The organism is Wenyingzhuangia marina, from assembly GCF_900130035.1.
In the GTDB taxonomy this organism is placed as follows: domain Bacteria; phylum Bacteroidota; class Bacteroidia; order Flavobacteriales; family Flavobacteriaceae; genus Wenyingzhuangia; species Wenyingzhuangia marina.
Genome location: NZ_FQXQ01000008.1, coordinates 1 through 57,671 on the forward strand (window position 1 = coordinate 1; position 57,671 = coordinate 57,671).

Consider the following 57,671-nt stretch of genomic DNA (forward strand, 5'->3'; position numbering starts at 1 on the left):
GAATACAAAATATGCATGAAATCTGCTCCTCCCATAGGGCCTCCTGGATGTCCAGAATTTGCCTTCTCTACCATAGAAATCGCTAATGCTCTTATGTTATCTGACGATAATTGATCAATCGTTTTACTCATGTTTTTTTAGTTTAGTATTTTACAAGTGTTTTTTACACACTTACAAACATAATGAAATATTTTTATTCATAAACATTAAATATTTACTTTTTATTCAGCTTGTTATATATTTAATATTTAGTTTCCGTAACTAAATATTAAAAACTTTAATATTTCCTAAAAAATAATTATCCTCTTTTTTTTAATTAATTTGCAACTATATTTACATTTCTAAACTTCTCTATATGAAACCTATTTACTCAATAATTATATTTTTATTCATTACCTGTATTTCTTGTGCACAACAAAAAGAATCAAGTGTAGAGGCTCTTACTCCTGAAGATTTAAACTACGTTACAGAATTAGTTGTTGCTGATATTAACATTCCTTGGGGAATGGATTTTTTACCTGATGGTAGTATGTTAATCACCGAAAAAACTGGAAAGTTAATCCATTTTAAAAATGGCATCAAAACAGATATTGTTGGGGTTCCAGAAGTATATGTAAGAGGACAAGGTGGCTTAATGGATATTAAACTACATCCTAATTACACTGAAAATGGATGGATTTATATTTCTTACGCATCTACTGAAGGAGAAGAAACTGGTGGGAATACAGCCATCATGAGAGCTCAATTAAAAGGCAATGCTTTGGTAAATCAGGAAGTCTTGTACAAGGCAAATCCAAACTCTAAAAAAGGACAACATTTTGGTTCTCGTATTGTTTTTGACGATGATAATCATATCTATTTTTCTATTGGAGAACGTGGTGAGAGAGACATCAACCCACAAGACATCACAAGAGATTGTGGAAAAATATATAGATTAAACGATGATGGAAGTATTCCTCAAGATAATCCTTTTGTAAATTCTGAAAATGCAAAAAAAGCAATTTATAGTTACGGACATAGAAACCCACAAGGCTTGATTAAAAATCCTAACACAGGAGCTATTTGGGAACATGAACATGGTCCACGAGGGGGTGATGAAATAAATATCATTCAAAAAGGTAAAAATTACGGTTGGCCAATTATTTCTTATGGAATTAATTATAGTGGTACTTCATTTACAGATATCACTGAAAAAGAAGGAATGGAACAGCCTCTTTTTTATTGGGTACCCTCTATTGCTCCAAGTGGAATGGCATTTGTTAATTCAGATCAATATCCTAATTGGAAAAACAACTTAATGGTTGGATCTTTAAAATTTCAATATCTAGAGCGTTTGGTTTTGGAAAATAATCAAGTAACAAAAAGAGAAAAACTATTTGAAGGAATAGGTCGTGTTAGAAATGTAAAACAAGGCCCTGACGGATTTTTATATCTTGCTGTAGAAGGTATGGGAATTTTAAAAATTATAGCTAAAAAATAAAAACATGAAAAAACTATTATCAACCTTATGTATTACGATTGGTTTTGCTGGTATAGTAAATGCACAGCAAACAGAAGCTTTAAAAGAAAGTATTAAAAGAGGTGCTGAAATATATTCTGACTTTTGTGTAACCTGTCATCAACCAAATGGAGAAGGAGTCCCGAAAGTATACCCTCCATTATCTAAATCTGATTTTTTAAAAAAGAACAGAGAGAAAAGCATCAGGGCTATTAAATATGGATTAAGCGGCTTGATTACTGTTAACGGTATAAAATACAATAGCAACATGAGTCCGATGGGATTGAGTGATGATGAAGTTGCGGATGTAATGAATTATATTACCAATAACTGGGGTAATAAAAATGAAAAAATAGTAACTGAAGCAGAAGTTGCTAAAATTAAAAAAGAAGAATAATTAAATAAAATAATTATGTTATGAAAAAAATTTTACTATTCCTTTTTATTACTGTTTCTTACACAATAAATGCACAAAAAATCGACCTAAAAAAGAACAGTACTATCATTCCTAAAGTAGGATTAAAAAACTATCCGATAGACAAAACCACCTTGCCTGAAATTATTAAGGCTTTTGGAAACGATTATGAGAAATCTGAAGACTTTGTGATAAACGAAAATGAACAATTACCTAAACTATATGAACTAAACTACAAGAAATTTGGGATTTCCTTTTATATTCTTAGCAATGATAACAATCAAACCATTAGAGCAATAAAATTTACAAAACCTTTTAATACCTTAACAGAAAACAAGATAAAACTAGGGATCTCTACTTTAGGAGATGTGCTAAAACACACACAAAACAGTTCTAAAATATCGGTATCAGTTAAAAACAAAAAAGAAGCTAGCGCTCATATCAATAAATTTAAGTTAGCAGAAACAGGTATCTCCTTTAGTGCAAAAATAGCAAACTATGATACCAACAAATACCCTTCTAAAAAACAACTTGAAGCATTAGTAATAGACGAAATTTATATTTCTAATTATCAGCACGTTCTTTTAATTAATTAACCAAACACAAAAAAAAGATACAGCCCAAATAACTAGTTATTTGGGCTGTATCTTTTTTTTAAATATTAGATTAGTTTTTTATCATTTGCTGTGACCATGCTTTTTTATAAACTTTACAACCAACAACTTTCCCTTTAAAGTTTTGAAAAACTAAATCTTTTAAGGTTAAACTATTTACAGTTATTACTTGATCTATGAGACCGTTAATATAAGTGATTAATCGACCTTTGTTATATGTGATGGTTATCTGTACTTTATCAAACTTAGACGGTGTGTACCAATCTCCTGAAGTACTTCTATTTTTCTGTTTCCAAACATCCGAACTTCCAAAAATATTGGTGCTAATGTATTTTTTACCATTTATTTTTAAGTAAGGTTTCATGGATGGATTTTTTGCAATTCCATATGAAAAATATTTAGAGTTTAAAATTTCTCCATCATAATTTTCATCGTCCATTTGAAGTTCCATAGTAATGGTAAAAGCTTTTAAAGTTTTATTTTTCTTAACAAGCTTCTTTTTGGTTTTTGATTGTTTGTATGGAATTTCGATAAAAGTTCTAATTCCCGTAGCATATCCTTCAGGTCTAGTTTTACTCACAATCCAATCGTAATAATCTCCATACATCCATAATAAAGATAATTTACTAGTATTGTTTTTAATCATAAATGGTCTACTATTTCCTTTTTCTGAATCAAAAGTTAATTGTTCTTCAAGCATAACTTCTCCGGTATCAGATACTTGATACTTAACCAACTCATATACTTCTCCATACTTTCCTTTTACTGGCTTAGAAACATACATAATGTTTGAATTTTCTTTATCTATTGCCATTCCACCACTGTAACATTTTTCTATGTTTGGAGATTGATGAAAATGACCTCCTGCATTTGTTAAAAAAACTTGTTGCCATGCCTTTCCATTCCACTTTGTGTGATAGTAGTTATGTGAAGATTTATCTTCGTTAATTCTTACTGTAGCAATTACAGGAAAACCTTTTTGATCTATATCTACTTCCCATAACCAGTTTCTTTTATTACTATCATCTACTATAGTTAATGGGTAATTATTTTTGTATTCTTGAGACATATCAACATCAAAGGTATTATCTGAAACTTTTGATAACATTTTTCCGTTTATGTTTTTTAAACTTTTAGAGTTTACATCAAAATAATTAAAGTAGATATAATTTGTACTATTGTTATCAGGATGCGTAGCGGTATAAGCCATGTAAATTTTATCTTTACCATTACTTACATATTTAGCATAAGGACGCACACCTCCTCTTCCACTTAAAGACTTTACCATTTGATAAGGCCCCCAGTCAAACTTTACATTATCTTTTTCATCAGGAATGGTTAAACGAGCAATGGTAGGGTGCCAATTAATTCCCCTCCAACACAAATAAATATGTTCTGGATCATCAGATAAAATAAATGGAGAGGGATAAGTGGTGTTGTTCTTGGTTTCTAACCTAACTTCTTTACCTAAACTGGTAATATCTCCTGGTTTTTTAGAGACTCGATAATAAAAACAAGCCTCGTCTGTATGACGAGAATAAAAGATCATAACTCGTTCATCGGGTAAGACTAAAAAAGTTGGATTGTTATGATCATCTGGTTGAAAATAAGATCGTACCAGCACTTCATTTGTGGTATTGTTTAAATGATTGATTTGTGTAGCTTTTATATTTCCATGCACATCAATATAACCAATATAAGTGGCATCAATTGTTCCACTATTATTTTTATAAGAAACAGCTCTAGGGTCTGCAAACCAACACCAAGCACCTTCTTCGGTAATTGTATTGGGTTGGGTTTGAGCAAAACTAGTAAAAGTACTTACTAAAGTTAATGCTAAAGATAAAATGCTTTTTAGAATTATTTTTTTTGATTTCATTAAACCTATCATTTATTTTATTTTTTAAAACGTACCATAAATATACATGGTTATCTTAATCATACATTTTAAACAAACCAAAAAAGCCAGAAAAATTAAATTTTTCTGGCTTTTCAATTGAATGAATGTTTTTTTAATCTATTATTTTTCCATTTACTTCTACATTATTAAAAGTAACTCCATTAATAATAGATTTGTCATAATCTCCATTTTCAGCTTTTACTTTAATATTTTCAAAAGTAAAGTCTGATAACTTATCATACTCTGTAATTTTCATGTCATAAAAAATATCACATTCTAAATCGATATTTCTCATGGTAATATGATCCGAATAAGACAACGGAACATCTTTACGTCCTTTTAAATCAAAAAATTGAGTCCAAGGCTTGATGTAAATGAAACTATGTGCTTGCCCTGTAATATTTTCCACAGTAATATATTCGTAATGTTGCGCAGTATCTGGTCTCATTTTTAACCATAACAAACGTTTTGCATCTACTACTTTACAATTACGCATTAAAATGTTTTTATTATGAATGGCTTCGCTTCCATTGGTTAAAGCAGCATGACAAAAACCAAACTCACAATCTTCTATAATAATATTGGTGTTTTCACCATTACTTGCATCTTTATCAGCCCAAGGACCTTTACCTCCCTTTAGCGCAATGGCATCATCATTTACTGCCATGTAACATCCTTTTACCAATACATTGTTACAAACATCAATATCTATAGCATCTGTACTTGGTGCTTTTACTGGTTTGTGTGGTGATGTAATTCTTAAATCTAGAATCTTTACGTTATTACATTGATAATAGTGACTTGACCAAAATCCTGAATTTTGTAAAGTTACGTCTTGCAATTGAATATTGTTAGATTTCCATATAAAAACCAATCTAGGTCTTGATACTTCTAAGTTGGTACATTTAGGATTTTCTTTGCGTCTTTGCCAAAAAGCTTTCCAATATTCTAATCCGTTTCCGTCAATAATTCCATTACCTGTAATGGTAAAACCATCAACCGCTTTTACATTAATTAATGCCGAAAAGTATTCAATACTTTGCCCTTCAATTCTAGAGGGTAAAAAAGGATAATCATCAATATTATTAGATCCTTTTAATTTTCCCCCTTTAGCTACGTGCAAATGTGTATTTGGTTTAAAAAACAGGGCTCCACTTAAATAAGTCCCCTGAGGAATAACAACAACACCACCTCCATTTTTATAAGCTTCATCAATGGTTCTTTGAATAGCTTCTGTTTGTAACAAAGTACTATCATTCTTTACTCCATAATCTGTAATGTCATAAAACTTTCCTAAATCTGATGGATTGATTTTTGAATAATCTAAAAACCATTTTGATATTTCTGTTCCATCAGGAAATAAATCTTTTTGAACAGTTTCTTGTTTTTTTTCAGCACAAGAAATTAATAATACAGTGGTTATTAAAAGGTATAGGTTTTTTATTTTATATAACATATCAATCGTATAAATTAAGTTCATAGCATTATAAGAACTTCAATAATAATTAAATTAGATTGATTAACTATCCTGTACTTACAGTTATAGAATGTTTTAAATTGATTATTTAAATATATTAGATCTTAGCTGTTAATGTAGTCACAAAATTTAAAGCTATTTTATAATAAGACACTTAATATAGTAACAAAAAAGGGTCTTACTTTAAAGTAAGACCCTTTTAATTTTTTTCCTAAAATTATTCCGTAATAATAACTTTTTTTGAGTAACGTAGTCCATCAATTACAATCTCTACAATATAAACCCCACTATTGCTTTGATGAATTGTATAATTACCAGCTTTAATATTTGTTGCTTGATAAACCATAGATCCAACAACATTATACAATTTAACTGATTCTAAAGATTTACTTGAATTATTATCAATAACAACACCACTAGCAGATGTATAAACCTCTAAGAAATCTAACTCAGAGATATTACTCGTTGACAAATTTAATTCTGTATCAAATACTTGGAACTCAATAATTGATGTAGCTGTTGTACTCTTCATGTGAACTCTTATTTTAGATGTAGTTACGTCCATATTTAACCCATTATATGTGTTTAATAAAAAACCTATATCACCAACCTTCACCCATTCTGTACCATCAAAATATTCAATATATGCGTCATCTGGAGGTAATAATCCTCCACCATCATTTCCCCAGTAAACATTAGCACTTTTTATCACTTGATCTGTATTCCATGAATACTCCACCCAGTTGTACACACCGTAATTTTGTTCATAATTCCAATTCCCGTATCTAGGAGTATCATTAGAATCTACAGGTGTGACATCATCTTTAACAGCCTCCAAAGTTTCCCATTCGGAAACAAAAGAAGTAGTAACATTAGCTGTCAGCGCTAAATTAGTTTGCGAAAATGCTAAAAAATTGCTAAAAAACAATGTTAATAAAAGGGTCCATTTTGAAATTGAAAAAGAAAGTAGTAATTTTTTTCTCATAATTTTGTGTTTTAAATTAATTAAATTTTAACCTCAGTTAAGTCTTTACTAAAGTTTTCTATCATAAATATAAACACTTCATAAAATGTTCATTTGCTTTATATTAGCTCATTATATGCAAATATTATCCTGTTTGCAATAAAAAAAATAAGGTGAGTGAAAATGAGATATTAGGCTATTTTTTTGTTTACTAAAAAGAAAATGGGGAGTTTTAAAAACTCCCCATTTGTTAAATTATTTATGCTTAATTATAGTTTATTTATAAACTATAATTTTCATAGTTTCAGCCATCTCTTTATTACTTACTCTAAAAAGATATGTTCCATTATTTAATTTCATTTCTTGTGTGTAAAGTGTTATTTGGTTATTTCCTTTAACATCTCTAGACCAAATCAATTTTCCTGTCATGTCATAAACACTTAAACTTAGTTTCTTAGAACTTGCGAAAGTACCTAAGTCTACAGTAATCTTATCTTTAACAGGATTAGGAAAAATAGTTACTGTTTTTATTGATTTTTTAGAAACACTTAAGGTAGATGGTTTTCCAACAACTTTAAATTCTATTATACCTGTAGATTGATTGGTGTTTTTCATAGCAACTCTAATATTACTGGTATTTACTCCACCAAAAGTTGCTACATTAAATCGATTTGCTCTTAAAGGAACATTGGCTAGTTTTACCCATGTTGTTCCATTGTAATATTCAACGTACGCCTCCGTTGGAATTAATAGACCTCCATTATCTGTAAACCAATATAACTCTACAGATGTAATTTCATAATTTTGAGACCAATCATATGACACCCATTGGATAGTATTAGGAGAATCCCAATTACCATAAATAGGATGACCCCTATCAGTTGAACTAACAGGTATAAATCCATCATTTACTGCTTCTAATGACTCCCAACTAGACACGAAAGAGGTATTCACACTTGAAGCCTTTAAAGCAATATTAGACGAACTAGAATTACTTAAAGCAGTAGATACTGAAACAGAAGTACTTGGACTAGAAGTATTACCATGATTATCTTTTGCTACTACTGATAATGAGTAAACTGTATCTGGTAATAACCCCGTTAACTCTGCTGAGTTTGTGTTTACAGTTGTTATAAGTGTTGTGCCATCATAAATATCATATCCTGTCACCGTATCATCATCAATTGATGCATTCCAAGTCAAAGTAAGTGTTGTACTAGTAGCATTAGTAGCAAACACGGTACCAGGAGTAGATGGAGGTATATCTGATTTTAAAAAATAATTAGTGGTAAATAATCCTCTACCATGTGTTCCAGCAACGACTACACCATCTGACTCTCTTGCTTTTACCATTCTAACGATGACATTCGCCAAACCATCGTTAAATGATTTCCAGCTTGTAAAAGAACCGTTAATATTTTCTGTAATCCATACACCTAAATGTGTTGCAAGAATAAATTTGTTATTATCATTAGGAGCAAAAATACCATTGTAAACAGGCATATCAGGAAAATTATTAGAAATATTGATCCAACTTGCTCCTCCATTTTTTGTTTCAACAATGTGGTTTACGCCAAAGCTACTATAGGTAGCAATTATATGATTTTCATTACCAGGTTCTATAGCTATACTAGACATCCATCCATTAGCTCCATTCATGATTCTTGTTGCTGTAGGGTTGGCTGAACTTGGATTGACAACTTTAACAATCACACCGTTATCACAACCAAAATAAACAATATCTGTGTTATTTTTTGAATTATTAGGAGACACCATAGCACAGGTAGTTCTACCTCCATTCATTTGACTGATTGTTTTTGTAGAAACAGTTACAGGATCTGTAATTCCGATTCCAGTTGTTACAGAATATGAGTTTTGAGTACTCATACAAGAATACAGCCTATTGTTTACATCATCATAGTCTTTAGGAGTAATAAAATAAGTTTTATTTACTGGAGCATAATCTACATACCTTCTAAACGAACTCCAACCATCAGTGGTATATTCTCCTCCTTGACCCTGAAATGAAGCTATTTGAATATTAGGCTGGTCAGTATCAATAAAAGCAAATCCACCATCTCCTCCTAAAACCCCATCAGTTGTTGTGATGCCTTTACCAACAGATCTTTGAGTACCATTATCTTGAGTTCCTCCTAAAAAATAATCTTTAAAAGCTTCAGGGTGAATGTCAATATTATAATATTGAAGTGTATTTAAACCGTTGGCTATAAACTTAAAAGTAGGTTTACTTGAAGAAGCATTATTAGTTCTGTAAAGTCCTCCATCATTACCTATAAAAGCAACATCAGAATTTAAAAATGTAATTGCATGTGCATCAACATGTACTTCATTCCCCGTAATTCTAGACCAACTACTTCCAGAATTATTGGTAGCATTGTAATTAATACCTCCAGCAAAAACCCTACTAGAATTATTTGGATCAACTTCCATAGTAATACAACCATCTTTAGAACCATAAGTATTAACACTCATATCTCCAGTTCTCGTCCAAGTATTCCCTCCATTTGTAGTAAGGAAATTTTTAGTCCATTCCACAAAAGCAAATACTTTTTCAGAATCCGAAGGTGCTACAGCTAATCTTATTAAACCATCACTTGATTCTAATCCAGTAATAGAAATATTTACCCAACTATTACCATTGTTTGTTGATTTATATATTTTTTTGTCTTTACTAGTAGCATATAAAGTTCCGTTTGATGCTAAGTCTAAATCAAGCATTTGATTTGAAGTTCCTCCATTAACACCACTTCCTAGGACCTTAGACCAAGAAACACCTCCATTAAGAGATCTTTGTATTCCACCTTCGTGAGTTGCAACGAAAACAACCCCTGAATCATTTATAACAACGTTTCCAGCATGTCTGAAACTTCCGGTATTAGTAGCCGTTAAGTGATTCCATGTATCACCTCCATCTGTAGATTTATACAAACCAACCCCAGCAGTTTCTCCACTAACCCATGTAATATTACCTGTAGAACAATACATTTCATCTAAATTAGCCGGATTTTGAGCTACACTTTGTGTATGAAGAAAACTCATAAAATCATCTATAACTATCCATGTTGGATTGTCACTCATTGCGTTGGTAGATTTCCATAGTCCACCTGTATCACTTCCAACAATTAATGTGTTTCCCGATGTATCTCGTTTATCTATTAAAATACTTTTTAAACGACCTTGAATATTAGAACCTCCTCTTTCTTGCCAAACAGTATTGTTTGCCTTTTTAAAAGTTCTACTTTTTTTAACCAAACGTGCAGATGCCTGAATTTTATTACTCGTTTCTATTAAACTTTCTAAAGGAACTTTTCCAGTATTAGGATTTTGAATCATTCGCTTAAAAAACTCACGAGCTTCTTTACCTCCTGTTTCTCGATGTTCTTTTTCAATACTAAGTTTACTATTTGGCTCTAACCATAAAACAGCACAAATGCACGATAAAATTAACAGTGCTGATACATATATATATTTAGTTTTAAACATGAGTTGCCTTTTTATTTTATGCTTTTATGATTCCTTTAAGCATAAAATTAACATATACAAGCGTAAAAAGATTAATATTAAATTAACCAATGCAGGTAAAATACTATCCTTTTTTTGGATTCATTTTATATGTAAACATTTAAAATAGTTATATTATAAGGCAATTATTCTGGTAATTTCTTTTTTCGAAAAATCCTAACCTGATAAATACCTGAATATTTTCCAGCTATGTTACATTATAATAATTATTTTTTAAGCATTTACTTTCTTTTTCATCAAATAAATAAACGTATTCAGTATTTGCTTTTCTTTAGAAAATCTATTTTTTCTCCTCTTGATTTTATTTAGTTAATAAAGTTTACTATTTAATTAATAGTTTTTGTGTCAATGTATGTTTATTAAACTTTATAGTTGCAAAATATATCCCTCTAGATAAATTATTTTTAAAATTCATTGGAGCATTAACTTTACAGTTGTTCTTTTTTAAAATAATTCGACCTGATAAATCTGTAATCGTTAAATCAAAATTCTTTATGGTATTATTGTTTTTAACTTTAATTTTTATAAACGATCCATCTGAAGGGTTTGGTGAGATTAAAATTTCTGTAGGAATATTATTGATATTAATAATACTTAATTCACCACATTGATATTGTTTAGAAAACATCATTTCTTCATCTGTATAAGAGGTATAATCATTATTGATATCGGTGTTTAAAATATGATTAGTCTGTCCATCACAAAACGCCCTACCATCTATACCAGAAACTTGTAAATATTTACCCGAGTTACAACTACCTCCTGTTTCAGCATCTCCTCCTATTTCAATAGTACCATAAGCATTATCATTACCTACTGAAAAAGCATTGCCATATATTTTTGCATTTTCATTAACCTTATTATTCATAATAGCTGCATTACCACTAATTTCAGCGTTATCAGTTATGACATTACCTTGTATTAAATAAGCATAATCTTTTACTACAGCATTATTTCTTACTTGTGAATTATTTACTCTAGAAAAATCCTTAATAATTGCACTACCACTAATATCAGAATTTCCTGTAACCATGGCCTTACCTTCTATTCTAGCATTTCCGCTAATTCTTGCATTACCTAACACCACAGCTTTTGGCCCAACATATACCGTTGAAGATACACTTGCAGTATTAGCAACAAAACCACCTCCATTACTATGTGCTGCTCCACTAACATTAGTAGGTATTCTAAACCCATCCTGATATCCCTCTGGAACGGCACCATCAATCTTAATCTCCCATGGATATCTATACAATTTAGGAAACCCTATTTCAAACTTTTCATTATGGACATAATACTTTGCAGGAATTCCAGTTACTACTAAGTATAATTTATCAGAATCAGTAGGAACTTTATAACTTACTTCTTCCTCATCATAAATATCACTGAAAGTTGAATTTCCAGAGGCGTCAACACTTACAAAACTATATTTCCATCTTCCAGTATTTTCATTGACTATGTGACCTTTTAATTTTAAATGAACATAATTATCATCACACCCTAATTGTACTTTTGGATATAACCTAACAGTATTGAAAGCGTATTGTTGTGGAGCTAAATTATCTGGGATAGCATAATGGTTGGTTCCAATGGAATCAAGTATTTGTGTCTGTCTCCAAACCCATAGTTTATCTTTGTTAAGATTTGCCTCAGCTGCTTTAATTGCACTTTTATTTGAAAAGTCAGCGTTAATACGTCTTCTTCCGTAATCAGCCATCAAATCTCCCATTTCATCATCAGACAACTCCAATAAGCGTTGAATAGTTTGAATAGGATGTTCTTGTGCTGCAGGGTTTGATTCTTTCCATATTCTATTAATAAATTCTATACCTCCATAATTATCTTTAAGGTATTGTAACAAATACCAATCTGCATAATGTTTACGAGGAGATCCAAAATAGTAATTTGTAAAATTTAAAGCTCTAGGATAATCGGACCATGAAACTCCTTCTTGAGGGTATTTTTGATTGGCCATGAAATTTGCATGGGTTTCCCAGAAAAAACCTGAAGAAGACACTCCTGTATAACCATGACCTGGATATATAATAGGCACCATACCTTGAAAAGCATGTGTAATTTCATGAGAAGCTACCCACAAATTATCTTTAAACGCTTTCGCATCTACCCAAAAAGCTCCAATAGTATTATCATAAGTACCACCAAATGCCCAACCTGTATAAACACCATCAGCCCAAGTATTATTAATCACAATAATCAATTTATACTTAGCTAAATTTCCTTTCTCTTCCAATACTTTTAAATCGTTAATATAGAAATCATACAAATTTTCCATATTATCAAGAATCGTTTGAGGATTGAACCTATGATCTGGATTACTAGCATTCATAGGATTTGTACCCGCTTTAGGCCCCCAAACTAATAAGAAATTATCAGACTGTGCATATCTATTCTCTAGATCATAATCAATATTAGAATTCGTATCCCATTCATTCGGAATATACACTTCTTTAGAACCTTGTGGTACTTTTTCCCCTGTAGAGGTACCCATTGCTTTCCATTCCAAAATACCCGTTGATTGACTTGAGTTTAGCATAGAAACTCTAAGTTTATTTGTTACAATATCATTCTCAATATTAAGTTGATTCCATGCATCTTTTACCAAAGGGATATCTCCTACATTTATCCATTCATTTGTCTCACGACTCCAATACTCAACATACGCTGTAGTGGGTGTTAAAACACCTCCATTATCATCATACCAATAAACTTCGGTTGAAGAAATATTTTGATATTCAAACCACTCATATGCCACCCACTGTATTGAGTTAGGGTTGTTCCAATTACCATATGCTCCATTACTTGTATCGTCAGAGTTAGCAGGTATAAATCCATCGTTAACAGCAGTCAATGTTTCCCATGATGAAACATAAGAAGTTGTGGCTATCGCCTCTAATGCAATATTGGTTTCCTGAGCTAACATAGAACTTATAGGTAAAAAAGCTATAGTTAGAATTGTCAATAATAATTTTTTATGTTTCATTAGTTTTCAAATTTTATTATTCCTTATTTTTTTATTTATAGCAATGGTTACTTTGTGATTTAATTTTAACTCTATCTCTTCCAAAATGATTAATGGATTTCCATAATCAGCACAATTATCAATTAAAACAGTTCTTAAACGACCTTTAAATTACACACCTTCTTGTTGCTAAATAGTATTACTTGTCTTTATTATTAAGTAATCTATTCTGGAAAAGTAACTGTATTTACCTTTCATCAATAAAACCACATCATATTAACAAATTTGATTTTCTATTTCATCTTCTGAATTAATCGATGAAATTAGTAGACATCATAAGCTCTCTAATAGATACTTCGTCTAAAGCAAAATCATACATACGAATTGATGCCATAAAACCAGAAAAATACTCTCCAATATCTGAGGCACCAATTCTAATTTTCGCCTTATCAATAGCTGATGATAATAACATGTTTTGGGAATTATCTAAAACACCATCAACATATATTTTTTCAACCATACCATCAAAAGTTAAAACAATATGATGCCATTTATTTTGTTGAGGAAGCTTATTGTATTTCATATCAAAATGACCATCCAAATGAGCTACTGCCCCATAGTTCCCACTATTGTAGTGCAAAGCATTATAAGAATTTGCCAAATTAAATTCATGTCTATCACACCAAGAAATTAAACATTCACTATCATTTTTTATTTCAGGATTTTTAACCCAAGTAGCAATTGTAAAAGATCCATTCCATGCCAAACTTTTAGGAACAGGTTGATCTAATACCAAAGCTCCTTTTTTAAAATTAAAAACCTTTACTCCGTCTATTTCATCAAAAACAACATCCCCTTCTTTTATAAAATTACCACCAATACTCCCTTTATTTTTTAAGCTTGAAAAATCACTTTTTTTAGAAATTACACAAGCATCTAAATTGATTAATAACTCATTAGAACTAACAACTCCAGGCTCTTTAATTGAAGCTTTACTTTTTAGATTTAAAGGAACTTCAAATAGCGAACTATATACTTTAAGATTCCAAACGGCAGCAAATAAACCTGTTTTTTCGGTTCCTAAAACAGTTAGTTTTAAGTAACGTGCCGAAATACTTTTGTCATCAATCATCGGGCTTCCAGGAGTCCTATTTTTAGATTTATCAGCATATATTTGCCATTTTTTACCATCTTTTGAATATTCTAAAACATATTGATAATAGTAACTGGCAAACTCAAACTGAGTCATCACCCGTTCTATTTTTTCTACGCTTCCCAAATCAACCACTAAATCTTGAGGAAAATTATTATTACTGGCCTTCCACATAGTTGCATTATTATTATCCGTAGCATATGATGGCTTGTACTCATAATCATGTTGTGTTGATTGTAAGTGATAAAAAGAAGAAGCTGTTGTTTTTGCATTAAATGCAATTTCATCAGGAACCTCTGATTTTATAAAATTTTGGATACCTTTATTGGTTGGTATTACTTTTACTATGGTAGAGTCATTTTCAAAAATCATTTTATCTACACACACTTGTCTCGCTAATCCTCCACGTGTCATTGGGTAATCATGCTTATGGTAAACAATGTAATAATCATTATTTTCTTTTAACACGGAATGATGACCAGGACCATGGGTAGTCTGATCTTCGTTAGTACTTAAAATAGGATTATTTTTACCTGGTGTAAAAGGCCCGTAAGGTGAATTAGCATAAGAATAACGAACATTATAAGTTTCATTATGACAAGAAGCTCCAGAATACATCAGTATATATTTATCTCCCTTTTTCATCATGTAAGGAGCTTCAAAAGGAACTGGAGTTTGAGATAAGGGTATATTCGTAGCATTCATCATACTTTTCATCGTATTTTGATTTAACTCCCCAACAGCATATCCACCATTATAGTGAACCCAAGTTCCCCAGTAGCCATATACTTTACCATCAGTATCTCTAAAAAATTGAGCATCTAATGACGGAAAACCATCTCTTGGATAAGCACTTGGTATTACAGCTTTGTCATCATCATTTAATTTTTTCCATGGTCCAACTGGAGTATCTGATACATATCCGTATATATTACAACCTAACTCACAATTACCAAAATATAGGTAGTATTTACCATTCTCTCCAAGAATAATATCTGGTGCCCAAAAATTAGTAATATCTCTTGAGCTAAAAGATGGAATATCCATAGTATAATTATACCAATTCTGAAAATCTTTACTATACCACACGGTAGGTGCACCTGAGGCCAACATTTCGTTATCAGTTGTGGCATAGATGTAATAAATATCATCAAACTTTTTTATGGTAGGATCTGCAAACCATCCTGGTAAAATGGGGTTATTTACCCTAGATGTATTTGTATCAATATTTTTTTGAGAAAAAGTATTGATTGTAAATAAGATGAATACGACTAGTATAAGTTTGCTTTTCTTTAAAATCATTTTATTGGGTAGGCATTCACCTAAAGTTTAAATTTTTATGATTGTTTCTTTTTTGCTTAAAGGTATTTTAAAAGCACCTCTGATCTTAGTATAAGGCAACTTCACCTCCTTGTTAACTCTTAAATAAGCATCCGGAGTAAATTCATCCTTTTTATTCAAAATAATCTTTACCTCCTGTGTTTTTAAATTGTAAATAATTTTTTTAAAGGTTCCCGAATCTAAAGTCAACCATAAGTTTTTTGGAGCAATATAAACTTTCGATTTTGCTGCTGTTGTCACCTCAACTTCAATAACCTCTTTTTTCACACTTAAGTTTCCTCCAAAGGCCAACCAACCTAAATTCTCATCTTTTGTAATATAAGTAGCTGAATTAACTGCATATCCGTAAAACCCAGAACCATAATCTCCAGACAAATAATCTATTCTTAACTCTGTAGGATAGGAATGAAATGCTGCAGAACCAAAACCATCTTGCGTAATATTAGAAATTCCTCCTAAAAGACCTCCATACCCTACTTTTAGTAAATACAAATCATTGGTCTTTCTGTATTGATGTAAAACGGGAATAGCATTTAAAGAAGATCCATAATGGTGAATTTGTCTTTCAACTCTAGATAATTTTCCTCCATATAAAAAATCCCAATATCTACGAGCATTTCCATTATAAGCCCAATGTGGTATGGTTGGCATGTAGGCTAATATAGCATCAAGAGTAACATTTGCTTTTTTATTATATCCAAAGTAGTCTGACCACATATAGACTTCTTCTTGACCTGTAGAATCCCATGGCATTTCACTTCCAAAAGGATAATCTAATTCTTTCCAATGATTGGCTCTTTTTTTCATTCTAGCTTCTAAATCTAGAGCCATTTCAGTATAATTCTCAGTTTTTAAATCTTTTAAAAGATATAAAAACACAGAACCTTCCATTTGACCAAATTGAGAATAATAAGGTGCTTGCTCTAGCATAGCAACAGAGGTGTGATATGCTTGTTTTAAATACCAATCCCATGTTCTGTTATCTACCAAACCTTTGTGATATCTTGCCAAACGATACATTACCCAATAAGCCGCTGCTACATGAGGATAATTGTATGAACGACCTGGATCGTTTGCATGTTTATGATCCCAAGCAGCCCAAGTTTTATAATTCACATCATCTCTATACGTTCCTTTAGGAAGCGAATCTGGTTCATAATAAAACACACTCTTTTTAACTCCATATTTATGTTTTCCTTCGCTATACTGGATATTACCCCAAAGAGTATGATCTACAAATTGCTCTAATTTTTTAATCTCTTCTTTATCTGGTTGAACAAGTTGTTTCATAATAGCAGCCAGCCAACCTCCTGCTCCACCTTCATCACTCAATCCAGCAACCCAAGCACGACTATCTTGAGTTAATTGCTTTTTGGTTTCATAATCATAACTAATAACTGATGGATTTCTTTTAAATATTGGGTCAGGTTCGTTAAACCATTGTTCTGTTGTTAAAAAATGGCCAAAATCCTTAATCACTTCTGATTCTGATTTTATTATTTTGTAATTAATAGTTTGCTTTACACCATCTTTATAATTAATAGTTAACCTAGCTCTTCCCCATTTATTACCACAAACAGTATACTTTTTTACACCTTTTTCTGTTAATCCATTTTTCTTTATTTTAATGGCTTTTTTAGGTTCTATTTCAAAAGAAGCAACATCACTTTTATAATTTAAAAACAAATGAGAATCAACACCTTTTGGAAGTACATAACCCGGAATACTTATTGCCGAAGGTTGCCCATTTTCTACAATAGTTTCTTGAATATTTTTAACACCTTTGGAAAGCACAAATTTTAGCGAAAATTCTTTGGTCTCATTAGATTTCAGCATTAATGAAGTTGGTTTGTTCCATTGTTCAACTCCTTTCCATTCCTTTTCAGCATAGGCTTTACTGTAAGCCATCCACTCATGAAACCCTTCAAAAACAATACTTCTTCTTGTTGGATCATCTAACAAAGGACGGTAAGCTTCAAAATCCATATTTTCTTTTGGCATCACCAATAAAACAGGTCCTTTACCACTTAATTTTTTAACCTCTAAATAACCTGCTCCTAAACCTATATAAGGATCAAAAAACACATTCTGAGCATGGGTTTCTGTTAATGATTTTCCTTCTAAAATATTATTAAATATCATTGGAATTCCTAAAGCCCCAATTTCAATATTTGATGCTGATTTATTAGAAATCTCAAACCTTAGTACTAACTGATTCTCAATTACTTCATAAAAACGTTTAATGGTAACAGGAATGTCTTTTGGTAAAGTATTGGCTAAATCCGCCCCTGACAATATATTTCCAGAAACTTTTATTGGTGTTACTTTAACTCTTTTTTTAGCAGTTGAATAACTTTTCCAATCTCCATCTACACTTTTTATTCTTAAATTAATATCTCCTAAATGATATAATCCATCTTTATCTCTAATTTTTAATCGATCACTTGGAGTAAAATCAAAATTTAAGTCCTGATTAGGTCTTAGTTCTGCTACTGTTTGAGAAGCTTTCACTAATTTTAATTGAAAATCGGGTGTTTCAAAACTTAAAATAGAATCAGACTCTGTTATTCCTAGAGTAGCTTTTTTTTGCTTGATATTATCCCAATAACCTTGTGCATTGATTGTAAGTGTTGAGCATAAAAACAAAAGAGCACTAACACTATATTTTATATTGATTTTCATTTTCTATTCTTTTTTATTTAAAATCTGTGGAAAACTTCCATTCAGTTTTATAATCCTTATTTAATGGTAAATCTAAAAGCAAAGCCCTTAACAGCTCAATAGGCATCATGTTTTCTTGTAACACACGATCGTGAAATTCTTTTTCAGTCCATCCTTTTGCTAACATTTCATTTTTTAAAGCATAAAACTGTAAACCTCCTGTCATATAAGCCATTTGGTATAATGGTGGGGTGTAGCTTGTAGCAAAAGAACGTCTTACTTCGGCCTCAGCGTTTGCATATTCATGTCCCACTTCATTTACCAACATGTCAATACATTGTTGCGGAGTCATTTCTCCTAAGTGATATTTTAATGAAAATATAATTCTTGCACATCTGTGAATTCTCCAAAAAAGCATTCCTAATTTTTGTTCAGGAGTTTGTGGAAATTCTTTATTCCATAAATTAATTTCCCAATAAAGTGCCCAACCTTCCATCCAAAAAGGAGTATCAAAAGCCTTTCTATATTTTTTATAACGATCATTCATGAAAAACTGAAGATTGTGTCCTGGTAATAATTCATGCTGTACTGTTGCTCTAGAAAAATTAGGATTGTTTCCACGCATACTCATCAATTTATCATCTTCGTCCATTTCTTGAGTAGGATAAGAAATACTAATTTCCCAACCTCCTGTAAAGAATGGATTTACCTTTTGACGTTTTGCAGTCATCATAATCATTCTCCATGTTTCTTTTGCCAAATCTGGAAAAGTAATTAAATCACGCTCTTCAATAAAATCTACAGATTGATTGTAAAGATCTAAAATAGCTTCAGGCTGTTCTCCTGCTGGTACATAAGTGTTTTTTACAAATTCTAAAGCTGCTTTCCAATCATTACCAAAACCTAGTTCTTGTGAAGCTTTTATCATTTCTTTTTTACACCAATCAAACTGCTTTTCGGCTGTTTTAATTAATTCTTCTGGAGCATAAGGAATAAACTCAAAATTTAAACTTTCAACCAATGCTTTTTTCCCAATTGGTTTTCCTACAATACCACTCCCATCGTCTTTAAGAACTGTTTTAGAGTAATTGTCTTTTAACAAATCTGCGTATGCTAATAATTTGTTTGATAAAGCCTCGTAAGGTTTTTCTACCCACCAAGTAAATTCAGGATCATAACCATAATAAAAAGAATATGCTTCTTTTAATTCTTTTTTTAAAGCCAATATAATGTGAGATGCTTTTTCTGCCATTAACCAATCTTTAAATAAATTTTTATCTAAAGATTCCATCTTAGCATCTACACTTTTAGCTACTGTATCTAATATCTTTGATAAAGCCTTAGCATCTGGCTTTTTTCCGCGTTTTCTTTCTTTTAAGAATGGAATTATTTCTTCAGCAAAGTCTGCAACAAAAGCAACCTTTTTAAACGATTTATAATCAATATTTAAGAAATAACTTTCTTTCTCAATAAGATTTTTTAAAAGTAAATAATCTACCTTTTCTTGTTGTGTAAGTTTCTCAAAATCTATGGCAGCAATTCTTTCTCCCCAATTATTATATAACTTAGTAAAACGTTGATAATATTCCTCTGATTCTGAATTATGGTAAAAACTATTTAAGGCTTTTTTATCAGCAGAAAATGAACTTACTACATCAATTAAACTACTTTGTGCTGTGACCATTGTGGTTAAAAAGAAAAGAATTAAAAAATTACATGTTTTGATTGCTTTATATTCCATTTTCATTGTATTTATTTTGCTATTCTAATCCTTTGGATTGATTTAGCTTATAGATTAATTCATCAATTATTTTAAGATAACATTCAAATAAACAGAATAACGACCATAGGTTTCATAAAAGGGTTTAAACTCAACCCCATCAATCGTAAACTTTAATTGACTAGGATCTCCTTTAATGTTTTTACTAATGTCATTAACGTCTAAAGTTACTTTTCTCCAATCTTTTCGTGATTCTGTTTCCTGAGCAGCCAACAAAATTGGACCGTAAAACAAACTCGCTATATTTTGCTGATCCATAACTGACTCTAAATGAAATTGAAAAGGCATATGAACGTCAATAATATCTCCTTTTTTCCATTTACGATTTAATGTTAAATAGCTCCCTGGTTTTGCATCTACTTTTTGTTCTTTTCCGTTTATTGAAACATAAAACCCTTTAGTTGCCCAATGTGGAACACGTAACATGATATTAAACTTTCCTTTGCCTTTAATAATAAGCTGTGTATTGTCTTCTTTTGGGAAAGCCGTTTTTTGTTCAATAATTACATTTTTTTCAGTCCAATTTAGCGTTGAAGGCACATACAGATTTACATAAAGTGATTTCTGATCTCTACTTTTAAAATAAATGGTATTCTGAAGTTTTGTACTGCTTTCTAATGCGGTACCATTACAACAGGTAAACCCTTTCATATCTGGGTTCCCAAAATGTTTTATAGACCCCGCTCTTAATGGAATATGATACGTATTTGCAGGACTGTCTTTTGCTACCGATGCAAGAATATCATTATACAAACCTCGCTCATAATAATCCATTAACTCCCCACGCTGATCATATAAAAACAGGTTTTTAGTTAATTTTAACATATTATAAGTTGCACAAGTTTCATTTTGACCACCTGCTGACAAACCATTTTCATATATAGTTGCAGGTTCTTTAATAAAACATTCTGCATTATTAGGATTTCTAGCACCTGCCACACCACCTATTGTATACATATAATCATTGGTAGTTTTATACCAAAAATTATCAGAGATATAAAAATAATCAGGGATGTTTGAATCACGATACATTTCTAATGCTCCTACAATTTGTGGAATATGTTGATTGGCATGTAATCCTCTAAAAGTATCTACATTTTTAGCCAAACCATGTGAATGATTAGCATCTCCATAAAACATTTTAATATTGTCAAATGATTTAGCTACTTCTAAATAACGAGATTCATTTGTTACTCTATAAAGTCTAGCCATTACCTCATTCATTCCTCCAAATTCTCCCGCAATATACCTGTTCCACATGCTAATTAATGTTTCAGTTGGCAACTGGCTTAATCTTATATGCACCCAGTCTCCCATACCTTTAGCAATTTCTAATGCCTTAGGATTTCTATTTACTTCATAAATATCTAGCAAGCCTGCAAGAATTTTATGCAAAGTGTAGTATGGTGCCCAAATTTTAGTATTCTGAGTTCCATAAATTGCACCTTTTTCTAACATGATAAACTGATCCGGTGGATAAGCACTAATAAACCCTTCACCCCAATTCCAGTAATCAGTACGAATCCCTTCTATACTTAAATCTGAATCGTAATCTAATTTACCAACTCCTGGAGGAACCGCTGTAGGGTCAGACACAAACGGACTTCCTGCTTGTTTTGGTTTCCCTGATAATTGTGACAATTCATATAACACATTTACCATATATTCCATTTTATTTAAAAAATTAGCCTGTAAAGATGTGTCATAACCAGTACTTGCATAAGCCTGGGCAACAGCTGTTAAATAATGCCCCGTTGCATGACCACGTAATTTTGTTTCTTGGCTATCCCACACTCCTAATGGTTCTGCTCCTTCTGGTTGTTTTTGTCCATAAGCATTTCGAAACATATAAAGAAAATTATCAGGATTTGTTTGAGCTAAGGTTGTAATAAACTTATCTCGGTTCTCAATAAACTTTGTATTGTCTCCATTACTATCTGTGTTTAATGATACCTGATCCAAATTAAAAACCTCTAGATTTTTATTTGGAGAAAATACTTTTTTAGCTTCTTTTACAACAACTGTTGCTTTTGATTTTAAATCTGATCCAGGAATGGTTCCTATCACTGTATAAGTTCCGGTCTTAAGTACTTTAACATTGTCTTTAGGTGCTGGCCAAATTACGCGTGTTTTAGATAGTTCAACTCCACTTTTATAAACAGCTTTAACAAAGCGTGGTAATTTTGGCAGAACTCCAACAGTCGTTTCCACCTCAACATCGGAAACATCTACTAAAAATTTAGTATAAAGCTGAGGAGTTGTGTTGGAAAAGACTTCAAGATCATCATCTTTTTTTTCATTTTCATTAACAACTGGATCATCCTTCTTTAAAGCCTTATAATAAATTGTTTTAATTTGAGATTCTTTTAGTGGAATTCTATAGATTCTAAAATCATGCAATTTGGCATTAAGATAAGATTGATTTGATGACAATGATTTTCCTATGTAAAGTTTGTTTTGCTCACTAGAACTACTACTAAATAATTGATCTAACTCTACCTCTATATTTTTAGTTTCACTTACAAGCACCCCATTAAAATAAGTACGAAGAGACTTAGAAGGAACATCAATAACAACAGATAGCATCATCCATTTATTAACTTCTAGAACGGATGCTTCTGTTTTATAATTTCCAGTTTTAGAAACTATTTCTGCAAAATAACCTGCTTCATTTTTAGTACCTGTTGGAAACACTGAAAGATGGGATTTTGTATTTTTTCCAAAATCAAAAAAGCACTGATTACTTTTGGCAGACTGTATATTAATCCAACCTGTAACACTAATGGATTCTTCATTACTAACAGCACTTCCCGGGATAGTTATATACCCCTTATTATCTGATGATAGAGTAATTACTTTTCCAAAAAACTTATCATTTATAAAAGCAACTTTTTCACCTTTAACATTCGCATGCAAATTATTCCTAGACCAGTCTTTTGCATCACCATCAAAAAGATATCTTGCAATTAAACCTGTTTCACCAATACCATCTAATATTTGATCTCCTTGTGCCTTAACTGTACTAATATTTAATACACACACAATCACCATTATATTTTTTAAAAACCTGTATAACTGTATCATTGAAATTTTTCTATTAATATTTAACAACTATTTTTCTGAAAACGCTCTATTTATAAATTTCACTCCAACTTGGTGGTGTTACGTTCATTAAATGTTTTACAAAAAAGTCTTTTCGCTTGCGTTCTCCATATTCTCCTCCAGCAGAATGTCCCATTCCTGGAATGGTTACCAATTCAAAATCTTTATTGGCTTTAATTAATGCATCTACAAATTGCATAGTGGTAGCTGGATCTACATTGTCATCAACCTCTCCTAAAATAAGCATTAAGTTTCCTTCTAATTGAGCAGCATTTTCTATATTAGAACAAGCAGCATAATGTGGCCCTACAGGATATCCCATAAATTGTTCATTCCACCAAATTTTATCCATTCTATTGTCATGACATCCACATGAAGAAACAGCAACATCATAAAAATCTGAATTAAACACCAAGGCAGCTCCTGCGTTTTGTCCTCCTGCAGATGTTCCATGAATTCCAACTTTGTCTATATTCATATATGGATATTTTTTTGCAGCTGCTTTCATCCATAATTTTCTATCAGGAAAACCACCATCTTTTAAGTTTTGCCAACAAACATCATGAAATGCTTTTGATCTATTAGAAGTTCCCATACCATCTATTTGAACCACTATAAAACCAAGTTCTGCTAAAGAAGTCATAGACCAATAATAGGAATGAAAATCTTTTGGCACAAAAGAATCATGTGGCCCTGCATATATATATTCTATAATTGGATAGCTTTTATTTGGATCAAATGAAGTGGGTCTTACAATAATTCCCCAAATATCGGTTTTACCATCTCGTCCTTTTGCTACAAATGGTTCTGGTGCATTCCAACCTTGTTTAACAAGTTCTGATGCATCTCCTTTTTGAAGTTCTATAATTGTTTTAGCTCCCTCTGCCGTTTTTAAAAGAGTTACTGCAGGCATGTTAACTCTAGAATATTGATCTACATAATATTTATAGTCTTTTGAAAAAGTAACCTTATGATTTCCATTTTCTGTAGTAAAACGTTTGAAGTTTTTTCCATTAAATCCTACTTTACAATAGTGAATAAAATATGGATCTTGATCCTTGTCTAACCCACTTGCTGTAAAATATATTTGTTTGTTTTCGTCATCAACATAAATTACTTTTCTAACTACCCAATTCCCTTTGGTTACTTGTTTTTTTAAACTTCCATCTTTGTTAAAAAGATATATATGATTCCATCCATCACGTTCAGAAGTCCAAATAATTTCATCAGTTCCTTTAACGTCATGTCTATATTTTTTACTGCTGTAATCAATAAATGTTTTACTTATTTCATTAATTAAAACATCTACTTTACCTGTTTTGGCATCCACTTCAATAATTTTATAAGCTTGATGTCCTCTTTGATTATATTCAAAAGTAAAAGCAGTACTATCATCTCTCCAATCGATATTATAAAGGTCAAACTGACTGTTAAACTCTGTAGTAGGAATATTGATGTGGGTTTTAGTTTCTACATTAAATAATTGTGGACTTTTAAAAGGAACCTCATCCCCTGGTTTTCTATAATCTCTTGATTGTAATTTAGGCTGCAATTGATCTTTTGGACTAGACTCTACAAAATAAATTTTATGATCTTCGCCAGGCTTTACCTTATAAGCCATAATTTTCTTGCTATCTGGTGACCACTTTATATAAGATGCATAATAGTTTCCTTTGGTTCCATCATAACTTAATTGTGTTTCTTCACTAGTTTTGATGTCTTTGATATAAAGATTGTAGTTTTTAATAAAAGCCATCCATAATGAATCTGGTGATTTTACAGGAGGATTTTTTGAATCATCTGAAAAACTTCCCCAATATTTTTTACCTCTATTATTTTTCTTCTTTGAAGTGTTTAATACAGCTAATTTCTCATCATTAAGATTATAATTGTAATTTGTATTTTCATAACTAAAGCTTAATACTTTCTTCTCAGTATTAAGTTTTAAATTGCTAAGAGATAAATTATTCTCCTCAATTTTTTCATTAGTTTTTTCTGATAAAATCTTTGCTAATTTAGCATGATCAAATAAAGGAGTTTGTTCTTTCTTTTCAGGATTTACCAAAAAATAAGCCTTACCAGTTTTAGAATTATTTACATACCAAAAAGTACTATTTGGTAACCAATTAAATTCTGAAGGAGTATTAAAAACCTTGTCTTTAAATAAAGTTTCTATATTAACTGCTTTTTTATATTCTTCTAAAGTCCCTTGACTATATGTTGCAAAACAGCTAAGAAGTAATATGGTAAAAATAGATTTGTATTTTATTGCTTTCATAATGTTAACTATACTTAAAATATTTTTTCTTTAACAAAGACTACTCAATAACTGCGTTGCCTCTAAAGGATTATTTATTATGTTTTTAATACACGAATTTTAATTTTTACAATCCAAAAGGATTCTCAATAGAATGTGCTGGTTGCGTAAACCATTTTGGTCCTTCTTCAGTCATATAAATATGATCTTCTAAACGGATACCAAAAACGTTAGGCACACAAATCATAGGTTCTACACTAAAACAAATCCCCGCTGCTAAAGAAGTATTGTTTCCTTTTAAAATATATGGATATTCATGAATATCTAGTCCAATACCATGTCCTGTTCTATGCGGCAATCCAGGAAGATTGTAATCTGGTCCTAAACCATGAGATGCTATTTTTCCTCTTGCAGCAACATCAACATCTCCACATGTATTCCCTAATTGAGCGGCATTAAATGCTGCATATTGAGCTTCTTTTTCTATATTCCATATCTCACGTTGATATTCATTTGCCTCACCAAAAACATATGTTCTTGTAATATCTGATATGTAATGGTAATAAGAACATCCAGTATCCACCAAAACAACATCATTCATCTCTAGAGATTTTGGTGTTTTTACTCCATGTGGGAACGAGGTATCTTTACCAAACAATACAATACAAAAATAAGATCCCGAAGGAATTCCATATTTTTTATGTGCTTCATGAATAAAATCAATTACTTCTTTAGCTGTAATTCCTACTCTTAAAATTCTTGCAGTTGCTTTTTGTACCTCAAGAGTAATATCCATTAATGCTTTCATAATGGCAATTTCTCCTTTAGACTTAATCATTCTACATGAGATGATAATCGGTTTTGCATTGCTTATTTTAAAAGAAGTGCAACTGTTAGCAATTCCTTCATAAATAAAATATGCAGTGCTTTCATCAATTAAAATTTCTCCCTCATGAATATTGTTAGAAATAAGAATATTATGAAACAATTCAAACGGACTTTCATGTTCTTCCCAACCATGAATTTCACCTTCAATCATCATAAAATCTCTAATGGTTCCTTCTTCAAAATGAGGAGCTATATAATGAACTTCTCCATTATTTAACAAAATAGCACCAACCATACGTTCACTAGGATGCCATTCGGTACCCGTAAAATAAAACAAATTAGTCCCAGCATTTAAATAAATGGCTTTGACATTCTGAGCTTTCATTAACTCACATGCCTTACTAATTCTATTTTTGTATTCTGATTCTTGTATGGGCTCAATTAAATTCACCACTGGTTTTATGGCTTTTAATTCCGCTTCTATTGTTGAACCTCCTATTCCAATCATATCTTATTTTTATACGTTCATTAAACTTTCAATTTCTTCTATTTCTATAGGCATCGCTTCTGTTAAATTCACAACACCTTTTTCAGTAATTAAATAATCGTTTTCTAAACGACAACCAATACCTTCTTCAGGAATATAAATACCAGGCTCACATGTAACTACCATTCCTGCCTCATATTTTCTTGAATACAAACCAACATCGTGTACATCTAATCCTATATAATGTGATGAACTATGTGGATAATATTTTTTACACAAAGGTTTATCCGGATCTTGATTGTTAACTTCATCAACAGTTAACAAACCTAATTTTATCAACTCCTCTGTAATCAATGCCTCCATTTGTTTTTCATAATCCAAAGGAAGAACTCCTACTTGTAATAATTTACTTCCTTCTTTTAAACAATGTAATACTGATGAATAAACTTCTTTTTGACGTTTAGAAAATTTACCATTTACAGGAATACAGCGAGTAGTATCACTATGATAATTAGCATAACAAACTCCAAAGTCTATTAAAACCATTTCTCCGTCTTTACAGGTAGATTCGTTTTTATTTGAATGTAATGCACATGCATTTTCTCCAGACGCAACAATAGGCATAAAGGCATGACGGGTTGCTCCTTTTTTAAGAAAATGATAGGTCAATTCTGCCTCAATCTCGTATTCTTTAATCTGAGGCTTACACATTGCTAAAACATTTTCAAAGGCATCACAACTTATTTGAGCTGCTTTTTTTATTAAATCAATTTCTTCTACAGATTTAACCTGTCTTAAACCTCTTGTTATTTTTGCTGCTCTATAATAATCATGTAAAGGATACTTTTCTCTACACCATTTTATCATTCTATCCTGTCTTGTTTCTTGATCTTTTGTAACAGTTTTTTTATGTTCATTATGTCCTAAATAGAAACCGTCCGCTTCAAAAGCCATGTATTGCAAAACCGTTTCAAAATCTTCTAACCATTCCACACGTTTTACTCCTGATAATTCTGAAGCTTGTTCTTTATTTAGTTTTTCTCCATCCCAAATTTTTATTTCCTCACTGGTCTTTTTCACAAATAAGATTTCCCTATTCTCTTTTAAATACGCATCAGGATATATCAACAAAATTGTTTCTTCTTGATCGATTCCAGACAAATAAAACAAATCATTATTTTGAGTAAATCCCATCAAATCATCAGCATTGTTGTACTTAAAATCATTTGATGTTAAAATGGCAATAGTATTTGCTTTCATTTCAGCCGAAAAACGACTTCTATTCTTAATAAATAACTTATTTGGAATTTGTTGATATCTCATAATAATTTAAAATTTTCTGTCTGGACTAAATGGTTGTAAATCTATACTTGTATTTTTTCCTAATACCGTTTCCGAAACCAACTTTCCTGTTGCTGGTCCTAAACTCCATCCCATCATTGCATGTCCTGTTGCAATGGTTAAATTCGCACATTTTGATGATTTCCCTATGTAAGGCAATCCATCAGGAGAACAAGGTCTTAAACCACATTTTGCTTGTTCTTTTTCCTGTTCATTAATCTCTAATCCTTTATAATAGTTTTTAGCTGCCTTAGAAATAGCTTCAACTCGCTTAGGATTTATATAATGATTAATTCCTCCTAGTTCCATGGTTCCAGCAAAACGAGTAAATCCATCCATAGGAGTTACTGCTACTTTTGCTTCACACAATATTGCAGGATAAGTAATTCCTGTTTCTCTTTTTACATTAATTCGGTAACCTTTACCTGCTTGAACAGGAATTTTTATTCCTATTTTTTTTGTTACTAAAGGACTCCAACTACCTGCAGCCAAAACAACCTCATCCGAAGATAATATTTGTTTATGAGTAATAACCTTAGTTACAATATTATTGACTACTTCAATATCTTGTACTTCTTCATTTGTTAAAAAGGTAACTCCCGTTGATTTTAAATAAGCAGTCATTTCTTTCATAAAATCACTAGGGGTCATATGCGCATCACAATCATAATACACAGCACCTTTTACATCTAAGTTAGCATTAGGCTCAAGTTCATTTACTTCTTTTGATGTTAAGTTTTTAACACCTAAACCTACTTTAATACCTTGCTGACCAATTTCCCATTCTTCTTCGCCAACTTCATCAGACTTATAACACATCAACAATCCCTTTCTTTCAAAATGAAAATTAAAATCTCCTGATTGTTTTATATCCTCATACAAATCTCTACTAAAAAGATTGATGTCTTTAATAACTGAAATAGACTTTTGAACCTTGGCTTGCGTTGCTGATTTTTTAAAAGACAATGCCCATTTAAAAAACTCTAAATCTAACCTAGGTTTTACATAAAGAGGACTACTTGAATTAAACATCCACTTAATCCCTTTATTGATCATTCCAGGAGCTGCTAAAGAGATAAAATGACTAGGCGTTATATACCCTGCATTTACATAAGAAGCCCCTTCATCCATATTTGTTTTATCTACAACAGTAACTTCACACCCTTCTTTTTGAAGATAGTAAGCTGAACAAAGCCCTATAATTCCTCCTCCTACAACAACTACTTTTTTACTCATTTTAATTTATTTTAAAAATTAAATTACTTGAAAACCATGAGCATAAGGATCATCATCATCTATAATAATATTATTATAACCAGTGACTTGAGCCCAGCCTTGAATACTTGGAATAATTGCTTTTTTACCAGCTAACGTAGTTTCCTTTTCTACTTTACCAATAAACTTACTCCCGATAAAACTTTCATGAATAAAAGACTCACCCATGGTTAATTTTCCTTTAGCATATAATTGTGCCATACGAGCAGAAGTCCCTGTACCACAAGGAGAACGATCTATGGCTTTATCTCCATAAAAAACAGCATTTCTACCTGACGATGTTGGATCTATAGGATTTCCTGTCCACAGCATATGACTTACATCTCTAATAGTATCATTCTCAGGATGAATAAACATATCAGGGTATTTTTCATTGATACGTTTTCTAACCACTTGAGAATATTGTATAATTTTTGTTGCATTAAAATCATGAATTCCACTAAAATTTTTCTGTGGATCAACAATGGCATAATAATTTCCTCCGTAAGAAACATCAAAAGTAATTTCACCTAACTCAGGACAATCTATGGTTAAATTTTCTGCGGCTAAATAAGATTTTACGTTTACCAGTTTTACCCAATCTACTTTTTTCCCTGTTTGTTGATATTCAATTTCTACCAAACCTGCAGGTGCTTCCATTCTTATTTTACCTGGAATTTTGGGGGTAATTAATCCTTCCTCTATGGCAATAGTAATGGTCCCAATGGTTCCATGCCCACACATAGGCAAACATCCCGATGTTTCTATAAAAAGAATCGAGAAATCATTTTGAGGATCGTGAGGTGGAAATAAAATACTTCCACTCATCATATCATGTCCTCTAGGCTCAAACATCAATCCTCTACGAATCCAATCATATTCTTTAAGAAAATGTTGTCGTTTTTCACTCATATTTTCACCCACAAGGTTAGGACCACCACCAGCAACAACACGTACCGGATTTCCGCACGTGTGAGCATCTACACAAAAAAATGTTTTTCTTGCCATGTATTTTATAAATACTTTTTAATTTTTTAATGAATCCGGAAGTAATTCTTCAGGAAATGATTGATAACTTATTGGTCTTACCCATCTGTATATTGCATGTGTACCAACTGATGTAAATTTTGCATCAGAAGAAGCTGGATATGGTCCTCCATGGTGCATAGAAGGACAAACTTCTACACCAGTAGGAACTCCATTAAAAATAATTCTTCCTACACGATTGGCCAACGCATCAACAATATCTGTGAGACTAGAAACCTCTTCATTTTCAGCAATGATAGTTCCTGTTAGCTGTCCTTCTAAAGCTTCAATTACTTCTACTAATTGAGCTTCATTTTTAGTTTTTACCACTATTGAAAAGGGTCCAAAAACCTCTTGTTGAATTTTAGGGTTCGCTAAAAAGTCATCTCCAGAAACACATGCAATTATTGAATTTGCATAATTTTCTTTAAGATCTCCACTAATTTTTGCAACTGTTCGCACTCCTTCTTGAGAGGTAACTGTTTTTTCGTTTTTATCAAAACCAGCTTTAATATTAGGATGCAACATACATTGTGCGTCTATAGCAACCGTTTTTTTAGCTAAATCCTGGATAAAAGCTTCTGTATTTTCATCCTCAACGGTCAATAACAAACCTGGATTGGTACAAAACTGTCCAGTTCCTAAAGTGATAGATCCTGCGTAAGTAGAAGCAATTGCCTCTCCACGATTAGCAATAGCTAAAGGTGAAATCACAACTGGGTTAATACTTCCCATTTCGGCATATACAGGAATTGGTTCAGGTCTGCTAGCTCCCATATTAAAAATAGCTCTACCTGCTCCGATACTTCCTGTAAAACCTACTGCTTTTATTTTTGGATGGTTAACCAACGCTGAACCAACTATAGGTCCACGACCTGAAAGATGTGAAAAAACACCGTTTGGCATTCCTGTTTTTTCAGCTGCTTTAATAATTGCAGATGCTACTAATTCTGAAGTAGCAGCATGCATTTCGTGGGCTTTTACAATTACAGGACATCCCGCTGCTAAAGCACTGGCAGTATCTCCTCCTGCGGTAGAAAATGCAAAAGGAAAATTACTTGCTCCAAAAACCACTACTGGTCCCAAAGGAGTTACCGTTTTTCTTAAATCATCTTTAGGCAAAGGCTCTCTATCTGGAATAGCTGCATCAAACGTATTTCCTTTCCACTCTTCATTTGAAACTAAATCCGCAAATGATTTTAGTTGCATAATTGTTCTACCTCTTTCCCCCATAGCTCTTCCTTCTGGAAGTCCAGATTCTGTAACATAGGCATCAATTAACTCTTGATCTAGAGCTAATATTTCGTCTGCAATAGCATTTAAAAACGCTGCTTTTTGTTTTCCTGATACTTTTCTATAAAGTTTATATGCCTCTGTTGCCAATTGAGCTGCTTCATCAATTTCTTCAGAAGTAGCCTCAATAAACACTGTAGGATTTTCAATATTCAACTTAGGGTTTATTGTTTTATGAGTAACACTTCCTTTTGCACTAAGTTTGTTTCCAATATAATTTTTACCTGTTATCATTGTCTTTTATATGTTTTTGTAATAAGTTATATCAAGTCCAAAACTTCAAGTCTTTCTTTTGCTAAAATATATCTTGCTCGAACATCATCTATTTGCTCTTGAGTTAATTTTTTACCAAGAGTACGAAGCCCACCATCTATATCATTCTGATGAATTCCCATAGCAAACTTAAGGTATTCCATAAGCAGTGGTTGAGCATCAAGGTATGATATTGAATTCATCGCCTGAGAAATTTTGTTTGCCTCAGCCCATTCTCCCTTTAAAACATATTCCTGCATAGTAACACTAGCTTTTGGGAAGATAGTACCTACACCTGTAATTCCACCACATGCTCCAGCAAGTCCTGCATATACGGTAACACTATCAACACCTGCTAAAATTTTTAAGTCTTTATTTTCTAACATCAGCGTTTCAATAATTGAAACATCTATAGTCGAAATTTTAAGAGCAGTTACTTCAGGTAGAGCAGCAAGTCTTATAAGAAGATTCGCTGAGAGTGCATGATATCCGGCTGCATCTGGGTTGTTATAAGGCATAATTGTTACGCCTGCTTCTTTTGCGGTTGCTGCAGCAAGCTCATAGTACGCATACATTTCTTCATCAGAAGGTACCTTCTTAGTTTTTGGTGGCATGACCATGACTGTATCAACTCCAACCGTTGCAAGTCCTTCAATAATTTTAGCGAGCTCTTCCTTAGTTTCTGCTACAGCTCCACTGATTAATGGTACATCATATTGTTTAGCAACTTCAGAAAGGGATTTTAATAAAGATATACGTTGTTCGTTACTCAGGTAGCTATTCTCACCTAGAGTACCCGAAGCAACAAGTCCGCCCATTCTACTTCCGCCCTTACCCTGAGCACTTAAAATAGCTGCGGCTTGTTTTTGTGTTGTATCAAAGTCAATTTCAAGAGTACCAGACTCCGACTCTTTTAGCCATGTAAAAACAGCTGGCATAACAACTTCCCAATTTATCATAATAAACTTTTTTATTTGTTTAATACCAAAATTAAATCTAATCTAAAACAAAAGAAGTGTGATTATTACCATGGTTCAATACTATATTATCAATATTATCAACTATGAATTAAAATATAGGTATATTTAACAATATTTACATAACTATGAAAGTATTACCCTTTAAAATTCCGAAACCAGAAAACGAAGCTTTTGTTTATCAAGAGGATCGAGAAATTGTTTTTTATGATCAACTTCATCAACATGAAGAAATTCAGATTACCTATATTAAAAAGGGGAAGGGAATTGTAATTGTTGGAGATACCATAAATGAATATAAGGAAAATGATCTTTTAGTGATTGGAGGATATATTCCTCATGTTTTTAGAAGTGATCATAATACCAATGAAGAATCTGTTATGTTTACGCTTTTTTTTCATCAAAACTCTTTCGGAAAAGATTTTTTTGAAATTACAGAAATGTCTAGTCTTAAATCCTTTTTTAAAGACGCTAAATACGGGATGAAAGTATTATCAAAAAAGAACAAAATTATTAACCAATTCAAAAAACTAGAACGTCAAAACAAAATTGAACGAATTGCCACTCTTTTAAAAACGATCAATCTTATTAACCTATCTAAAACCTCTCCTTTGTCTTCTTTTGTTTACAAAAAAAAATATACTGACAATGAAGGTAAAAGAATGAATGATGTATTTAAGTTTACTATGGAAAACTATAATGAGCCTATTAGTTTAGAAGATATATCTGAAATTGCAAACATGAGCAAGAATGCATTTTGTCGTTATTTTAAAAAGCGTACTAACAAAACATTTTTTCAGTTCTTAATTGAAATTAGAATTGAAAATGCTTGTAAATTAATTTATAACAATCCCGATATTTCTATTTCTTCCGTTTCAGAACAATGTGGTTTTCAAAACACATCTAATTTTAACAGAAAGTTTAAAGAGATTAAAGGAGTAACACCTTCTTATTACAGAACTCAGAAATTATAAAACTTTATAACAATCCATTTATGCTGTATGCAACATCTCCTCCCCAACATAACTTCCGTAACTTGTAATACAAAACGAGATGATTAAAATAAGTAATCCTATTATTAAAATCACATAGGTACTTTTTGTTACATTTTTCCATTCTTTCATTATTACCCCAACAATATAACTAAAGAAGATTAGCATAGACATGTGTAATACCCAACTAGCAAACTGAAAACTTCCCATTTTTACATGTCCCAGTCCGTAAAAGAAAAATTGAAAACACCACATAGTTCCAGCCAAAGCAGACCACATCCAGTTTTTAAATAAAGTTAATTTTGTCATTTCTTTTTTAGGTAAAAACTCTTGCAACGTTTGTTGCCTAACACCTGCAATAAAATACCATATAAAATTCACCACAAAACATCCAGCTGTTGAAATAATTAATTTAGAATTTCCTTCAAAATGACCAGCTCCATTTTGTGCTGCCATGTCTGCAATAGGTTGACCGTATTCTAAAGAAAGATTAAAAACACCAGAAAGCACTCCTGCCACAATGGTTAATAACAAACCCAACATCATGTTAAAACCTGATTTATTTAAACTCTCTTTACTAATGTCTTTTTCTTTTTTAAAACCTGCCCAGCCACAAATAATCACTCCTAAAACAGAAAAAATCATTCCTAAAAGTACCACATCACCACCTGGTTTTGTAAAAAAATCCCCAAGACCTCCAAAAATGATTAAAGGTAAAATAGTTCCTACCACAGCAGAAATACCAATAGCTAAGGTATAGGTTAAGGAATATCCTATATGAACAATGGCTTTTCCAAAGGAAATTCCTCCAAAACCATAAACTGCCCCCAATAAAAAAGCCATCCAAAAAGGTTTTGAGGGAGCATTTAATAAAATCTTCCAAAAATCGGGAACGGTTAACCAACCAATCATTAATGGAGCAATAATCCACGCAAAAAGTGCTTGTGCTAACCAAAAAGTTCCCCAAGACCATTTTTTTGTTTTGGTGTTTGGCAAATAACAACTTGCTGCAGAAATTCCTCCTATGGCATGCAGTCCTGTTCCTATAATTGGGTTTGGTGATATCATTTTTTATTTTTTTTGATTAAAATTCATCGAAAGCGATTCGTTCTTTTGGAACATTAAAATCTGCCAACATTTTTAAACTAGCCTGAATCATGGCTGGTGGTCCACATAAATAATATTCAATCTCTTTTTGATGATGGATGTTTTTTAAATAATTCTCTAACAATACTTCATGTATAAAACCTATATTTCCTTCCCAAAAATCAGTTTCTTCTGGCTCTGAAAGTGCTATATTAAAATTGAAGTTTTCATTTTTATCTTGTAATTGCTCAAAATATTCTTGGTAAAACAGTTCTGATTTAGAACGAGCACCATACCAAAAACTTATTTTTCTATCTGTTTTTTGAGTTTCTAATAAATATGAAAGATGTGATTTTAGTGGAGCCATTCCTGCTCCACCTCCTATATATATCATTTCTCTCTCTGATGTTTTTATCTGAAAATCTCCAAAAGGCTTTGATATTTTAACCTCATCTCCTGCTTTTAAATTAAAAACATAAGAAGATCCAATTCCTGCAAAAACGGATTCATTTGCTGGTGGTAAAGCAATACGGATGTTAAACTTTAGCGTTTTATCTTTTTTAGGATCGGTAGCCATGGAGTAATTCCTTTTTATATGAAAAGAATTTTCAGCTGAACAATTCATCAAGTTATTAGCTTCCCAAGTTGACTTGAAAGGTTCTTCTATAACAAACTCATTGAATTTAGTTTTATAAGGAAGAATTTCTAATTGTATATATTGACCTGGAACAAACTCAAACAACTCTTTATCAACAGGTTCCAGCTCTAATTCTTTTATAAATGTAGCTACGTTTTTATTACTGACTACTTTAAAAGAAAACATTTCATCATCTTTTGCATTTTTCACATCACTTATGTCTAAATACAACTTCCCATTTTCTACATGAGTTGTATAGGTTTTTAAGCCCACACAAACAGGCAGCCTTTTTGGACTTCCATCTTTTAAATTAAATCGTCCATTATGCTTCGGACATTCAATGGTTTCACCAATAACTACACCATCACCTAAATGTGCATTTCCATGCGTACACATTCCATCTGTTGCATAAAATTGATCATTATTGGTTCTATAAATAGCGTAGGTTTTGTCTTTAAAATCAAAACGAATAGCTTCTCCTTGAATGATATCTTCTACTGAACAAACTTCAATTTTTCCATTGCTGAATTGATCAACATCTCCAACTATTTTTGCTTTCTGGGTATTTTTAGTTTTATGTGCTGTTGCAGGTAATTCCTTTTTTATAAAATAAGTAGGATCTTTTTGCTGTTTTAAAATAGCCGGTAAAATTTCCTTAAATGCATCGTAAATACTTGTATTAGGTTTAGGGCAGTCATATTTCATCAACTCATGTAGTTTTGGCAAAGCATGGTAAGGTACCAATGGAAACATATGATGTTCTACATGATAATTCATATTCCAATACAAAAATCGATGAACCCTATTCATAAGTACCGTTCTAGAATTTAATCTATGATCTAGTACATTTTCGTCCAAACCTGCATGCTGCGTAAATCCATAAAAAGGCATCAACCAAGTTCCAAATAATGTTGGCAAACCTATAAACATTAAAGGTAAAATAGTATTGTATACAATTGATAACACGATGACTGATAGAAAAATCAACACATAGATTCGTGCTTTATAAATTACTTTTTTATATTCTGATTTTGGAATATAAGTCGCTACCTCAACATCAATTTTACCCGATGCATGTTTTAATAACTTTTTCATTTCTGGAACTGCTGCGCTAATCCCAAAAAAAGTAAGAATCAACGTTTTTATTTGTGTAGGTCTAGGAATAGAAATCTCAGGGTCACGACCTCTAATAATGGTATCACTATGATGACGTGCATGACTCCATTTCCAAACCGTAGATTGTCTGAACACCATAAAAGATGATATTTCATACAATACATTGTTCATCCAGTCTGTTTTAAAGGCTGTACCATGACTGGACTCATGCCATCTAGAATCTGATGAAGATGCATACAAAACACTATAAACAATATAAGGAATAATAGCATACCAAGTTCCCCACCATAAATAAACCAAGTAACCCGAACCAAGCAACAACCCAAACCAAATAATACTATCTCTAATAGCAGGTCCATTTTTTCTAACCAAAAGTGCTCTCATTTGATCTTTTGGAATAGGAGTTTGATACCAGTCAGCATCTGCCAAACCTAATTCAACAGCACGCTTTGCTTCAACGCCTACCAAACTATAATCTCTTAGTATCTGTTTTTCTTTAGCATTCATCCTTTCTAGAAAAATTATTTTAAGGTCTTTTTTAAATGTTCCATCATAAACACATTTACCGTCCATTGATCGGTAATGGGTTCGTTTTTAAAAGGCAACTGAGTCATATACGGATAGGGTCCAAACTCTGGAGCAATCGTAAATTCTGTTCTCCCTTCTGCTCTTCTTTTATCAATTACTTTTTGCCACCAATTCGTATGAGTTTCTAGAACTTCTTTCCATTCTGGAGCTCTTGGATCTGGAATTTGAGGCCCTTCAGAAAAACCTACACGAGAGTGTATATGTTCTGTTCTTTCAATGGCTAAATCCACCGCTTCGGTTTGATCTTCTAATAATGTTTCTGCAACATTACACCAGTGAGAAATGTCTAGCGTTAATTTTAAATCTGGAATTTTAGATAAAAACTGAGATACAATATGAGCTGCAAAGCTGAACTTTCCTCTGTGTGTTTCGTGAATTATTTTCACTCCATATTCTTGAGAAACTTCTTTTGCAATGTTAATTAACTCAGCATTTTGTTCAAACGTAAAAAAGTCCTTTCCTGTTTGAGTATTGACTAACAAAGGTTTTGCAGATGCCAAATTGATCATTCTTGCTTTGTACTCTTTTTTATGCAATTCAAAATCCGCCGTTAAGGTTTCCCAATGCTGGGCTATCAATTCTAAATCATACTCTTTTAACAGCACTAAAATTTCTTTTTTTTCAGCATCGTCCATAGGTAGACTCATTTCTACTCCATCATATCCTGCGTTTTTAGCTTTCTCAAAAAAAGCAGCATACTCCATATCTGTAGAACCCCATATTGGGCAAAAATATTTGATTTTCATAATTAATTTATAACTTTAATTTCTATGCTATTTGATGCAATAGCATCTTGAGATGTTGCTTTTAAGACAATATTCTCTTTTTTTCCATTAGACTGAACAATCACGATACATTTTCCATTATAAGCTTTTATTTCTGATGCTTTAAACGAGGATAAATTGGCTTGATAACCATTATCAACCCCAACAATTTCTCCACCTCCTGAAATTTCAAATTCTATAAGATGATTTGCATTTGGAACTAAAACTCCTTTTTCATCAACAACATCAACAGTGATATACGTTAAATCATATTGATTGTTACGAATCTCTTTTTTGTCTGCTGTTAAGTTTATTTGAGCCGCTTTTCCTGCAGTGTGAATTTCTTTTTCTAACACTACTTTTCCTTCTTTTTTAGACACTGCTTTTAGTGTTCCTGGCTCGTACTTTACCTCCCAAGAAACATGCAAATCATCATCTTTTTTAGATTTTTTACCAAGTGATTTTCCATTTAAAAACAACTCAACTTCATCAGCATTGTTGTAATAAGCCCAAACATCAATTTCTTGATTTTTTGTCCAATTCCAATGTGGCAAAATGTGCAACACATCTTGATCACTCCACTCACTTTGATACATGTAGTATACATCTTTAGGCAAACCAGCCAAATCTAGAATTCCAAAATAAGAACTACGTGCAGGATATGGATAAGGAATTGGCTCTCCTAAATAATCAAAACCTGTCCAAATAAATGTTCCCGCAATATAATCTAAAGCTTTTACAGCTTTCCAGCTTTCTTCGTGCGTAGCTCCCCAGTAAGCAGAAACTTGATCGTATGCAGAAACCGTAAAATCGTCATTCCCATCAAAAGGTTCATTATGTGCTGGTGGCCACCTTTTTATCTCATCAGCATCGAAATGATCATAATGACCTCTTGTTTCCAGCGCTGATACACTTTCTGAGGCAATAATTTTTTGACCTTTAAATTTTTCTGGAAACCCAGTATAATCTTTATGTTTATAGTTAAACCCTAATAAATCTAAAGCTCCAGATTGATAGATGTAGTTTTTCTCAGGAACATTTTCTGTCAACGCAGAGGTTACTGGTCTTGTTTTATCTAACTTTTTTACAATGCTTACCAATTCTTTAGTAATGGCAACTCCTGTACTATCAAATTGTTCTCGGATTTCATTTCCAATACTCCACATCATTACAGATGGATGATTTCTATCTCTTAACACAAAATCTTCTAAATCTTTTTGATGCCATTCATCCCAATCTAAATGATAATCTTGTTTTGCTTTTTTCTTTTTCCATGTATCAAAAGCTTCTACCTGAACTATGAATCCCATTTCATCACATAAATCTAACAACTCTACAGAAGACGGATTGTGAGAAACTCTAATGGCATTAGCTCCCATTTCTTTCATTAAAGTCAGCTTTCTTTTAATAGCATCATTATTAGCTACTGCTCCTAAAGCACCATTATCATGATGCAAACAAACTCCATGAATTTTGGTAGGAACTCCGTTTAAAGAGAATCCTTTTTCAGCATCAAAATTAAAATATCTAAACCCTAAGGGTGTTTCATAATTATCAATCAACCTCCCATCTTCATATACTTTTGTTTGAATGGTATATAAGTACGGATTTTCTATATCCCATAAAACAGGGATTTTTACTTCTAAATCCTGATTTAGAACAAAAAAATCATTTGCTTTTATGTTTTCATTAGAAATTACTTTGGCAACTTCTTCATTTTGTTCACTTTTAATACTTGTGACCAATTTAACAGACTTGTCTTGATTATGGTCATTTTGCAAAGTCAACTCATAATTTACAGTTCCTAGACCTTTAGATATTTCTGGAGTAGTAGCATACGTTCCCCAATGAGCAACATGTAACTTGTCTGTTACCACTAGCCTTACATTTCTATAAATTCCAGAACCTGTGTACCAACGAGAATTTGGTTGAAGAGAATTATCCACCTTAACAGTGATGGTATTTTTCTGAGTTCCATAATGTAAATAAGGCGTTAAATCATACATAAACGAAATATACCCATAAGGACGTTTTCCTAAAAAATGTCCATTAATCCAAACTTCACTATTTCTGTAAACCCCATCAAACTCAATAGCAATACTTTTTCCTTTTATTCCCTCGGGTAATTCAAAGCTTTTTCTATACCAACCTTCTCCAGCAGGTAAAGCACCACCTTCTGGTTTGGTAGGGTGGTCTTTGCTAAACGTTCCTTCAATACTCCAATCGTGAGGTAAGTTTAACGCTCTCCAATCAGAACTATCAAAGTCTTCTTTTACAGCTTCTGGATGTGAACCTAATTTAAAATTCCAATTAAAATTAAAATCTTTTACAACCCTAACATCTTGTTCTTTAGCACCACAACTGCATAAAATCACTGCCCAAAACATTAGGCTATAAATTTGTATTCTTTTCATTTTATATCTTATTTCTTTTATTGAAACTCAAACGACTCTAATCGTAGTCCTTTCATATCTTTAGCTTCTAAAGTAATTTTATACGTTCCAGCATTGATGAATCCTCCTGTACTAGTATTTAATACTTTCCATTTTTTATTCTTTATAGGAAATTCAATCACATCGTTTCTTACTGAAATTCCATTCGCATCGGTAATACTTAAATTTACTTTTACAGGATAGTCATTCATATTCATAAACCTAAAACGCATCAAATAAATATTAGCCACTCCAGGTGCAACTTCAAAAGTGATTTTATTTGTTGTCTTTTGAGTAAACTCTACATAATCACTTTTTTTGAAAAAGGCTTTTTTAATTCCCTTTCCTAAGAGAGTGGCTTCTTCGGCTTCTAGTTTTATAATCGGCCTGTCATCTTTTTCATCCATATTATAGAGAGGTACTACAGCAATCCCATCATTATTTTTAAAATGGATTTTTTCTCCTTTTTTTACTTCTTTCTTAAAAACCTTAAAAACAATTTCTTGATTATTTTCAGCTATTTCTTCTAACTTTTCATAACTTTTTAACCAAGACAATTTGCTTTCTGAATCTTTTACAAACACATAAACAGTTGCATTTTCTTTAGATATAAATGTTCCTGAAATCTTTGCTTGGTTTATTGATTTAGAAAAACGTACATAATCTGCTCCGTATACTTCAGCAGGTAATTTTGTGTAGTGTATTTCTGAATCAATATATTGTTTGTCTGTAATATTTAACCAAGACCTAACTTCTACAGGCACATTAGCCGATGTGTTTAAAATATTTTTAGAAGATGCTTTTACTGGTTTTATAGCAGTATTTTTAGTTGCAATGGCAATAGCCGAAATAATTGCTTGGCTTGATGTTACATTAGGAAATGATATTTTTAAAACACCGCCTTTTACATTTGCTCTCACCGTTTTTTTAAGAGCTTTATCATGCCCCACTTCTTTCCATACATCAACATTTTCTAACACCACTTTATCATTAATGGCTACATCAAAAACACGCCAATCTGTACAATCCATTCCACCTCCTGTTCCATACCAAGGTTCGTTAAAATACAATTCAACTAAATATTCTCCATCTGGTACTGGAAATTCATATTTTAATTGATTGCCTCCATATCTAAAATCTTGAAACAATTTCCAATCTTGAGTTCCTTTTATAGGATCGTATGTAGTTCTTTGACTTGCATAAAAAGTGGGTAAATCTTTAAACTCATCTGTCCATGATTTTGAACCCCAAGTATTTTTATCCGTTTTATGAACATCCGCCATCCAAGTATTTCCATACGTATCCACATAATCATCTCCTCCACTATTGACTCTGTAGATATAATTATAATCTTCTTGTGGTTGTAAAACCTCATTGGTTTCAGCCATCAAGTCATTAAAACGTTTGGACTCTGGCAAACTGTTTAAGAGAATATAATCTTTAGCAACTGCTTTTCCATTTACATAACCTACCGCATACAATACATTGTATTTGACATTGATATTTTTCCATTGAAAATGCTCTCCTAATCCTGGATTTTTTAGTTTTCCTAATGATTCCTGATTGACATCATTAAACAATTCAACCTCATCACAATTAGAATAAACATCAATACTATTTTTAATCCCTGGTTTTGTCCATCTATTTGGCCAAGAATGAGAAACAATATAAACCATTGGACTTTTTTTGTTTGACACAAAATTGGCTCTATACATATAAAAAGCATCTGTTGGTTAACTCGTTATGAACATAAGAGAACAATAAAGAAATACACAAAGCTCCCAAGCACAAGGTTGCCAAACTCCCCGCAAAAATGACTTTGTTGGAACGAAAATTTCTGATAGCAAATTTTATATAATGTTTTAGCATTTTTTTATTTTAAAATTAATTTGTCATTTTCTCCAAAATGATCATAGTTAGACGTAATCACTTTTTCTCCCGGATCAAGCCCTTCTAAAATCTCATAATATTTAGGATTCTGTTTTCCTATTTTCACCTTGCGTTTTGTAGCAACTTCACCCGAAGCATCTACCACATATACCCATTGTCCGCCAGTACTCTGAAAAAATGCTCCACGTGGTAAAAGCAATACTTCTGTAGGCTCTCCCAATTGTAATTTGATATAATAACTTTGTCCCGTTCTAATATTTTCTGGCTTCTCATCAACAAACACCATGTCTATTTTAAACTTTCCCTCTTTTACATCAGGATAAACTTTTTTAATTTTTATCTGATAAATAGTCTCATCACGCTCAAAGGTTCCTGTTAAACCACGAAGAATACGATCTATATAATGTTCATCTATGGTCGCTTCTATTTTAAAATTAGTCAACACATTAATTTGTCCAATATTTTGTCCTCTTCCAATTTGTTTCCCTATTTCTGCATTTAAAGTTCCTAATTGTCCATCGGCTGTGGCTTTTACATTTAAATTATCAATACGTTCGTATTCCATGCTTAATGTTTGTTGCATACGTTCCAAATCTCTACTTAAATCCATAATACTTGTGGTATTTAAAAGCGAATCTTGTTTGGATTGAAACTTATTAACTTCATAACTTTTTTGAGACAATTCAAAATTTTCTTTGGCCTCTAAATACATTTCTCTGGCAATTAATTCTTCCTCAAATAGAGATTGATTTTGTTCGTATTTACGTTTTGCTTTCTTTAACTGATACTCAGACTCTAACAAACTTCGTTGTCCTGCAATACGTTTGGTTTCAAAATTAATTTGGGTTTGTCTTAAATCATTTTGCTTGGCCGCTAAACTAGTTTCACTATTTAAAATTTGCCCGTACAATTCTCTGTTTTCTAATTTTAAAATCACATCTCCTTTATTTACCATGCTTCCCTCTTCAATAAATATCTCCAAAACACGACCTCCTTCATAAGCATCTAAATATACTGTTGAGATAGGGTTTACCAAACCATTAATACTGATATAATCATTAAACTTACCCTGTACTACTTCCGAAATGGTAATTCTTTCTTTTTCTACTTTAAAACTAGAACGGGTATCTCCAAAAAACAAATGCCATATAAATCCTAGTATTAAAATAACAATGCTTATGATTCCAATATGTTTGGGTTTTAATCCTTTTTTCTTTTCTATTTTAGTATCCATGGGCTGCTGTTGTGTTGCTAATTGGTAAAATAAATGTACCGTTGTAAAAGTCTAAAGTTTTTTTCTGGATGCTTAACTGAATTTTAATTTGTAGTTGTTCCATCTTCGCTTTTGTATAAGCATTGCTAGCTGATTGCATTTCATACAAAGTGATTAAATCTCTTTTATATTTTTTTTGAGCAATAGTAAAGGCTAATTCTTTTGATTTTATTTTTTTAACATTCAATTGTTTTTCTGCTAGCAAAGCCTTATTTTTTTGAATCAGCTTTTGAATTTCTTTATATACTGTTTGGGTTTCTTGCTTTAACTGCACCTTTGTTTTTTGCAAATTGATTTTTGCGATTTTGGTACTACTCCAATTTCTACCGTTGTTAAAAATGGGGATATTTAAAGACAAAGAAATATATTTATTGGTATTGGCTCTTAGTTGTTCCCAAAACTGAATTTGATTTCCAAGAGCATCTACTCTGTTACGCGAATATCCTGAATTAATTCCTGCATTTAAACTTAACCTAGGCAAAAGAGAAGCTCTAGTAATTGCTAAATACTTCTCAGCAGATTCAATTCTAAACTTCTTAATTTGAAAACTAGGTAACGATTGTTGAGCCTTGTTAAAAAGAGTTTCTATCACAAAGGGAGCCTCAGAAAATGTTGCTGTTTTTTCTTCCAAAACTGCAGACAATACAATATCATCTTGTTCTAAATTCATTTCTTGTAATAAAGCCAATTTGGCCTCTTTTAATCTATTTTTAGATTGAAGTACATTAAAGTCATCTTCACTAACAGTAGCCTCTATTTCATACAAATCAGACTTTGCTTTTAGTCCTAATTTTACTTCAGAAGTAATGCGTTTAAAAGACAACTTATTCATTGCTTGTTGATCTAATACTATTTCTAAATTTCCTTGATAGAAAAGTACATCATTAAACAAAGTCATCACCCTAAAAGCCAAATCGTATTTGTATTGTAAAATAGTTTGCTTGCTAGACTCAAACTGAATTTTCTTATAACTTAAAGTATTCCATCTTTTAAAACTTTCAAAAAGCACTATAGAAGTAGACAAACCTCCATTTAACCCAGAAACAGTTTTTGTATCATAAAATGTATTGGTGAGTTGATCCAAACTCCTTCCATAATTTATGGTATAACTTGGCAACCCAACATACACTTGTGGAATTAAATCTCTTTTGGCCTGTTGCCATTGTTCTTTCTCAATGGCAGCATTGTAAGTTTGATTTTGCTGCTCTAAATTATGTGCTAATGCATAAGCAATGCAACCATCCATTGTCCACGATTCTTGTGAAAAAACAGGATAGAAACTAAAAACAAAAAACAATAAAAATAACTGGAGGATACTTTCTCTCATCAATAACAATCTAATTTCCATGAAGACAAACCAATGATATGCCACAAACATAAACAACTAACAATGTGATAATTACAAATACAAAAAGAAAAAAAAGGAAATAATTAGTAAAAAAAATTGACAAAAAGTGTAAAAATATTTTACACTAATAAAAAACATAGATTTGTAATAATTAATTTTGTTTAAAAATCTATATGAAAGAGGGAAATATTCTTATTATCGATGATAATAAAAGTGTTTTGAGTGCTTTGGAGCTGCTGCTCCAAAGCACTTACCAAACCATCACTACCTTTTCTAACCCAAATCAAATAACTTCTATTCAAAACCTACATAATTATGATTTGGTTTTATTGGATATGAATTTCTCAGCAGGAATTAACACTGGAAATGAAGGTCTTTATTGGCTAAAACGTATTAAAGAGATGTCTCCTGATATTTCGGTTATTATGATTACTGCCTATGGTGATGTTGAATTGGCTGTACGTGCCCTAAAAGAAGGAGCTACCGATTTTATTTTAAAACCTTGGGACAACAAAAAATTATTAGCAACATTACAATCGGCTTTTCAACTAAGACAATCCAAACGAAAAATACAGCAATTAGAACAAAACGAAAAAAGTTTAAAAAGCATTATCAATAAAAACAACAGAAGTATTATTGGGAACTCAAAAGCATTACTTGATATTTTAAAAACTACCAAAAAAGTTGCCAAAACAGATGCCAATGTATTAATTACTGGTGAGAATGGTACTGGAAAAGAATTAATTGCCAAAGAACTACATCAATGGTCTAACAGAAAAGATGAGGTTCTCGTATGTGTTGATATGGGCTCTATTACAGAGTCTCTTTTTGAAAGCGAATTGTTTGGACATGTAAAAGGTGCTTTTACAGATGCACGTGAAGACAGAACAGGTAAATTTGAAGCTGCACATAAGGGTACTTTATTTCTTGATGAAATTGGGAATTTACCTTTAACTTTACAGGCCAAACTACTCGCTGTTATTCAAAACAGAGAAGTAGTTAAAATAGGTTCAAACAAACCTATTCCTGTAGACATTCGTTTAATTTGTGCAACCAATTGTAACCTCCACAAAATGGTGGAAGAAGGATTGTTTAGAGAAGATTTACTATACCGAATAAACACCATCCACATAGAGGTTCCTGCTTTAAAAGATCGTGAAGGAGATATTTTGATACTTGCTGATTTTTTTCTAAATCTCTATAGTAACAAATATGGAAAGGGAAAACTAAGTATTGATAAATCTGCTCAAAAAAAATTAACAAACCACAATTGGCCAGGTAATATAAGAGAATTACAACACACTATTGAACGCTGTGTTATTTTAAGTGATAACAACACCTTAGCAGCATCTGATTTTATATTTAAAGAACGCCCCCAAATCTTTCAAAAAACATTAGACACGACTCTAGATATTATGGAAAAAAGTATGATTTCTAATGCTATTTCTAAACACGAAGGAAATTATAGTGCTGCAGCAAATCAGTTAGGAGTCACAAGACAAACCTTATACAACAAAATAAAACGTTACGACTTATAAATTTTAAATATGGCAAGTAAAAACATTTATTATCGCATCCTATTTAAAGTTTTATTATTAGTCATCACCTGTTTTGGATGTTCTTATTTCATCTTACAAAAACATATTGATTTTGCTATTTATGTTGGAATTATTTTAATATTTCAAGTCATTAATCTGATTCATTTTTTAAACACCACTAATAGAAAGATAGCCTTTTTTTTTAACGCCATTGAAAATGATGATTCCACCATTAGCTTTCCTACACAAACAAAAGACAAATCACTTAGAGATATTCATAAAAGTTTAAACCGAGTGAATAAATTAATACAAAATGTAAAAGTTAAAAATAAAACCCAAGAAAAATATTATCATACTATTTTAGAACATGCCTCTATTGGAATTCTAACACTAAATGATCAAGGACATATTCTATTGGCCAATAAAACCGCTAAAACACTTTTTAATTATGATTCACTCACACATGTACAGCAACTAAAACGTGTTGATGAAAAGTTATTCAGACTTATTTCTCAATTAAAACCTTTTGATCAAAAATTGATTCAATTACCAAATGAACGTGAAATTGTACAACTAACTATCAAAACAAACCCTATTAAAATTAATAATGAAGAGTCTTTATTAGTTATCATTCAAAACATTAGCAATGAGTTAAATGATAACGAAGTGGATTCATGGGTCAAACTATTCAGGGTTTTAACACATGAAATTATGAACACCATTACTCCTATCACTTCCATATCACAAACTTTATCAGACTTCTATCAACAAGAAAATCAATTCATATCAGCTTCAGAAATTACAAACCAAGACATCCATACTTTAGTTAATAGTTTAAATATCATTAAAGATCAGGGTGATAATTTAATCAAGTTTGTAGATTCTTATAGAACTTTGGTCAAAATAGCCTCACCAGACAAGGAAATCATTAACCTAGCTACCTTATACAATAAAATTAGAGTATTAGTGAGTCAGGAACCTGGCTTTAATAACGTTAAGTTTGAAGTTCACATCACTCCAAAAGATTTAGAAGTATATGCTGACGAAAAACAATTAATTCATGTTCTCATTAACTTAACCAAAAATGCTTTACAATCTTTATATAATAATTCTAATGGAGTCATTAAACTATATGGAAAAAAAGATAAAGAAGGAAAAATTCTTTTACAAGTTATAGATAATGGCCCTGGTATTGGACCAGATTTTATTGATCAAATTTTTATTCCTTTTTTTACAACCAAAGATGATGGTAATGGTATTGGATTAAGTCTTTCTAAACATATCATGAGGCTTCATGGCGGAAGTATAAAAGTAAATTCTATACCTAATGAAGAAACAACCTTTAGTTTGATTTTTTGACGATCCTCATATTAAATAATATACATAAAAAAACACCGATTATCTTTTGATAATCGGTGTTTTTAATAAAATCTAATATTAGATTTTTGTCGGGGTGGCAGGATTCGAACCTGCGACCTCCTCGTCCCAAACGAGGCGCGATGACCGGGCTACGCTACACCCCGAAAAAGTCATCTAAAAAATTGCGGAGAGACAGGGACTCGAACCCTGGCGACAGTTACCCGTCGACAGATTAGCAATCTGCTCCATTACCACTCTGGCACCTCTCCAAAAGTATATTACTACTTTCTTTTGCGAGTGCAAATATATATGTTTAGTTAAATGCTTGCAACCTTTTTTTAGTTTTTTTTACTCAGGATATTCAATCCTTACGTGATATATGTTTTTAAGCTTTTTCTTGATTACTTTCTTTACACTCTCAATCTCTTTTAATGTAATGTTTGCATTTAAAAATTGTCCTTCAGATTTTTGTTTTTCAATAATCTTCTCTATCAATTCATCAATAGCAGTAGCCGTTGGCTCTGCTAAACTTTTAGAAGCTGCTTCGGCTGCATCACACATCATTAAAATAGAAGTTTCTTTAGAAAAAGGAATTGGTCCTGGATATCTAAAATCTTCAATATTTACATTATCTGGATTAGCATCTAATTCTTTTTTATAAAAATAATACACCAAACTAGTTCCGTGATGGGTTCTAATAAAATCAATAATTCTATCTGGTAATCGTTGTTTTTTAGCCAATTCAATCCCCTCAGTTACATGACCTATAATAATTTTAGCACTGTCTTTTGCAGGTAACTCATTATGCGGGTTTACCCCTGTAGATTGGTTTTCTGTAAAGTAAAAAGGATTTAACATTTTACCAATATCATGATACAAAGCTCCTGTTCTTACCAACATCACATTCGCGTTAATAGCGTTGGCAGCCGCTTCGGCTAAATTGGCTACTTGCATAGAATGCTGAAATGTTCCTGGTGCTTTTTCATTCAACTCTCTTAACAACACACTGTTAGTACTAGACAACTCTAACAATGTAATATCAGACACTAAACCGAATAACTTTTCGTATAACCAAATTAAGAATACCGATAGAAATGATAATACTCCATTCAAAGCAAATAATCCAAAATAACGTCCTTTTATTTGACTTATTCCACCTTCATGAATAATATAAAAAGCTAAATAAGTAACCATATATACTAAGGTGATTTTAAACACCGAAATAAATAAATTCCCTCTCTTATGAATATCAGAAACCGTTAAAATGGTAATAAAACCTGCAATGGTTTGTAAATAAATATACTCAAAACTATTAGGCACTACAAAGCCAAGCATCAACACCATCAATAAATAAGAAAACATAGCTACACGAGCATCAAAGAAAGCTTTCATTACTATGGGTAAAATACATATAGGAACAGCATATAAATAATCTGGCAACTGCTTAATAATAAATGTTTCTAAAAACACCATTAACAAAACATTCAGAAAAATAAAGGTGACTTGCGTGTTGTTTTCAAAAATCTCTTTTCTATCTAGGTATAAAAACAACATTAACATTCCCATAGCTAAAGACACCAAAATAATGTATCCTACCAAAATCCAAGCATAATTCTTTTTAGTCCAAATTTGAGATTTATACTCTTGTTTTAAAGAATTTAACACTTCTAATTTTTTACCTTCTACAATATCACCCCTAGCAATAATTAATTCTTTGGCTGATATTTTTCCTTTGGTATAAGAAATTGTACTAAGTACTTCTTCTAAATCTTTATCGGTATATTCCTTATCAAAAAATACATTTGGCACTAAAACTTCTGTCAATATGTTAGTGATAATGCTTTTATACGTATAATCCATTTGATTATTCAACGTATTATTTATCAAAGGCAATAATTCTCTAGGAGTAATTAACCTCCCATAGTCCATTTTACTAACTTCTTGCTGTTTTCTTAAAAAGATAGATTTATCGGCCGGATATTCATCTTTTACACTGGTATCTACAAACCCTAACTCATATATAAAAATGATTAAATCTTCAGCTGTTTTTTTATAAATAGAAGTATTAAATTCTTTTTTTAATCCTTTATTTACAATGGCTTCATCATAATTGGCTGCAAACTTATTTTTCACCTCATTTTCTACATTCCCTTTGTATTCAAAATAAATATTAGAGTTTTTAATCAAATCATTTTTTTCCTCATTGATTTCTGCTTCGGTCTTTTGAATGGCAAAATCAAAAGGAGCCAATAAATTTTCATACTGCCATGGTTTTCCCTTTTGGAATTCGTACTTAAACTTCCCTCCTTTTGGAAAAAAATAAACAATAGAAAATACTACCAATACAAACAAAAAGACTTTGTAAATAATAGATTGATTCTGATAGATGCGGTTAATGATATTCTTCATTAGTTGTTTTGATGTTTATCAAAAATAAACAATTAATTTTTGTAAATTCAAAGTACACTTAACCTGTTTTCGTCATGTCCCAAAAAATTGTCATTGTTTCCGCCAAAAGAACTCCCATAGGATCGTTTCTAGGAAGTTTATCTACCATTACAGCTCCCAAACTAGCTTCAATAGCGATAAAAGGAGTTTTAGATGACATTAAACTTCCCTATAATTTAGTAGAAGAAGTTTACTTGGGAAACGTTTTACAAGCTGGATTAGGGCAAGCACCTGCAAAACAAGCCGCAAAATATGCAGGTTTAAAAGATGAAATTCCTTGTACCACCATTAACAAAGTTTGTGCCTCTGGAATGAAAGCCATAACCATGGGAGTACAAGCCATTAAGGCAGGTGATAGAAACATTTTATTGGTAGGTGGCATGGAAAACATGTCTTTGGTTCCCCATTATCAATATTTAAGAACAGGAAACAAATTAGGAAACCAAATTTTACAAGACGGACTTATACATGACGGCTTGACGAATGTTTACGACCAAAATCACATGGGGGTTTGTGGAGATAATTGTGCCAAAACACATCATATTTCTAGAGAAGAACAAGATCATTTTGCTATACAATCCTATCAAAAATCTATCAAAGCAAACGAAGAAGGAAAATTTAAAAATGAAATTACTCCTGTAATTTATCACGATAAAAGAGGTAATGAAATCATTGTAAATGAAGATGAAGAATTTAAAAACTTTAAACCAGAAAAGTTCCCATTCTTAAAACCCGTATTTTCTAAAGACGGAACGGTAACCGCAGCCAATGCTTCTACTTTAAATGATGGTGCTGCAGCCTTATTAATTATGTCCGAAGAAAAAGCAAAAATTTTAAACTTAACTCCCTTAGCTGAAATTATTGCATATGAAGATGCCTCCACACAAACTGAACTTTTTACCACAGCACCAGCCAAAGCCATCCCAGCAGTATTAAAAAAAGCCAACCTACAACTTACTGATATTGATTGTTTTGAATTAAACGAAGCTTTTTCGGTAGTAGGAATTGCCAATGCCAACTTACTAAAAATCCCCATGCACAAAATCAATAAAAATGGTGGAGCAGTATCACTTGGACATCCTCTGGGTTGCTCAGGTGCAAGAATTGTTGTTTCTTTGATAAATGTTTTAAAACAACAGCAAGCAGGTTATGGACTTGCAGCTATTTGTAACGGTGGCGGGGGTGCAACTGCCATAATTATTAAAAATATTTAGTTAGCCTACTCATATATTCAATGGATTACGGTATTTGTAACCTTAGTGTTGTTCCTTTAAGATTAGAACCTTCAGATACTTCTGAAATGGTTTCTCAAGTATTATTAGGCGAACATTTTAAAGTCTTAGAAATTAGAAACAAGTGGAGTAAAATCCGTTTGGCTTATGACAATTACGAAGGATGGGTTGACAACAAACAATTTTTATTGATCTCTCTTGAAGATTATGAAAAAATAGACAAGATTCCTATATCTTTATCCAGTGAGATTATTAATTTTGGAGAAAACGAGCAACAGTTATTAACCAATATTGTAATGGGTTCTCACTTACCTTTTTACAAAGAAGGACAATTTCTTATTGGAGAAGAAAAATTTATCTTTGAAGGAGATGTTATTTCTGACAAACAAAAAAAGGAAAATATTGTAACTACCGCATTACAATTTTTAAATACTCCTTATTTATGGGGAGGTAAAACACCTTTTGGAATTGATTGCTCTGGACTTACCCAACTGGTATACAAGCTAAATGGTTACCCATTAAAAAGAGATGCTAAAGATCAAGCAACACAAGGTGATGTTTTAAGTTTTATTGAAGAAAGTGAACCTGGTGATTTGGCTTTTTTTGACAACGATGAAGGAAACATTATTCATGTGGGAATTATGATGGCTGATAATTATATTATTCACGCCCACGGAAAAGTAAGAATTGACCGTATAGATCATTTAGGTATTTACAATGTAGATACCAAAAGACACACTCACAAACTTAGAGTGATTAAAAAGATTATATAAACATAGTTTTACAATTTGGAGAGACTATTAATTCTCCTTCGGTTACACTTTTAATATATTCCACTCCTACATCTGGAGCGGTTTCTTTTAACAAAAATCTCCCGTTTTCAATCGTTAATAAAGCCAAATTGGTTACAATTGTTTTTACACAACCCACCCCCGTTAAAGGCAAACTACATTGTTTTAATAGTTTAGACTCACCAGCTCTATTGGTATGCATCATGGCTACAATAATATTTTCTGCACTGGCTACTAAATCCATGGCTCCTCCCATACCTTTAACCATTTTCCCAGGGATTTTCCAATTGGCAATATCTCCATTTTGAGAAACTTCCATGGCTCCTAAAACTGTTAAATCTATGTGCTGACCTCTAATCATTCCAAAACTAAGCTCTGAATCAAAAAAAGAAGCTCCCGGCAATGTAGTAATGGTTTGTTTTCCTGCATTAATGATGTCTGCATCTACATTTTCTTTGGTAGGAAAAGGCCCCATTCCCAAAACCCCATTTTCACTTTGAAATTCTACATTAATATTTTCAGGAACGTAATTAGCCACCAAGGTTGGAATTCCAATCCCTAGATTTACATAAAACCCATCTTGTAATTCTTTAGAAATACGTTGTGCTATTTGTTTTTTGCTTAACATCCCTATTCCTTTAAAGTTAATTTTTCAATTCTTTTCTCATATTTCTCACCTTGAAAAATACGTTGCACAAAAACTCCCGGAACATGAATTTCATTAGGATTTAATTCTCCAATAGGAACTAATTCTTCTACTTCTACTACATTTATTTTGGCAGCTCCACACATGGCTTGATTAAAATTACGTGCCGTTCCTTTAAAAATAATATTTCCAGCCTCATCACCTTTCCATGCTTTTACCAAAGCAAAATCTGCTTCTACTGCATATTCTAACAAATACTGTTTTCCTTTAAACTCTCTAACCTCTTTCCCTTTAGCCACTTCTGTTCCTGCTCCAGCAGGCGTAAAAAAAGCTGGAATTCCCACTTTTGCAGATCGACAACGTTCTGCTAAAGTTCCCTGTGGAATTAACTCCACCTCAATTTCATTGTTTAACATTTGTCTTTCAAACTCATGATTTTCACCAACATAAGAAGAAATCATTTTTTTTATTTGATGTTTTTGCAACAATAAACCCAATCCAAAATCATCTACTCCAGCATTATTAGACACGCAGGTTAGTTCTTTAACATCTAACCTTACCAATTCAGCAATACTATTTTCGGGAATTCCACAAAGACCAAAACCCCCTACCAAAAGAGTCATATCACTTTGAATTCCTTGTAAAGCTTCTTGAACAGAATGTACTTTTTTGGATATCATTTTTTAAAAATTGTATTTACTTAAATATAAGAAATCTAGATTTAATTTTCTTACTAAATTATTTATTAACCCCACTAATTCTATGAATTTCACATCCTTTAAATATCAAAATAATCCTGAGATTTGAAATCATCATTAAAAACAACTATATGAAAAAGATATCATTGTATTTATTACTACTATTATCAATAAACCTAACTGCTCAAAACAATTCTTTTTCGCCAGGAGAACTTTGGAAAGACACAGATGGTACCCACATCAATGCTCATGGAGGTGGCATTCTTTATGACCAAGGAATTTACTATTGGTATGGAGAACATAAAGGAGAATCAAACAATGCTTATGTTGGTATAACAGTTTACAGCTCTAATGATTTATATAACTGGAAAAATGAAGGGGTAGCTTTAGCTGTTTCTAAAAATCCTAATTCAGAAATTGTTGCAGGAAGTGTAATGGAAAGGCCAAAGGTTATTTACAATACAAAAACAAAGCAATATGTTATGTGGTTTCATTTAGAATTAAAAGGACAAGGATATGAAGCTGCAAGAACTGCTGTTGCCACTAGCGACTCTCCATTAGGTCCCTTTACTTATCTAAAATCTCATAGACCAAATAAAAAAACTTGGCCTATAAACTATAATGAAGAATGGAAAAAAACACCCAAAGAAGGTGAAGTACAAGAATGGTGGTCTGAAAAATGGTATAAAGCTGTAAAAGAAGGACTATTTATTAGAAGAGATTTTGAACAAGGACAAATGTCACGAGATATGACTGTATATGTAGATGATGATGGAAAAGCATATCACATCCATTCCTCAGAAGAAAACCAAACCTTACATATTTCTGAACTTACTGATGATTATTTAGATTTCACAGGTAAGTGGGCTAGGGTTGATCCAGGTGGACAAAATGAAGCTCCTGCCATTTTTAAAAAAGAAGGAATATACTATATGATTACTTCTGGATTAACAGGATGGGATCCAAATGCTGCTAGATCTTTTAAAGCTAGTTCAATTTTAGGTCCTTGGATATCTTTAGGAAATCCTGCCAAAGGCAAAGACTCAGACCTTACTTTTTATTCTCAAAGCACATACATATTACCTATTCAAAGTAAGAAAGATACTTTTATTTTTATGGCAGATAGATGGAATCCTAAAAAACCTATAGACGGAAGATACATTTGGTTACCCATAAAATTTAAAGACGAGAAACCAATTATTGAATGGAAAAGCAGATGGAAAATCAATTAAACTAAAAAAGCTCAGTGATAAAAATCACTGAGCCTTTTTAGTTTAAAAACTTTTATTACAAGTTTTTTGCTTTTTCTGGCTGATTAACCGCTTTATAAAGAGCTTTTAAATTAGACCTTACTTCTTCATCTTTTTTCAATTCATAAGCCTTTTCAAATAGCGGAATTGCTTCAAGATACATATTGTTAAGTTTATCTTTTATTTCAGAATACTTTTTAGTTCCTCTATTCTTATTTAGTTCTTCAACTATTTCCTGCTCTTGACCTATAATAATTACTCCTTTGTTAATATAAGCATTTCTATACTTTGGATCTAAAGCTATCACTTTATTATAAGCTGAAACTGCCTTTTCAGTATTTCCTATATTTTGAGAAATCACTCCTAAATTATACCAAAGATTTTTATTGTTTTCATCTAGCTCTAAAGTTTCTTCTACAGCTTTAATATATGCTTCTTTATCCCCTGTTTTATAAATAACACTTGCATAATTTTCAAAAAACCTTACGTTGTTAGGAAATTCCTTTTTAGCTTCTTTTAACTTTGCAAGTTCTTTTTCTATATTCCCTTGCTGATCATAAATTAATATTAAATTATTATAGTATTCTTCACGAACAGCTTTATCAACAACAATTTCACCTGGTGTAATATGAGTAGCTTCTTTAATTGCTTTATCTCTATCTTCTTTTTTAAAGAACTCATTATCTCTTAAAGTATGCTTATTAAACGCGCTAAAAGTTTTATCTCCTAAAAGTTTTAACATTTTTTCTGTAATCTTTGCAACTGCAGGGTAGTCTTTTTCGTTTATACGACAATTAAGCAGATTCTCCAATAAATCTTTACGCTCTGGTCTTATGTTATACAAAGTCTCATAAACATCTCCCGCATTTTTATAATCCTCTTTTTTAAGATAATCTCCTAACTTTTTAAAATAGCTATCATTAATAATGTTTAAATAACTAATGGCTTTCTCAGAATATTTTTGCTTTTCTGCTTTATACTCAACATCTAAAGTTTTATAAAAATTAACTGCTGCTGTTGGATAATCTTTTTCTTCAGAAGCTTCTTCTTCATCACCAAAAGCTATTTTTCCTAATAAAAAGTAATAGTATGATTCATACTCTGTACCTTTTGATAGAGACTCTAATCCTTTAATACTTTCTGCTGCTTCTGTAAAATTAGAACGCTTAATTAGTTTCTCTACATTTTTTAACTCCTTTTTCTGTGCTAATACAGAAAAAGAAACACTAACACCTAATATTAATGTTGTTATTTTTTTCATCTCAGATTTATTTATATTTTACTCTTGATTTGTTTCTATTGAACCTTCAGTACTATCTTCAATAGTAGCCTCTGTATTTTCTTCAACTTCTTCATCATCTTTCATTACCTTCGCTACTGCAGCAATTGAGTCATTCTCATTAATGTTAATCAACCTAACTCCTTGAGTAGCTCTACCCATAGTTCTTAATTGCTCAACTTCCATTCGGATTGTAATTCCTGATTTATTAATAATCATCAAATCATCCTCATCTGTAACATTTTTAATAGACACTAACTCTCCTGTTTTATCAGAAATATTTAAGGTCTTAACTCCCTTACCACCTCTGTTTGTAATACGATAATCTTCTAATTTAGAACGTTTACCATATCCCTTTTCAGAAACAACTAAGATTTCGCTTTCCATATCATCTACAGCAATCATTCCAATAACTTCATCCTTATCATGCGCTAGTGTAATTCCTCTAACTCCAGATGCAGTTCTTCCCATCGGTCTTGTCTTTTCTTCTTCAAAACGAATGGTTTTACCAGACTTCACAGCTAACATTACTTGACTAGAACCATTGGTTAACTTTGCTTCTAACAACTCATCACCTTCTTTGACAGTAATAGCCTGAACACCGTTAGTTCTTGGTCTAGAATATTGTTCTAACAAAGTCTTTTTAACTTGACCTTGTTTGGTTGCCATAATTACGTAGTGACTGTTGATGTATTCTTCATCTTTTAAATCTTCTGTTACCAAGAAAGCTTTTACTTTATCATCACTTTCTATGTTGATTAAGTTTTGTAAAGCTCTACCTTTTGACACTTTTGTTCCTTCAGGAATTTCGTACACACGCATCCAGAACACTTTTCCTTTTTGTGTAAAGAACATCATGTATTGATGGTTAGTTCCCACAAATAAGTGTTCTAAGAAGTCTTCATTTCTGGTAGCCACTCCTTTTTGACCTTTACCACCTCTGTTTTGAGTTTTGTATTCTGATAACGGGGTACGTTTTACATATCCTGCATGAGAAATAGTTACTACTACTTTAGAATCAGGAATCATATCCTCAATTCTCATATCTCCTCCAGCATATTCAATTACAGAACGTCTTTCATCGCCATATTTTTCTCTTATGGCAATTAATTCATTCTTAATAATTTCCATTCTACGTTCCTCACTAGAAAGAATATCTTT

The 57,671-nt window shown here is 31.8% G+C and carries 37 protein-coding genes, 2 tRNA genes and 1 pseudogene (1 of these 40 running past the window's edge); 9 read left to right on the forward strand and 31 right to left on the reverse strand.

Annotation, left to right across the window (positions count from 1 at the left end; genetic code table 11):
- Positions 1-131, reverse strand: a pseudogene (locus BUB70_RS14075) (transketolase); the annotation flags it as partial.
- 224 nt (positions 132-355) lie between these two features.
- On the opposite strand from BUB70_RS14075, the gene BUB70_RS13555 reads away from it, so the two are divergent.
- The 3 genes from BUB70_RS13555 to BUB70_RS13565 are packed head-to-tail and all read left to right on the forward strand — an operon-like array spanning position 356 to position 2,509.
- The gene (locus tag BUB70_RS13555) at positions 356-1,480 is read left to right on the forward strand and encodes a PQQ-dependent sugar dehydrogenase (protein ID WP_073122532.1); all 1,125 of its coding nucleotides are present in this window, start codon (positions 356-358) and stop codon (positions 1,478-1,480) included.
- 4 nt (positions 1,481-1,484) lie between these two features.
- Positions 1,485-1,895 (forward strand): c-type cytochrome, encoded by a 411-nt coding sequence (locus tag BUB70_RS13560; protein ID WP_073122534.1) that lies wholly within the window; start codon positions 1,485-1,487, stop codon positions 1,893-1,895.
- A 20-nt stretch (positions 1,896-1,915) separates the two neighbouring features.
- Positions 1,916-2,509 (forward strand): hypothetical protein, encoded by a 594-nt coding sequence (locus tag BUB70_RS13565; protein WP_073122536.1) that lies wholly within the window; start codon positions 1,916-1,918, stop codon positions 2,507-2,509.
- A 70-nt stretch (positions 2,510-2,579) separates the two neighbouring features.
- Here BUB70_RS13565 and BUB70_RS13570 read toward each other — a convergent pair whose 3' ends face one another.
- From BUB70_RS13570 to BUB70_RS13645, 16 genes are all read right to left on the reverse strand, one after another.
- Positions 2,580-4,406 (reverse strand): BNR repeat-containing protein, encoded by a 1,827-nt coding sequence (locus BUB70_RS13570; protein WP_084730297.1) that lies wholly within the window; start codon positions 4,404-4,406, stop codon positions 2,580-2,582.
- Between the two features lie 133 nt (positions 4,407-4,539).
- Positions 4,540-5,907 (reverse strand): rhamnogalacturonidase, encoded by a 1,368-nt coding sequence (locus BUB70_RS13575; RefSeq protein ID WP_229743010.1) that lies wholly within the window; start codon positions 5,905-5,907, stop codon positions 4,540-4,542.
- Between the two features lie 214 nt (positions 5,908-6,121).
- A complete protein-coding gene (locus tag BUB70_RS13580) occupies positions 6,122-6,889 on the reverse strand; it encodes a T9SS type A sorting domain-containing protein (RefSeq protein WP_073122541.1) in 768 nt (255 codons plus the stop codon).
- 255 nt (positions 6,890-7,144) lie between these two features.
- Positions 7,145-10,372: a T9SS type A sorting domain-containing protein gene (locus tag BUB70_RS13585; RefSeq protein ID WP_073122543.1), complete on the reverse strand. Its 3,228-nt coding sequence runs from the start codon at positions 10,370-10,372 to the stop codon at positions 7,145-7,147.
- A 361-nt stretch (positions 10,373-10,733) separates the two neighbouring features.
- On the reverse strand, positions 10,734-13,412 hold the full coding sequence (locus tag BUB70_RS13590; RefSeq protein ID WP_073122545.1) for a DUF6055 domain-containing protein: 2,679 nt from the start codon (positions 13,410-13,412) through the stop codon (positions 10,734-10,736).
- Positions 13,413-13,701: 289 nt separating this feature from the next.
- Entirely contained in the window at positions 13,702-15,846 is a 2,145-nt protein-coding gene (locus tag BUB70_RS13595; RefSeq protein ID WP_229743009.1) for a family 43 glycosylhydrolase, read from the reverse strand.
- A gap of 27 nt (positions 15,847-15,873) precedes the next feature.
- Positions 15,874-18,567 (reverse strand): DUF5695 domain-containing protein, encoded by a 2,694-nt coding sequence (locus BUB70_RS13600; protein WP_073122547.1) that lies wholly within the window; start codon positions 18,565-18,567, stop codon positions 15,874-15,876.
- A gap of 13 nt (positions 18,568-18,580) precedes the next feature.
- A complete protein-coding gene (locus BUB70_RS13605) occupies positions 18,581-20,287 on the reverse strand; it encodes a DUF885 family protein (RefSeq protein ID WP_084730298.1) in 1,707 nt (568 codons plus the stop codon).
- A 66-nt stretch (positions 20,288-20,353) separates the two neighbouring features.
- Positions 20,354-23,410, reverse strand: coding sequence for a beta-L-arabinofuranosidase domain-containing protein (locus BUB70_RS13610; RefSeq protein ID WP_073122549.1), 3,057 nt, complete (start codon positions 23,408-23,410; stop codon positions 20,354-20,356).
- Between the two features lie 46 nt (positions 23,411-23,456).
- A complete protein-coding gene (locus tag BUB70_RS13615) occupies positions 23,457-25,706 on the reverse strand; it encodes a S9 family peptidase (RefSeq protein WP_073122551.1) in 2,250 nt (749 codons plus the stop codon).
- Between the two features lie 106 nt (positions 25,707-25,812).
- The gene (locus BUB70_RS13620; RefSeq protein WP_073122553.1) at positions 25,813-27,021 is read right to left on the reverse strand and encodes a M24 family metallopeptidase; all 1,209 of its coding nucleotides are present in this window, start codon (positions 27,019-27,021) and stop codon (positions 25,813-25,815) included.
- 9 nt (positions 27,022-27,030) lie between these two features.
- Entirely contained in the window at positions 27,031-28,323 is a 1,293-nt protein-coding gene (locus tag BUB70_RS13625) for an aminopeptidase P family protein (RefSeq protein WP_073122556.1), read from the reverse strand.
- Positions 28,324-28,329: 6 nt separating this feature from the next.
- Positions 28,330-29,577 carry an NAD(P)/FAD-dependent oxidoreductase gene (locus BUB70_RS13630; RefSeq protein WP_073122559.1) on the reverse strand — a complete coding sequence of 416 codons (1,248 nt, stop codon included), beginning with the start codon at positions 29,575-29,577 and terminating at the stop codon, positions 28,330-28,332.
- An 18-nt stretch (positions 29,578-29,595) separates the two neighbouring features.
- Positions 29,596-30,603 (reverse strand): 4-hydroxyproline epimerase, encoded by a 1,008-nt coding sequence (locus tag BUB70_RS13635; protein ID WP_073122561.1) that lies wholly within the window; start codon positions 30,601-30,603, stop codon positions 29,596-29,598.
- Between the two features lie 18 nt (positions 30,604-30,621).
- A complete protein-coding gene (locus BUB70_RS13640; protein WP_073122563.1) occupies positions 30,622-32,148 on the reverse strand; it encodes an aldehyde dehydrogenase (NADP(+)) in 1,527 nt (508 codons plus the stop codon).
- A gap of 26 nt (positions 32,149-32,174) precedes the next feature.
- Positions 32,175-33,125 carry a dihydrodipicolinate synthase family protein gene (locus tag BUB70_RS13645; RefSeq protein WP_073122566.1) on the reverse strand — a complete coding sequence of 317 codons (951 nt, stop codon included), beginning with the start codon at positions 33,123-33,125 and terminating at the stop codon, positions 32,175-32,177.
- A gap of 146 nt (positions 33,126-33,271) precedes the next feature.
- On the opposite strand from BUB70_RS13645, the gene BUB70_RS13650 reads away from it, so the two are divergent.
- On the forward strand, positions 33,272-34,117 hold the full coding sequence (locus BUB70_RS13650; RefSeq protein ID WP_073122569.1) for an AraC family transcriptional regulator: 846 nt from the start codon (positions 33,272-33,274) through the stop codon (positions 34,115-34,117).
- Positions 34,118-34,135: 18 nt separating this feature from the next.
- On the opposite strand, the gene BUB70_RS13655 is transcribed toward BUB70_RS13650, so the two are convergent.
- The 7 genes from BUB70_RS13655 to BUB70_RS13685 form a co-directional block, all read right to left on the reverse strand.
- Positions 34,136-35,203 carry an L-rhamnose/proton symporter RhaT gene (locus BUB70_RS13655; protein WP_073122571.1) on the reverse strand — a complete coding sequence of 356 codons (1,068 nt, stop codon included), beginning with the start codon at positions 35,201-35,203 and terminating at the stop codon, positions 34,136-34,138.
- A 16-nt stretch (positions 35,204-35,219) separates the two neighbouring features.
- Entirely contained in the window at positions 35,220-37,481 is a 2,262-nt protein-coding gene (gene nqrF / locus BUB70_RS13660) for an NADH:ubiquinone reductase (Na(+)-transporting) subunit F (protein WP_073122623.1), read from the reverse strand.
- 14 nt (positions 37,482-37,495) lie between these two features.
- Positions 37,496-38,308 carry a sugar phosphate isomerase/epimerase family protein gene (locus tag BUB70_RS13665; protein WP_073122573.1) on the reverse strand — a complete coding sequence of 271 codons (813 nt, stop codon included), beginning with the start codon at positions 38,306-38,308 and terminating at the stop codon, positions 37,496-37,498.
- 2 nt (positions 38,309-38,310) lie between these two features.
- Positions 38,311-40,740 (reverse strand): glycoside hydrolase family 2 TIM barrel-domain containing protein, encoded by a 2,430-nt coding sequence (locus tag BUB70_RS13670; protein ID WP_084730295.1) that lies wholly within the window; start codon positions 40,738-40,740, stop codon positions 38,311-38,313.
- Between the two features lie 17 nt (positions 40,741-40,757).
- Positions 40,758-42,455: a malectin domain-containing carbohydrate-binding protein gene (locus BUB70_RS13675; protein ID WP_229743008.1), complete on the reverse strand. Its 1,698-nt coding sequence runs from the start codon at positions 42,453-42,455 to the stop codon at positions 40,758-40,760.
- Positions 42,456-42,631: 176 nt separating this feature from the next.
- The gene (locus BUB70_RS13680; RefSeq protein WP_073122576.1) at positions 42,632-43,882 is read right to left on the reverse strand and encodes an efflux RND transporter periplasmic adaptor subunit; all 1,251 of its coding nucleotides are present in this window, start codon (positions 43,880-43,882) and stop codon (positions 42,632-42,634) included.
- Positions 43,872-45,269, reverse strand: a complete 1,398-nt coding sequence (locus BUB70_RS13685; protein ID WP_073122578.1) for a TolC family protein — start codon at positions 45,267-45,269, stop codon at positions 43,872-43,874. Before BUB70_RS13685 ends, BUB70_RS13680 begins: the two co-directional genes overlap by 11 nt.
- A gap of 173 nt (positions 45,270-45,442) precedes the next feature.
- Here BUB70_RS13685 and BUB70_RS13690 point away from each other — a divergent pair, with 173 nt between their 5' ends.
- Positions 45,443-46,807: a sigma-54-dependent transcriptional regulator gene (locus BUB70_RS13690; protein ID WP_073122581.1), complete on the forward strand. Its 1,365-nt coding sequence runs from the start codon at positions 45,443-45,445 to the stop codon at positions 46,805-46,807.
- Between the two features lie 9 nt (positions 46,808-46,816).
- Entirely contained in the window at positions 46,817-48,166 is a 1,350-nt protein-coding gene (locus BUB70_RS13695; protein ID WP_073122583.1) for a sensor histidine kinase, read from the forward strand.
- Between the two features lie 89 nt (positions 48,167-48,255).
- Here BUB70_RS13695 and BUB70_RS13700 read toward each other — a convergent pair.
- The 3 genes from BUB70_RS13700 to BUB70_RS13710 all read right to left on the reverse strand — a co-directional run bounded on the left by BUB70_RS13700 (position 48,256) and on the right by BUB70_RS13710 (position 50,575).
- Positions 48,256-48,330: transfer RNA gene (locus BUB70_RS13700), tRNA-Pro, on the reverse strand.
- A gap of 21 nt (positions 48,331-48,351) precedes the next feature.
- Positions 48,352-48,435, reverse strand: a tRNA-Ser gene (locus BUB70_RS13705).
- Positions 48,436-48,514: 79 nt separating this feature from the next.
- Positions 48,515-50,575: an HD family phosphohydrolase gene (locus tag BUB70_RS13710; protein WP_073122585.1), complete on the reverse strand. Its 2,061-nt coding sequence runs from the start codon at positions 50,573-50,575 to the stop codon at positions 48,515-48,517.
- A 74-nt stretch (positions 50,576-50,649) separates the two neighbouring features.
- Between BUB70_RS13710 and BUB70_RS13715 the strand changes: the two genes are divergently transcribed.
- Positions 50,650-51,828 carry an acetyl-CoA C-acyltransferase gene (locus BUB70_RS13715; RefSeq protein WP_073122587.1) on the forward strand — a complete coding sequence of 393 codons (1,179 nt, stop codon included), beginning with the start codon at positions 50,650-50,652 and terminating at the stop codon, positions 51,826-51,828.
- Positions 51,829-51,848: 20 nt separating this feature from the next.
- Entirely contained in the window at positions 51,849-52,619 is a 771-nt protein-coding gene (locus BUB70_RS13720) for a C40 family peptidase (RefSeq protein ID WP_073122589.1), read from the forward strand.
- Here the strand turns inward: BUB70_RS13720 and BUB70_RS13725 are convergent.
- A complete protein-coding gene (locus BUB70_RS13725; RefSeq protein WP_073122592.1) occupies positions 52,612-53,265 on the reverse strand; it encodes a 3-oxoacid CoA-transferase subunit B in 654 nt (217 codons plus the stop codon). The two genes, BUB70_RS13720 and BUB70_RS13725, sit on opposite strands and share 8 nt — an antisense overlap.
- Before the next feature lie 2 nt (positions 53,266-53,267).
- A complete protein-coding gene (locus BUB70_RS13730; RefSeq protein WP_073122594.1) occupies positions 53,268-53,963 on the reverse strand; it encodes a CoA transferase subunit A in 696 nt (231 codons plus the stop codon).
- A gap of 149 nt (positions 53,964-54,112) precedes the next feature.
- Here BUB70_RS13730 and BUB70_RS13735 point away from each other — a divergent pair, with 149 nt between their 5' ends.
- On the forward strand, positions 54,113-55,213 hold the full coding sequence (locus BUB70_RS13735) for a glycoside hydrolase family 43 protein (protein WP_073122596.1): 1,101 nt from the start codon (positions 54,113-54,115) through the stop codon (positions 55,211-55,213).
- Between the two features lie 55 nt (positions 55,214-55,268).
- Here BUB70_RS13735 and BUB70_RS13740 read toward each other — a convergent pair whose 3' ends face one another.
- Together BUB70_RS13740 and gyrA are read right to left on the reverse strand one after the other, a co-directional pair.
- Complete coding sequence (locus BUB70_RS13740) at positions 55,269-56,492, reverse strand: tetratricopeptide repeat protein (RefSeq protein ID WP_073122598.1); 1,224 nt, start codon at positions 56,490-56,492, stop codon at positions 55,269-55,271.
- A gap of 18 nt (positions 56,493-56,510) precedes the next feature.
- Positions 56,511-57,671 carry the 3' end of a DNA gyrase subunit A gene (gene gyrA, locus BUB70_RS13745; protein WP_073122601.1) on the reverse strand. The gene runs 1,353 nt beyond the window's last position, so the window shows 1,161 of its 2,514 coding nt (coding positions 1,354-2,514); the start codon falls outside the window, past its right edge; it ends in the stop codon at positions 56,511-56,513.

Coding starts and splice junctions, on each gene's coding strand:
- BUB70_RS13640 (WP_073122563.1), bottom strand. CDS start 32,148: ATGATAACAGGTAAAAATTATATTGGAAACAAACTTAGTGCAAAAGGA.
- BUB70_RS13665 (WP_073122573.1), bottom strand. CDS start 38,308: ATGAAAATCAAATATTTTTGCCCAATATGGGGTTCTACAGATATGGAG.
- BUB70_RS13585 (WP_073122543.1), bottom strand. CDS start 10,372: ATGTTTAAAACTAAATATATATATGTATCAGCACTGTTAATTTTATCG.
- BUB70_RS13690 (WP_073122581.1), top strand. CDS start 45,443: ATGAAAGAGGGAAATATTCTTATTATCGATGATAATAAAAGTGTTTTG.
- BUB70_RS13570 (WP_084730297.1), bottom strand. CDS start 4,406: ATGAAATCAAAAAAAATAATTCTAAAAAGCATTTTATCTTTAGCATTA.
- nqrF (WP_073122623.1), bottom strand. CDS start 37,481: ATGAATGCTAAAGAAAAACAGATACTAAGAGATTATAGTTTGGTAGGC.
- BUB70_RS13575 (WP_229743010.1), bottom strand. CDS start 5,907: ATGAACTTAATTTATACGATTGATATGTTATATAAAATAAAAAACCTA.
- BUB70_RS13740 (WP_073122598.1), bottom strand. CDS start 56,492: ATGAAAAAAATAACAACATTAATATTAGGTGTTAGTGTTTCTTTTTCT.
- BUB70_RS13605 (WP_084730298.1), bottom strand. CDS start 20,287: ATGGAATATAAAGCAATCAAAACATGTAATTTTTTAATTCTTTTCTTT.
- BUB70_RS13710 (WP_073122585.1), bottom strand. CDS start 50,575: ATGAAGAATATCATTAACCGCATCTATCAGAATCAATCTATTATTTAC.
- BUB70_RS13560 (WP_073122534.1), top strand. CDS start 1,485: ATGAAAAAACTATTATCAACCTTATGTATTACGATTGGTTTTGCTGGT.
- BUB70_RS13695 (WP_073122583.1), top strand. CDS start 46,817: ATGGCAAGTAAAAACATTTATTATCGCATCCTATTTAAAGTTTTATTA.
- BUB70_RS13555 (WP_073122532.1), top strand. CDS start 356: ATGAAACCTATTTACTCAATAATTATATTTTTATTCATTACCTGTATT.
- BUB70_RS13735 (WP_073122596.1), top strand. CDS start 54,113: ATGAAAAAGATATCATTGTATTTATTACTACTATTATCAATAAACCTA.
- BUB70_RS13670 (WP_084730295.1), bottom strand. CDS start 40,740: ATGAAAAGAATACAAATTTATAGCCTAATGTTTTGGGCAGTGATTTTA.
- BUB70_RS13655 (WP_073122571.1), bottom strand. CDS start 35,203: ATGATATCACCAAACCCAATTATAGGAACAGGACTGCATGCCATAGGA.
- BUB70_RS13635 (WP_073122561.1), bottom strand. CDS start 30,603: ATGGCAAGAAAAACATTTTTTTGTGTAGATGCTCACACGTGCGGAAAT.
- BUB70_RS13685 (WP_073122578.1), bottom strand. CDS start 45,269: ATGGAAATTAGATTGTTATTGATGAGAGAAAGTATCCTCCAGTTATTT.
- BUB70_RS13615 (WP_073122551.1), bottom strand. CDS start 25,706: ATGAAAGCAATAAAATACAAATCTATTTTTACCATATTACTTCTTAGC.
- BUB70_RS13645 (WP_073122566.1), bottom strand. CDS start 33,125: ATGATAAATTGGGAAGTTGTTATGCCAGCTGTTTTTACATGGCTAAAA.
- BUB70_RS13715 (WP_073122587.1), top strand. CDS start 50,650: ATGTCCCAAAAAATTGTCATTGTTTCCGCCAAAAGAACTCCCATAGGA.
- BUB70_RS13595 (WP_229743009.1), bottom strand. CDS start 15,846: ATGATTTTAAAGAAAAGCAAACTTATACTAGTCGTATTCATCTTATTT.
- BUB70_RS13625 (WP_073122556.1), bottom strand. CDS start 28,323: ATGAGATATCAACAAATTCCAAATAAGTTATTTATTAAGAATAGAAGT.
- BUB70_RS13565 (WP_073122536.1), top strand. CDS start 1,916: ATGAAAAAAATTTTACTATTCCTTTTTATTACTGTTTCTTACACAATA.
- BUB70_RS13725 (WP_073122592.1), bottom strand. CDS start 53,265: ATGTTAAGCAAAAAACAAATAGCACAACGTATTTCTAAAGAATTACAA.
- BUB70_RS13650 (WP_073122569.1), top strand. CDS start 33,272: ATGAAAGTATTACCCTTTAAAATTCCGAAACCAGAAAACGAAGCTTTT.
- BUB70_RS13620 (WP_073122553.1), bottom strand. CDS start 27,021: ATGATTGGAATAGGAGGTTCAACAATAGAAGCGGAATTAAAAGCCATA.
- BUB70_RS13720 (WP_073122589.1), top strand. CDS start 51,849: ATGGATTACGGTATTTGTAACCTTAGTGTTGTTCCTTTAAGATTAGAA.
- BUB70_RS13580 (WP_073122541.1), bottom strand. CDS start 6,889: ATGAGAAAAAAATTACTACTTTCTTTTTCAATTTCAAAATGGACCCTT.
- BUB70_RS13600 (WP_073122547.1), bottom strand. CDS start 18,567: ATGAAAATCAATATAAAATATAGTGTTAGTGCTCTTTTGTTTTTATGC.
- BUB70_RS13610 (WP_073122549.1), bottom strand. CDS start 23,410: ATGATACAGTTATACAGGTTTTTAAAAAATATAATGGTGATTGTGTGT.
- BUB70_RS13680 (WP_073122576.1), bottom strand. CDS start 43,882: ATGGATACTAAAATAGAAAAGAAAAAAGGATTAAAACCCAAACATATT.
- BUB70_RS13730 (WP_073122594.1), bottom strand. CDS start 53,963: ATGATATCCAAAAAAGTACATTCTGTTCAAGAAGCTTTACAAGGAATT.
- BUB70_RS13590 (WP_073122545.1), bottom strand. CDS start 13,412: ATGAAACATAAAAAATTATTATTGACAATTCTAACTATAGCTTTTTTA.
- BUB70_RS13630 (WP_073122559.1), bottom strand. CDS start 29,577: ATGAGTAAAAAAGTAGTTGTTGTAGGAGGAGGAATTATAGGGCTTTGT.